The following is a 57,671-nucleotide window of genomic DNA, read 5'->3' on the forward strand; positions in this document are numbered from 1 at the left end:
TTTCTTCCTTTTGTTGACATCATTAAATTGGATATCCGGCAGATTTCTATCCCGAAAGCCGCTCTTTTTATCAAAAAACTGAGGGAGACCAATATTCAGTTTCTTGCCGAGAAAGTAGAAACGTATGAGGAGTTTGATAAGGCCTGTAATGTCGGTTTTGATTATTTTCAGGGGTACTTTTTTGGTAAGCCAGAGATCATAGAAAAAAGAGCCATTAAGTCTGCCTTCAATACTATTATTGAATTATTTCAACGAATCTCTGAAGAAGTTATTGATTTTCATGAAGTTGAGAAACTTGTCGCTTCCGATGTAACGCTTTCTTTTAAGCTATTGCGTTATGTTAATGCTTCTTCCTCTGTTAAAACTGAAATCAGCTCTTTCCGCCAGGCGCTGGCTTATCTGGGTGAAGACAGAGTCAGAAAGTTTGTCTCTCTTGTTGCTCTCGCGACGGTGAATGAAGAAAAACCAGAGTCTCTTTATAACCTTTCGATTCAGAGGGCCCGGTTCTGTGAGCTGGTTATGAAAGCGATGGGAAGCACAGAGCACGGTGGCAAGGGGTTCTTATGTGGTATGTTTTCATTGCTGGATTCGCTACTTGATCAGGATCTGAAAAGTATTACCGAGTCGCTGCCGGTGTGCCGCGATATTCGGTCAGCCTTAATAAATAATGAGGGGGTTCTGGGGCAGGTGCTGTGTCTGGTTATGGCAATAGAAAAAGCTGACTGGGGTACGGCGATGGCTCTGGAGGAAGCATTAAATTTGCCAATAGGTACCGTTTCGGATGCTTATCAGCACTCAATTTGTTGGACAGATGAAGTATTTGGCTAGGGCGCAACACGCCCTAGGGTATCACTTTTGATCAATTCTCCAGGCCGATTCGTGCCACTACAATAAAATCTACGCATACAGTTATTTGGTTGCGCATAAAGAAGTTTGGACAACGTCAAACTTATTTCTCCAGGAATGTCTATAGTGTTAAACGTATTTTAGATTTTTCTAATTTTAATGCGCTGTAACCAGATACATCAAAAAGCCTCTGCATAAGCGGTCGGAGCTGCGAGCTAATCCAACCAAAAGGTAGAACATCACTATGCGTACACCACTGAAAGATATGACGTTGCCACCGGATCTTTCCGTTAAGAAGGGCACGGGTCCGGTAAGAACTCACTTTCCTGTTTATTCCAATTCGATCCCTCCGTGTAATTTTGCCTGTCCGACCGGAAGTAACATCCAGCAATGGCTGTCTCTGGCGAAGGAGAAGCGTTACGAAGAGGCGTTTCAGGAATTAGTGCTAAATAACCCTCTTCCGGCTGTGCACGGTCGGGTGTGCTACCACCCTTGTGAAAATGCCTGTAACCGGACTAACGTCGATCAATCGGTAAGCATCCATGCTGTTGAACGTTTTCTTGGAGATAAAGCGTTAGAGGAAGGCTGGCCGGTTCGCTTCGAGGCGAAACCGACAGGTAAGCGTGTTTTGATTGTCGGTGCCGGGCCAAGTGGATTAGCGGCGGCTTATCACCTTAAGCGCAAAGGGCATGATGTCGAAATTCATGAATCCGCCCCAATGGCGGGGGGAATGATGTTGTTTGGGATACCGGCGTATCGTTTACCCAGAGATGTTCTGAATAAAGAAATCAGACGTATTGAAGAGATGGGGGTACGCATCGTACTTAATCATACCGTGGAAAATCTGCTGGCTGAAAAGGTCTCTGGCCAGTTTGACGCGGTATTTATCGCTATCGGGGCACATGTGGGCCGTGGGGCCGATATTCCCAGTGAGGAGCATAACAGTACCTATGAAGCGGTGTCCTATTTGCGCAGTAATGAGATGGGAGAAGCCCCAGAGCTAGGCAGGCGTGTTGTGGTCTACGGTGGAGGGAATACCGCGATGGATGCTGCAAGAACCGCTCGGCGTAAAGGCTCGGAAGTGACTGTGGTGTACCGGCGTGATCGGGAGCATATGCCGGCCCATGATTTTGAATGTCAGGAAGCCATGGATGAAGGGGTAAAATTTTTCTGGCTCAGAACCATTAATCAGATTGAGGAAACGACTTTTACGCTGGAAAAAATGGAGCTGAACGACGACGGTTACCCGATGCCCTGTGGCGAATATGAATCGGTTGAGGCGGACTCACTGATTTTGGCTCTGGGACAGAATATTGATTCGAAGTTAACCCGGAACCTGCCCGGGGTCGAGCATAAGCGGGGCGGCATTTTAACGGTCAGTGATCAGATGATGACCGGTTATACCGGCATATTTGCCGGTGGTGACATGGTGCCCAGTGAGAGAACCGTCACTATCGCCGTCGGGCACGGCAAGAAAGCCGCAGCCCATATTGATGCGTATCTGCATGGTCGGACTTATCACAAGGAGCAAAAACAGCCACTGGTCAGTTACGAGCAGCTCCACCTCTGGTACAAGACTGATGCGGATCAGAAAGAACAGCCGGCAATGGCTCCTGAGATACGATCCGCGAATTTTGATGAAGTCGTCGGAGGATTAACGGAAGAAGAAGCCTTCTATGAAACCCAGCGTTGTTACTCCTGCGGTAACTGCTTTGAATGTGACGGTTGCTATGGTGCCTGCCCTAATGGAGCCATCATGAAATTAGGTAAAGGCAAGGGGTATCAGATTGATTATGACAAGTGTACCGGTTGCAGTGCCTGCTATGCCCAGTGTCCTTGCCATGCGATTGAAATAGTCGATGCGGAAGCGAACCCATACTAAGGAGTGGATGATGAATGATAATAACCAGGCCGTCATGCACACATGTGACGGAAATGAAGCTGCAGCCTATATTGCTTACCGGGTAAGTGAAGTCTGCGGTATTTACCCTATCACGCCTTCATCGACTATGGCGGAATTTGCTGATCAGTGGGCCGCTGAAGGAAAGACCAATATTTGGGATAATATTCCGCTGATCGCCGAAATGCAGAGTGAAGGTGGTGCGGCTGGTACTGTCCATGGGGCGTTGCAAAGTGGGGCTCTGACGACGACGTTTACGGCCTCTCAGGGGCTGATGCTGATGTTGCCCAATATGTACAAAATTGCTGGGGAGCTGACTTCTACCGTATTCCATGTGGCAGCCCGTTCTCTGGCTGCTCAGGGGCTGTCTATTTTTGGTGATCATCAGGATGTGATGGCCGCCCGCGGAACCGGGTTTGCCTTACTTGCGTCTTCATCTGTACAGGAAGCGCATGATCTGGCTCTGATAGCACATGCGTCAACGTTGCAGTCACGCATTCCTTTTCTGCATTTCTTTGACGGGTTCCGGACCTCTCATGAGGTGAACAAAATCAGTCTGGTGCCGGATTCTGTGATACGCGATCTGATATCCGATCAGTTAGTCCGGGAACACCGGGAAAGAGGGCTCAGACCGGATATGCCGTTTATCCGTGGAACCGCACAGAACCCGGATGTGTATTTTCAGGCGCGGGAAACCGTAAACCCCTTTTATAGGTCAACACCGGACATCGTTCAGGCCAGTATGGACAAGTTTGCCGGGCTGACCGGGAGACAGTATCAGCTCATGGAGTACACCGGAGCTCCTGATGCAGAGCATATTGCCATTGCTATGGGGTCGGGGGTGGAGACCATCAAAGAAACGGTGGATTATCTGACCGGGCAAGGTGAGAAAGTAGGGGTTATACAGGTGCATCTGTACCGGCCATTGTCGGCTAAACATCTGCTGGATGCGATTCCGAACACCGTAAAAAATATCGCGGTTCTCGATCGTACAAAAGAAACCGGCGCAAACGGCGATCCCCTGTATCAGGACGTGCTGACGGCTCTGGTCGAGAATGCTGAGCGGTTTACGACATTTCCCAAACTGGTTGCCGGCCGCTACGGATTGTCCAGTAAGGAATTTACTCCGGCCATGGTGAAGGCGGTATATGACAACCTGAAATCAGAGAGCACCAAACAGCACTTCACAGTGGGTATTATTGATGATGTCTGCCACTCTCATCTGGATGTCGATGACGGTTTTGATATTGAACCGGGTACAGTGGTACGGGCTCTGTTCTATGGGCTAGGGGCTGATGGAACCGTTGGGGCCAACAAAAATACCATCAAGATCATTGGTGACGATCCGGAGTATTTCGCTCAGGGTTACTTTGTGTATGACTCCAAGAAATCCGGCTCCAAGACAGAGTCACATCTTCGGTTTGGTAATCATCCGATTAACAGCCCGTATCTTATTCAGTCAGCTAATTTTATCGCCTGCCATCAGGCTAACTTTGTTGAAACGACCGATATGTTGGCTAAAGCCGCAACCGGTTCGACGTTTCTTCTGAACAGTTCAGAGACAAAAGAGGCTGTCTGGGATTCTCTTCCTAAGCGCATGCAGGCTCAGTTGATTGAAAAGCAGATGAGCTTTTATGTGATTGACGCTTATAAAGTGGCGCGGGAAACCGGCATGGGAAGCCGGATAAATACCATCATGCAAACCTGTTTCTTTGCGTTGTCCGGCGTTATGGATAAAGAAACGGCCATTGGTAAAATTAAACAGGCGATTGAAAAAACCTATTCACGTAAAGGTGCTGCGCTGGTACAGAAAAACTATACGGCCGTCGATCAGGCACTGGCGAACCTGTATCAGGTAGAGGTGCCAGATACGATTTCATCCAGAGTAACAGTAAAAGATTCTGTTGCAGAAAACGCGCCTGATTTTGTGAAACAGGTGACAGCAGAAATGATCCGGGGTAAAGGCGACCTTATTCCTGTTTCTATGTTACCGGCAGACGGCACGTATCCGTCAGCAACCAGTAAATGGGAGAAACGTAATATTGCCCAGCGCATCCCGATATGGGAATCGGAGGCGTGTATTCAGTGCGGTAACTGCAGCATGATTTGTCCTCATGCGGCGATTCGGGCCAAGTTTTATGATAAGTCATTGCTGGACGATGCACCGGACGGCTATAAATCTGCAGGCATTACAGCTCGTGGTTTTCCTGACACCCGGTATACACTTCAGGTCTATGCAGAAGACTGCACCGGATGCGGGCTCTGTGTGGAAGCCTGTCCGGTTCAGACGCCGGTGGAGGAGAGTGATCAGGTCCGTAAAGCGATCAATATGGAGCTGAAAGCCCCTCACCTGGAAACAGAGAAAGAGAGTCTGACGTTTTTTGAAACCATCCCTTATAATGATCGCTCCAGAGTGGATTTTTCTCATGTGCGTGGCGTGCAGTTCCTTGAGCCCCTGTTTGAGTTTTCCGGGGCCTGCTCAGGGTGCGGGGAAACGCCTTACCTTAAACTGGCGTCGCAACTGTTTGGTGATCGCATGATGGTGGCGAATGCCACTGGCTGTTCATCCATTTATGGGGGTAACCTGCCGACAACGCCATGGGCGCAAAACAGTGCCGGTAGGGGACCAGCCTGGTCGAATTCTCTGTTTGAGGATAACGCGGAATTTGGTTTTGGTTTCAGTCTGGCTGCTGTGAAGCAGAATGAGTGGGCAAAACAGCTGTTGAAGCAGCAAAGAGGCCAGTTGGAACCCTTGCTGGTCGATCAGCTTCTGCATGCAGATCAGGTGACGGAATCGGACATTCAGGCGCAGATCAAGCGGGTGGAAGAACTGAAACAGCAACTGAGGAATATCGGCACCAATGATGCACATAATCTGATTTCAGTGGCTGACCAGTTGATCCGGCGTTCTATCTGGATCGTCGGTGGGGATGGCTGGGCTTATGATATAGGTGCCGGAGGTCTGGATCATGTCATTGCCAGCGGTGCGGATGTGAATGTGCTGGTGATGGATACGGAGGTGTACTCCAATACGGGCGGACAGATGTCTAAATCGACCCCGTTAGGAGCCGTTGCTAAGTTTGCAGCCGCTGGTAAGAGTGCCAGTAAGAAGGACATCGCCCTGCAGGCTATTTCGTACAACAATGTGTATGTGGCCAGAATCGCGATTGGCGCTGATCCACAGCAGGCTTTGTTTGCCATGCGGGAGGCCGAAGCATACCGTGGGCCGTCTTTAATTATTGCGTATAGCCACTGTATTGCTCATGGTATTAATATGAACGACGGGCGACGTCAGCAGCTTCTGGCGGTTAAATCTGGACACTGGCCTCTGTTCCGCTATAACCCGGCACTAAGAGAGTCGGGTCGTAACCCATTCTCGCTGGATACCCTGCGGCCAAGTATTCCGTTGGAAGAGTACCGGATGAATGAAGCCCGTTACCGGGTATTGCATGATACCGATCCGGTGGAAGCGGAAAAGGTACTGGCTCGGGCTCAGAGGGTGGCAGAGCAGAAATGGCAGTTTTATGAAGAATTAGCCATGCGTCCGGATGGTTCGGTTGCTCCGCATATCGAGCATGTCATTCAGCCAAGGTAATATCAACCTAACTGATCCAGAGTTATAAACTTTGAAAGTAAAAAAGCGGGCACCTTTTAAGGTGCCCGCTTTTTATTCTGTTAGCAATGGTCTGATCAGGCAGTTCAGAGTGATTGGGTTACCATTTTTTCTTCTCACCAAACAGCTGTTCCATATCGCTGTCGCGTTCTTTTTCTTCCATTGCCAGCACTTCTTCTGCGTTCTGATCTTTTTTGTTCTGATCCAGCTCTTCAAGCATTGAGGTGAGTTTTTCTTTTGCCTGAACAGAATAACTGTCATTTTTTGAAGACAGTACATCAATCCCTTTTTTCAGTAACTGGCGTGCCGTACCGACCTGGTTGCGTACGACGGCTTCGTTAGCCCGCTTAATGACATTTTCAATATTGATGCGGATCTGGATGGTTTCCAGGCGGGCGTTTTCTGCGACATAGGCCTGAGTATTGAAACGGCCTTTGTTATGTTCGCTACGGATGGTATCACGCAGGCGTTTGACCAGTTTCAGCATAATAATCGCTTGTTTATCGCTGCCGGGAACTTTAAAAGACGTACTTTCACCACCTGAAAAATTGTCTTTTAGCTGCTGAACCTGTGCCTTCATGTTTTCTACCCGCTGCTGTAATTGACGGTTTTTAGGATCAAGTTCCATCATGCTTTCCAGCGCGTCCAGAATTCGTTGGTTCAGGCAGATAAGCAGATCCTGACTGAAAGGAAGGTGATGGGCATTACCGATAAGGTCTTCAGTAGCATCGATAATGGCTAAATAACGAGCGGATTCTTGTTTTTTGACCGCTTCAACCTTCGTCTTGTATTGAAGCATGACGTTATATCCGATGATCAATACAAAAAGAATCGCGATAAGTGCGATAATTAAACCAATACTCATATCTATTGACGTCTATATTCTGATTCCAATGGCTGAAACTAGGATACACTATTCGCTACTGTGTCTGTACCCATGTTTATAACGTTTTTATTATTTCTGCTTGAATTTCTTAAGGTAAGTCTAATTACTGACAATTATTACCTACGGTATCGGGACAGATAATGTATAGGTAATATTGATTATCTCTTTACGCGATAGCCCGTTATAACTATTATTTATATATAACGTCAAATGGTAATAGGTGCAGGAAGCAAGATGAAACTACAACAGCTCAAATACATTGTTGAGGTGGTTAATCATAACCTCAATGTCTCAGCGACAGCAGAAAATTTGTATACGTCGCAGCCTGGGATCAGTAAGCAGGTTCGCCTGCTCGAAGACGAGCTTGGTGTGCAGATTTTTGAGCGTAGCGGTAAGCATTTGACGCAGATAACGCCAGCCGGTGAAGATATTGTCCGCATTTCGAGAGAAATATTGTCACGGGTTGAGAGTATTAAAGCCGTTGCCGGCGAACATACGAACCCTGAAGCAGGTACGCTCAATATATCCACTACGCATACACAGGCACGGTATGCATTACCGGATGTTATAAAAGGTTTTACCAAGCGGTATCCGAAAGTTTCTCTGCACATGCATCAGGGAACGCCATCTCAGATGTCAGAATCCGTTGCCAAGGGGACGGCCAACTTTGCTATAGCAACAGAGGCGCTGCACTTGTATCAGGATGTTGTTATGCTGCCTTGTTATCACTGGAACCGCTCAATTGTTGTTACTCAGGATCATCCTCTGGCGAAGAAAAGGGACAATATTACCATTGAAGATCTGGCTGCCTATTCGCTGGTAACCTATGTATTCGGTTTTACCGGTCGCTCTCAGCTTGACCATGCCTTCAATAAAGCCGGGCTGACGCCGAGAATTGTGTTTACCGCCACGGACGCCGATGTGATTAAAACGTATGTTCGTATGGGAATTGGTGTCGGAGTGATTGCCAGCATGGCTATTGATGAGGAGATGGATAAAGATCTGGTTGTTATCGATGCCAGCCATATTTTTGGTTCCAGTACTACCAGTATCGGTTTCCGTAAGGGCACTTTCCTGCGCTCTTATATGTTTGACTTTATGGAGCGGTTCGCGCCTCACCTGACCCGCCCAGTCGTTGAACAGGCTATCGCACTTAAAAATAACGACGAAATACAAGAGATGTTCAAGGATATTGAACTGCCAGTGCGATAACCTTTTGTTGTCTTTTTCTTCCCCAGACATACATCCCCCTGTCATTTTTATCATGAGCCCATCTGGTTTCAGGTTGGGGGGAAGTGTGTTTGTACGTGATAAATAGGATGTAACCTTAATTTTTAATCTGACTGTTTTTTTATTTTTCGTAAGGTTTCGGGCAGAGTAAAGTGATCAGGCTTAGGCTGAAGTCTTTAAATTTCGCCCAAAACTCCAAAGTTCATCGCACAATACGTACATGAATAATCAAAGAATTGAAACGCCTTTTTATTATCTGTTTTTGCAGGATGGCTAACATCCATAGTAATAATAAAAAGGAGACTTCATGACAATCCGTACCTTTACGACTCAACTTGCGACTCTGGCTATCGCTATCACCAGCACTTATGCCGTTGCAGCTGACTACCCCAACCTAATTGTTCATCAGGAAGCGACGAATAGTCTTCAAGCTGACATCAAAACCAGAGCCCATACTTCTTTCCAGGATTGGATTCTGACACCTGCTAATCAGGCGCTGGAGCTTGAGCCGCAGCATTTTCCACATGTTTCTTATGAGCGGAAACAGTTAAAGAAAGTCGTTGATGGTATCTATTCTCTGACGTTGGCCTGGCACCTCAGTGAAGACGATAAGCTAAAAAAAGTCTATCAGGAAAAAGCCAGCGAACTGATCGTCAGTATTGCCAACTCGATAAGCCCTGGCTCACATACTCCAAATGAATCGATTCTACTGCCTGTTTATGAAGCGTATTCCATTATTCGCTCTGAAATGCCTCAGGATGCACAACAAACAGTTAATGAATGGCTCAAGCGCCAAGCCGGTTACTTTAAGAATTACAAGCTCACTGGCACTTTAATCAAAAACAATTGGGAAAATGTTCGATTAGCTATCCTGTTTGATTTGGCAATGCTGCTTTCTGATGAGAGTCTGTATCAGTTCTCGGTTGAGGCATTAAAAGCCTTTGTCGCGGTTAATATCGAGCCAGACGGAAAAACCAATGATTTCATGAATCGTGATGCTTTGACTTATCACGCCTACAATCAGCAATATTACGCACGAATTTTGCGGGCGGTTTATCTGTATAAAGGTGAAGAAGCAGCGCTAGATCTGTACAAATATAAGGTACAAGGCCACGGTAGTATTGAGGATGCCTATCAGTTCTGGGTGCCTTACTTCAAACAACCTTCAGAGAAAACTCACATTGAATTTGTCAACACAGGCTGGAAGCCTGACTTGAAGCGTGGTGACGCCAATAAACCTTATGATCCTAAAGCAACGGTTTATGCTATGGCACATATGATTGCCATGGAAAAAGAAGCCTTTGATTTTATTAAAACTGTAGTCCCGGACACAGAGCCGCATACACTCAGATTAAGTACCTGGCTGAACTATTCACTGCATTCCGGCCGATAATTTTGCTGGTATACATTATGCTAATGTCAGGCTCGCCATTTTGGCGGGCCTTGTTGTTTTTACCGCAGCACGGGTTTCTGTGATAGCCTACTGCGGTTTGAATCTTACGAGCCACTGTTCAATGTCAGTGTGGTACTAAAGGTATGCTATCAATATTTCAGAAACTGGATTCTCTTCTAGTTGCACACCGGGGTTTATGGTGTGTTGAGCCTTTTCATCAAAGTCGTTTTGACTCTCTGCCCTGGCAACAGGCTTTGCCAGAACTGTGTTGTTGGCTGGATGAGTTATCACCCCGGGAAATAGAACACTATAAAAATGATACCCAGGCTCTATCCGATGCAACAGAGTGCTTTCTTCCGGAATTAAATACCATAAAGCGGATGGCCGCACTTAGCGCTGAATCGGAAGTTGAACTTTCCTTTCCTAAGGGACTTAATAACGGTATTCCCGGAAGAAAGCTAAAGCAGATTAGTGCTATGGGTGCGTTTTCTCTTAAGCATCATACTGGCAGCCAATGGCTGGAGTGGTGTTCAGGAAAAGGCTATTTAGGGCGTATCCTTGCCCATCACTCTGGTAAACCCGTAACCAGCTTTGAGTGGCAGAGTTCACTGTGTGCGGCCGGACAGCAGGAAGCGGACGCTATGTCCCTGCCAATGACCTTTATTCAGGGAGACGCACTTTCTTCAGAAGCAGGACAGGTGTTTAAGAAAGAGCAACATGCTGTGGCTTTGCATGCCTGTGGTGACCTGCATGTGAATCTGTTAAAGCGTGTGGTAGAGCGAAAGCTGCCAGCGGTAACGATATCTCCCTGTTGCTACCACCTGATTCAGTCTGATCATTATCAGCCATTGTCTGAAGCCGCCAGAAGCGCAGCGTTGAGCATGACAAAGCCAGAGTTGAGCATTCCGCTACAGGAAACCGTTACGGGAGGCGACAGAGTTAAACGTCATCGCCATCAGGAAATGGTATACCGTCTAGGCTTGGATCTACTGTTACGGGCTGAGGGTGGTCAGACAGAATACCAGCCGGTACCCAGCATTAAAAAGTCCAGCCTTGCGGCCGGCTTTGAGCATTTCTGCCGTTGGGCGGCAGACAAAAAAGACTTTGAGTTACCTCAGGCAGATTTTGCTTTCTGGGAAAAGGAAGGAGAAAAACGTTTCTGGCAGATGGAGAAGCTTAGCCTGGTTCAGCAGCTATTCCGGAGAACTCTGGAGTTATGGTTAGTGTTCGACCGAGTGTTATTTTTGCAGGAAAATGGCTATAGGGTATCCGTCTCCGAGTTTTGTGAGAGGGAAGTAACCCCGAGGAATATTTTGATCCATGGTGAGAGGGAAGAAAGAGTACAGAGCGCTTCGCTTTAAGATTACAGAAAAACAAGGTGTAAGGGTTAAACATCCAAAAGCAGGGACATGCTATGGTTCCCCGAAACTTGTCTGACGCATGATCTGAATTAATCCTCAAGCGATACATTCTGTAGTCTGTATTCTCTAAGCGAAGCGCTCTGTAATCTACTAACTCACCATCCGTATCGCTTTCTCCGCATCCGTATAGTCTAAATTAAGTGCCTTTGCGACCGGTTCACAGGTCACCATACCGTGAATAACATTTAACCCTTTCAGAAAGCCTTTATCTTCAAGCAGAACGTTACGGTATCCCTTATCCGCCAGTTTCAGGATATACGGCAGGGTGGCGTTGTTCAAAGCGAAGGTTGACGTTCTGGCAACGGCTCCGGGCATGTTAGCCACACAGTAGTGGACGATACCCTCGATTATAAAGGTAGGGTTATCGTGTGTGGTCGGGTGGGACGTTTCAAAACAGCCACCCTGATCAATTGCGACATCAACAAGAGCGGTACCCGGCTTCATCTTGCTGACATGCTCACGAGTAACCAGCTTAGGCGCAGCGGCTCCCGGGATCAGAACTGCACCGATAACCAGATCGGCGTGCAGCAAATGTTCGTCGATCGCTTCTTTGGTTGAGAACAGCAGTTTGGCTCTGCCCCGGAACTCGCTGTCCAGCTTACGCAGCGTATTCACATTTTTGTCGAACAGAGTGACATCAGCCCTAAGGCCAACGGCCATTCTGGCTGCATTAGAGCCAACGACACCACCACCAAGAATAACGACTTTGGCGGGAGCGACACCAGAAACACCACTGATAAGAATACCGTTTCCACCGTGAGACTTCTCCATAGAGGATGCTCCTGATTGAACAGACATTCGCCCCGCAACTTCAGACATTGGTGCTAATAGTGGCAGTCTACCCATATTATCTGTTACAGTCTCATAGGCTATGCAGACGGCTTTACTCCTGATAAGCTCTTTTGTCTGTGAAAAATCTGGCGCGAGGTGCAGATAAGTAAACAAGATTTGTCCTTCGCGAAGCATAGCTCGCTCTACCGGTTGGGGTTCTTTGACCTTTACAATCATCTCTGCTTTGGCAAAGATTGCTGAAGCAGAGGGAAGAATGGATGCACCCGAGGCGATGTAATCATCGTCAGAGAAACCGATGCCGGCACCGGCATTCGTTTCAACATAGACTTGGTGGCCATGGGAGACAACCTCTCTAACGCTAGCAGGAATCATTCCCACGCGGTATTCGTGGTTTTTGATTTCTTTTGGTACGCCAATAATCATCCTGACTCCTTAGTTATTGTACTGTGTGGAGTGAATTCGTTGACCTTGTATCAAGTATAGACGAATAAGTAACGGTTTGATTTTTATAAAATAATAGGTTGTAGAATATACAATTGCAAGGAAGTAATAAGGTGGAATAAAAATGGCAGACGATTTTAAAAAACCGTCCAAGGAACTTGATCGCATTGATCGCAATATTCTAAATGAGCTGCAAAAAGACGGAAGAATTTCCAATGTAGAACTCTCCAAACGCGTGGGGTTATCCCCGACACCGTGTCTGGAACGTGTTCGCCGACTTGAACGTCAGGGTTATATTATGGGCTACACGGCACTGCTGAATCCGCAGTACCTGGATGCCTCACTTCTCGTTTTTGTTGAAATCACTCTTAACCGTGGTACACCGGACGTATTTGAACAGTTTAATATCGCAGTACAGAAGCTGGATGATATCCAGGAATGTCATCTGGTATCAGGCGATTTCGATTACCTTCTTAAAACCCGTGTGTCTGACATGAGTGCGTACCGTAAACTACTGGGTGATACGCTGCTGCGTCTGCCTGGTGTAAACGACACTCGTACTTACGTGGTTATGGAAGAGGTGAAACAGACGAATCAGCTAGTGATCCAAACCCGTTAATCCGGAGGGCTGCCATTTGGCAGCTCTGAAACCGCCCGACAATAAAAACAGAACCTTAACATTAGCCGGTTTATATTCATGTAGCATATATCAGGAAGTTATTACTCCAACGTGCCACATACCCGGCAGAATAAGGTAAACTTGGGGCAGGAAAACGAGCGGCTTTGGCCGCTCGGATTATTTATGACTTGATACGATATTTTTAGTTGGTATATGTTCAGAGAGAGCAAAAACAAGGTTGAAATGGTCATGAACACCGGCAATCTTGAAACCAGTCACCGCCTGAATGGTGCTCAAAGATTGCGTGAGTGCTGTTTTATCGTCGGCTTTTTAGCCGCTATTCTGCTGGCTGTTGCTTTATACAGCTTCAATCCTGCGGATCCTTCCTGGTCGCAGACGGCTTGGGGTGGTGAAGTAAAAAATGCCGGAGGCCGTATCGGGGCATGGACAGCAGATTCTCTGTTTTTTACTTTTGGGCTTCTGGCGTATTCATTACCGGCTGTGCTTGCTGCACTCACCTGGGTCTTTTTCAGAAAAAGATCGAAAAACGAACCTCTTGATTTTATGCTTTGGGGCACCCGACTTTTAGGGCTGGTGGTACTCATTCTGACCAGTAGTGGGCTGGCGGCGCTTAATTTCGATGATATCTGGTATTTTTCTTCGGGCGGGGTCGTTGGAGATGTCCTGACCAGTCTTGCACTGCCTTATCTTAACCTTCTCGGCAGCATTATCGTCTTTTTGTTTCTTTGGGGGGCGGGTTTTACCCTGCTGACCGGTATTTCCTGGCTGAGCATTGTTGAGTGGATAGGTAATATTTCCATCACTGCTACGGCGTGGTTCCTGAATAAAGTCAGAGGTTCGGAAAAAGAAACGCTGGAACCGGCTCGGGAGTCTTTTACTGCTGAGCATACTGAGCCTGAGCAGATTTCCAGTGATATGACGTTATCGGATCAGTCTGAGATAATGCAGGAAGAACCAGAAGAACAGCAGCCACAGCCGTCTGATGACGAGACGGAACACTATCAGGAACTGGAAGAGAAAACCCATCGCTATAATATTCATATGCCCGATGCGGTAGACGATCTGGAGCAGAGAGAAGAGGCTCTGGAATCTGAACAACCTGAGCCGTCACTTCGTTCACAACAGCTACATACAACGATTGAAGAGCTGGAAAAGTCTGCATTGGAGCAGGGCGACATGCCGGACCAAGTGGAATCAGAGACAGCGAAAGACGTTCAGCCAGAAGAGAGTGTCTACAATCCGTTGGCAGATATTGATTTAGAAACAGAAAAGCAGCCAGTTATTTCGGCTGAAGCCCTTGACCATGTTATTGATGACGCCGATATGCAAACAGGCAGAATCGAGCCGGTTATTTCAGATATAGAATCTGTCGATATTGATGAACCCGAACTGGATGCGCCAGAGGTTACCGAACCGGAGCGGAAAGACCCGGATGTAGCGGCTTTCCAGAATATCGTCAGTGAAGCCCAAAAGAATATGGCTGGGGCACAGAACCCGTTTTTGGCGAAGAAAGAAGAAGATCTTCCTGTGCCAACAGCACCGATGCCTACCCTTGAGCTCTTATATCATCCGGATAAGAGAGAAAACCATATCGACAGGGATGCGCTGGAAGATATCGCCCGCTTGGTGGAATCCAAACTGGCGGATTACAAGATTAAAGCGCGGGTGGTGGACATATTCCCCGGACCGGTGATCACCCGTTTTGAACTGGATCTGGCTCCTGGTGTGAAAGTCAGCCGCATTTCCAGCCTTTCCATGGACCTGGCCCGCTCTTTGTCTGCGATGGCCGTGCGGGTGGTAGAAGTGATTCCGGGTAAGCCATATGTCGGCCTTGAGTTGCCGAATATGAGTCGTCAGACCGTCTATTTCTCTGACGTCGTGGGCAGTAAACAGTTCCTCGACGCTAAATCCCCGACCACTGTCGTAATGGGACAGGATATCGCTGGTGAAGCGGTCATTGCTGATATTGCTAAAATGCCACATGTGCTGGTGGCGGGTACTACCGGCTCTGGTAAGTCGGTGGGTGTAAACGTAATGATCCTCAGTATGCTGTATAAAGCAAAACCGGAAGATCTGCGCTTTATCATGATTGACCCGAAAATGCTGGAACTGTCGGTATACGAGGGTATTCCGCATCTGTTGTCTGAAGTGGTTACAGATATGAAAGATGCCTCTAACGCGCTGCGCTGGTGTGTTGGAGAGATGGAGCGCCGGTATAAACTGATGTCCGCACTGGGTGTACGTAACGTGAAAGGCTTCAACGAAAAACTGAAGATGGCTGCTGATGCCGGGCATCCGATCCATGATCCATTGTGGCAACCGGGTGACAGTATGGATCAGGAACCACCATTGCTGGAAAAACTGCCTTATATCGTTGTTGTCGTCGATGAATTTGCCGACCTGATGATGGTGGTTGGTAAAAAGGTTGAAGAGCTAATTGCGCGTCTGGCACAGAAAGCGCGGGCAGCGGGTATTCACCTGATACTGGCGACACAGCGTCCATCCGTTGACGTGATTACAGGCTTGATCAAAGCCAATATTCCGACCCGGGTTGCCTTTACCGTATCGACAAAAACTGATTCCCGGACCATTCTGGATCAGGGCGGAGCAGAATCACTGCTGGGTATGGGTGATATGCTGTATCTGCCGCCGGGTTCAAGCCATACCGTGCGCGTTCATGGTGCGTTTGCTTCCGATGATGATGTACATGCTGTGGTCAACGATTGGAAAGCGCGCGGTAAGCCACAATATATTGATGAGATCACCAACGGTGACCAGTCTCCGGATACCCTTCTGCCGGGTGAGCAGATGGAAGGGGATGATGATATCGATCCGCTGTTTGATCAGGTAGTAGAGTTTGTGGTCGAAAGCCGCAGAGCGTCAGTATCCGGCGTGCAACGTCGCTTTAAGGTGGGGTATAACCGGGCATCACGTATTGTCGAACAGATGGAAATGCAGGGTATCGTGACTCCGCAAGGACATAACGGTAACCGGGAAGTACTGGCTCCAAAGCCGGTAACTGAGTAGGTTTTGTCTTTGGAATTCAGAAAAATAAGAAACTAGACCGCTTCGCTTCCAGAGACTATAAAAGCGAATATTTGCCTTTCTGTATTCTCGAAGCGAAGCGCTCTGTATTCTTAAATGAACATGAAGAGAAATATGAAAAAATTACTACTAGCTTTAGTTTTTACCAGCTTCACTGTTTTAGCTTCTCCAAAAGAAGAACTCAGTGCCCGTCTGGAACAGAATAACGGTTTTACTGCTGACTTTACTCAGCAGGTGATCTCTCCGGATAACGAAGTGGTGCAGGAAGCGGAAGGGTATGTGGACGTTGCCCGGCCGAGTCTGTTCCGCTGGACCACTACCATGCCGGATGAAAATGTCCTGGTATCCGATGGTAAAACGCTGTGGTATTACAGCCCGTTTATCGAGCAGGTCACTATCTATGGACAAGAGCAGATTATGGCACGTACACCGTTTGTTCTGCTTACCCGAAATCGTGACAGCGACTGGGACAGTTATTTGATCAGTCAGGAAGCGGATCGTTTTACACTGACACCAACAGCGCTGGACTCCACCATGGGACAGTTCCAGATAGACATTGATACGCAAGGTGTGGTGCAGGGTTTTAATATCATTGAACAGGATGGCCAGCGCAGCCAGTTCACCTTCAGCAACTTTAGTTCTGACGTCCCGGATAAGCAGACATTTACTTTTACGGTTCCGGAAGGGGTAGAAGTGGACGATCAGCGCTAATCGCAGAAAGCGAACAGATAAGGCAGTAAGTGTGAGTAACTACAGTTTAGATTTCTCGTCAGGCGAGGATTTCCGTCCATTGGCGGCCAGAATGCGTCCCGTGACCGTGAATCAGTATATCGGTCAGCAGCATATACTGGGTGAAGGCAAGCCTCTGCGCCGGGCTCTGGAAGCGGGCCAAATTCACTCGATGATTCTGTGGGGACCACCGGGAACGGGAAAAACCACGCTGGCAGAAGTAGCCGCTCATTACGCCAATGCTGAAGTCGAGCGTGTGTCTGCGGTTACTTCCGGAGTGAAAGATATCCGCGCAGCGATTGAAAAAGCGCGCGAAAACAAACAGGCCGGACGACGTACTATTCTGTTTGTGGACGAGGTGCACCGGTTTAACAAGAGCCAACAGGACGCGTTTCTGCCTCATATCGAAGACGGAACCGTGACTTTTATCGGCGCAACCACGGAAAACCCATCGTTTGAGCTAAACAACGCGCTGCTATCCCGGGCAAGAGTCTATAAGCTTACCTCTCTGACTACGGACGATATTTTACATGTCGTGCATCAGGCGATCGAGGATAAAGAGCGTGGCCTTGGCACCATCACTGCGGACTTTCATGACAATGTCTTAGCGCGTCTGGCGGAACTGGTTAACGGTGATGCCCGTATGTCTCTGAACTATCTTGAACTTTTGTATGATATGGCAGAAGAGCAGGACGGACGTAAACAGGTAACGTTGCCATTACTGGCTGAAGTAGCCGGAGAGAAGGTCGCCCGTTTTGATAACAAGGGAGATATCTGGTACGACTTAATTTCAGCCGTACATAAATCTATCCGTGGCTCTAATCCTGATGGTGCTCTGTACTGGTCTGCCCGAATGATCACCGCAGGGTGTGATCCGCTGTATATTGCCCGGCGTCTGCTGGCCATTGCATCGGAAGATATCGGCAATGCCGATCCTAGAGCCATGCAGGTGGCACTTTCTGCATGGGATTGTTTTACCCGTGTAGGTCCCGGTGAGGGGAACAGAGCTATTGCACAGGCGGTGGTTTACCTCGCCTGCGCACCAAAAAGTAATGCTGTGTATACGGCGTGGGCTCAGGCTCTGCAGGATGCACAGAATCAACCTGAATATGAAGTGCCTTATCATCTGCGAAATGCGCCGACCCGCCTGATGAAGGAAATGGGCTACGGTGAGGAATACCGGTACGCTCATGATGAACCGGGTGCGTACGCGGCAGGGGAAAGTTACTTCCCGCCGGAAATGGCTCATACCCGTTACTATTATCCGAAAAATCGCGGTCTTGAAACGAAAATTGGCGAAAAGTTAGATTATCTCGCCTCTTTAGATGCAAAAAGCCCCCGAAAGCGCTATGAAAAGTAGTGTTTTTTGGATATCTTAACCCGATTAATTTCTTTATAACGCGCTCGGCATATAAGGTGCTGGATTTAGCGTGTTTTTTCACCAATCAAAAGCATAGGATTAGCAATGCTGGATTCTAAATTACTTCGAACAGAGCTGGATGATACAGCTGAAAAACTAGCACGTCGCGGCTTTACGCTGGACGTAGAGACAATTCGTCAACTTGAAGAGCAACGTAAGTCGATTCAGGTAGAAGTTGAAAATTTACAATCCACACGCAACTCCATCTCCAAGCAAATTGGCCAGAAAATGGCGGCTGGCGATAAAGAAGGCGCAGAAGAGATCAAAAAGCAGATCGGTAACCTGGGTAGTGAGCTGGACGCAAAAAAAGTACAGCTGACAGAAGTTCAGGTAAAGATTGAAGATATCGCTCTGTCTGTTCCTAACGTACCGCATGACTCGGTACCGGTAGGTAAAGATGAAGACGAGAACGTAGAAATTTCTCGTTGGGGTGAGCCAAAGACTTACGATTTTGAACTGAAAGACCATGTTGATCTGGGCGAAATGGGCGATGGTCTGGACTTTGCTGCGGCGACCAAAATCACCGGTGCTCGTTTTATCGTGATGAAAGGTCAGTTTGCGCGTCTGCACCGTGCGATTGCTCAGTTTATGCTGGATCTGCACACGGATCAGCATGGCTACACCGAAATGTATATGCCTTATCTGGTTAACGCCGATAGCCTGTACGGTACAGGTCAGCTACCTAAGTTTGGTAAGGACCTGTTCCATACCGAACCACTGGAAGAAAAAGTGAGTGACGAAGAGCCGCGTAAGCTTTCTCTGATCCCGACAGCAGAAGTACCTGTAACCAATATGGTTCGTGACACCATTTCTGAAGAAGCAGATCTACCTCTGAAGATGACGGCGCATACACCTTGTTTCCGCTCTGAAGCCGGTTCTTATGGTCGTGATACCCGTGGTCTTATCCGCATGCACCAGTTCGACAAAGTTGAACTGGTTCAGGTCACCAAGCCGGAAGATTCTATGGATGCTCTGGAAGAGCTGACCGGCCACGCAGAAAAAGTACTGCAGCTTCTGGATCTGCCTTACCGCAAAGTTGTACTGTGTACCGGCGATATGGGCTTTGGTGCGTGTAAAACTTACGACCTTGAAGTATGGGTTCCTGCACAGAACACGTACCGTGAAATCTCTTCCTGCTCAAACATGTGGGATTTCCAGGCGCGCCGTATGCAGGCTCGTTTCCGCCGTAAGGGTGAGAAAAAACCTGAGTTGGTGCATACACTGAATGGTTCTGGTCTGGCTGTAGGCCGTACTATGGTCGCTGTTCTGGAAAACTACCAGCAGGCAGACGGCCGCATTGAGATTCCTGAAGTATTGCGTAAGTACATGGGTGGTCTTGAGTATATCGGTTAATTCATAGCACCTTCAGAGTGTAAAATGCAGAGTCGGGAGCTTTCGAAAAGGACAGCTTCACTCTGCATTTTTTTATTTAGTGCTCTTTTATCCATGAGGTTTCGGTAATGAAAAAACGTGTGCTTTTTTTGTGTACAGGCAATTCAGCCCGTTCCCAGCTTGCTGAAGCGCTGTTTAATCATATGTGTGGCAGTGACTTTGAAGCCATGAGCGCAGGTGTCCATCCAAGCGAAGTTGACTCCAGAGTCTTTGACATTTTGCAGGAAGATGGGGTCGATAGTACTTCGTTACAAAGCAAATCGTCAGAAAACTATTCCGCTGAGCACTTTGATTTCGTGATTACCCTGTGCGATAACGCAAAAGATGAGTGTGTGGTTTTTGAAGATGCGGACGCTCAGATCCATTGGGATTTTTTCGATCCGAAACCACTGGAAGGCCTGAAACCTTTTCGTACCGTGGCGGAGGGACTGAAAGATCGTATTGCGTTGTTTTTATTGCTTAACGGACACGACGCTGAGAATACGGTGGTGCCGACCGCACTATTTAAGGTGATGAGCGATCCTCTGCGTCTGAAAATACTTATGCTGCTGGAAGACGAGCACTCACTAACCGTCAGTGAATTAACAAAAGCCCTGGAAGTGAGCCAGCCGAAAGTGTCCCGTCACCTTGCTCTGCTGCGAGATGGTGGTTTTTTACAGGACAAGCGGGACGGACTATGGATTTTCTACCGTTTAGCCGACAACCTGCCAGCCTGGATCCGTCATACACTGGAAACGGTACGCAACGGTAACCCGGCGATTATTAACCGGGAAAAGCTGAATCTGAAGCTGGCGGGTAAAGGGAAGTAAGACATCTTATTTGCCGAATATAGAAGAAACAGAGACTAGATCGCTTCGCTTTTAGAGACTATAAATCAAGATGTTGTGCTGCGGTCTATATTCAAGATGACAGTATCTTTTCTGTAATCTACAAGCGAAGCGCTCTGTATTCTCTTCTAGTCTCTAGTCTCTAGTCTCTAGTCTCTAGTCTCTAGTCTCTGGTTTCTAGCTCAAACCTATATAGCAAAACATTCTTCGGATTGCAGCGCAGCTTCAACCGCCCCGACCAGTTGCTCAATATGTTCTGACTGACTGATAAACGGGGGCATCATATAAATTAGCCGGCCAAACGGTCGTATCCAGACACCGTGATTGACGAACAAGATCTGAATGGCTTCCATATTCACCGGATGATGGGTCTCTACCACCCCAATAGCACCCAGCCAGCGGGTATTTTTTACCTGTTTATACTGGTTCAGGTTAGGTAACAGTTCCGCAAACTTCTGTTCGATGGCTTTGGTTTGCTCTTCCCATTCCCCTTTTTCAATTAAGTCCAAGCTTGCCGTGGCAACTGCACACGCCAGCGGATTACCCATAAACGTCGGGCCATGCATAAAGCACCCGGCTTCACCACCACACACGGTATCAGCAACCTCCTTACTGGTCAGGGTTGCAGACAGTGTCATATAGCCGCCGGTTAAGGCTTTGCCAACGCAGAGAATATCGGGTTGGACATCAGCATGCTCACAGGCGAATAGCTTACCAGTGCGGCCAAACCCGGTAGCAATTTCATCCAGAATCAGCAATACACCGTATTCATCACAGAGCGTGCGCACTTGTTTCAGAAACTCAGGATGGTAGATACGCATGCCGCCTGCGCCCTGAACAATAGGCTCCAGGATCACTGCTGCGATTTGGCTGTGATGCTTTTGTATCTGTTGCTTAAAATCAGTGATGTCTTGCGGATCCCACTCATCATGGAAACCACAGGCCGGGGACTCCGCAAAGATATGTTCTGGTAAAAAGCCTTTATACAGGCTGTGCATGGAGTTATCCGGGTCGGTCACCGACATGGCAGCAAAGGTATCTCCATGATAGCCATGCCTCAGGGTCAGAAACTTAGAGCGGGGATCCCCCTTAGCATGCCAGTACTGTAGTGCCATTTTCAGGCTGACTTCTACCGCGACAGAACCCGAGTCGGCCAGAAAGACGTGTTCCAGATTATCCGGTGCAAGTGAAAGCAGCTTTTTACACGCATTGATCGCTGGCTGGTGGGTAATACCACCAAACATGACATGTGACATGGTGTCAATTTGCTGATGAGCTGCAGAGTTCAGATGAGGGTGATTATAGCCATGGATAGCTGACCACCAGGATGACATACCATCAATCAGTTGCTTACCATCTTCCAGCTCAATACGGACACCATCCGCTTTGGTTACGGGGTAGCAGGTGAGAGGGTTTAGTGTTGACGTGTAGGGGTGCCAAATGTGCTGGCGATCAAATTCCAGATCCATAATAGTTCTCGTTGATTATATTTTATTCAATTGTAAACTTTAGAGCATTTAGTTTTGTTGACAGTTTAAGGGTTACAGATAGAATAGCCAAGTATCAAATCAATAAATAATGAAAGGATTGACACTTGGAAGCTCGTCATAACTGGACTGTAGAAGAAGTTCGCACCCTCTTGGATAAACCATTTATGGACCTGCTGTTCGAAGCGCAGATGGTTCATCGTCAGCATCAGCAGCATAACTATGTTCAGGTTAGTACGCTGCTTTCGATTAAAACCGGTGCTTGTCCTGAAGATTGTAAATATTGCCCTCAGAGCGCTCATTATCGTACTGATGTAGAACGAGAGCGCCTGATGGAAGTGGATCAGGTATTGAATGCGGCGAAAAAGGCCAAAGATTCCGGTTCCACCCGTTTCTGTATGGGGGCTGCATGGAAGAACCCGAAAGAGAGGGATATGCCTTACCTGAAGAGTATGATTCAGGGCGTTAAGGAAATGGGTCTGGAAACCTGTATGACTCTGGGGATGCTGACACCGGAGCAAGCCAATGAACTGGCGGAAGCAGGTCTGGACTTCTACAACCACAACCTGGATACGTCGCCGGAGTACTACAGCAATATTATCACCACCCGGACTTATCAGGATCGTCTGGATACCCTGTCTCATGTGCGTGATGCCGGTATGAAGATCTGTTCCGGCGGTATTATCGGCATGGGGGAAACCGTGTCTGACCGCGCAGGGCTGCTGACTGAGCTGGCTAATCTGCCGACGCACCCAGAGAGTGTGCCGATTAATATGCTGGTGAAAGTGAAAGGGACACCACTGGAAGGCGAAGAAGATGTTGAACCGTTTGACTTTATCCGTCTGATTGCTGCTGCACGTATCATGATGCCTCATTCCGCCGTACGTCTTTCTGCTGGTCGGGAGCAGATGAACGAGCAGATGCAGGCACTGTGTTTTATGGCTGGTGCTAACTCCATCTTTTACGGCTGCAAACTTCTGACTACGCCTAACCCGGCAGAAGATAAAGATATGCAGTTGCTGGCTAAGCTGGGTATAAACAGCTCTGATGTGGCACAGAAACCGGATCAGATTCAGGAAGATGAACTGATGGAACAGGTGATGGAGCGCGTGGCGGCTCGACCAACCGAAGACGACCTGTTCTACGATGCCGGTGTGTAATAGTAGCTTTGTCGGGTAGTACTCATGTTTAGTCAACGCATCGAACAGGCTCTGACCATACGACAGGAAAAAGGGCTTAGCCGTCAGCTTAATGTTCTTGAAGGCGGCAATCAGCCAATGTTCTGTCAGGGAAGTCGCCAGTATATTAATTTTTCCAGTAACGATTATCTGGGAATGGCGACAGAACCTGAGCTGATTCAAGCCTGGAAAGAGGGGCTGGATAAATACGGGGCCGGCAGTGGTGCTTCTCCTCTGGTGACCGGTTTCTCCCGGGCGCACGCGGAGCTGGAACAGACACTGTGCAGCTGGCTTGGTTACGACCGTGCCATTTTATTTAACTCCGGCTTCAGCGCTAATCAGGCGGTTCTGTTTTCTTTACTGGAGAAAGGTGATCTGCTTGTTCAGGATAAGCTGAACCACGCCTCGCTGATGGAAGCGGGTATGTTGTCTCCGGCAAATATGAAACGCTTCCGGCATAACGATCCTGAACATCTGAATACACAGCTGTCCCAGCCTGCACTTGTGGTCACAGAAGGCGTATTCAGTATGGACGGTGATACGTCACCACTTAAGAACATCAAACAAATCTGTGATAAGCAAAACAGCTGGCTGATGGTAGACGATGCTCATGGTATCGGTGTACTGGGGGAAGAAGGTAAGGGAAGTTGCTGCGCCGAGGGAATTAAACCTCAGCTTCTGATCGTTACCTTTGGCAAAGGGTTTGGTCTGTCTGGTGCTGCGGTGCTGTGTGATAAGCCAACCGGAGACTACCTGACGCAGTTTGCCCGCCACCACGTCTATTCTACCGCAATGCCACCGGCACAGGCATATGCCCTGAAGAAAGCTGCGAACATGATTCAGTCCCAACAGTGGCGGCGCGACAGGCTAGCGGAACTACAGTCGGCATACAATGACACTTTGTCTGGTTTAGAGGGGTTTGTCTCCACACCAACGCCGATCAAACCGTTTATCTGTGGTGATGCAAGTCATGCTCTTTCCATGGCAGATAATCTGAAATCACATGGCTTCTGGGCAACTGCCATCCGGCCCCCGACTGTGCCAAATGGGAGTGCCCGGATAAGAATTACTCTGACAGCGAATCATAGTCCCGAGCAGGTGAAGGCTCTGGCAGAGGCCATTGTACAGTTTTCAGAGGAGCATAACCGTGAGAGCTAATATTCAGGCCGATATTAATGTCGGGGTGGTGACACATCATTCCAGTCTTGCGGACGAAAAAACCGCCATTGCCGAGGCATTTGGCCGGGCAGCACAACACTATGACCAGCATGCTCAGTTTCAGCGTGATGTCGGTAACATGCTGTTGGTATCAATGCCGCAGGATCTGTCTGGCTATAAGGTGTTGGATATTGGTTGTGGTACAGGGTATTTTTCCCGGCTTCTGGCTGAGAGGGGCGCGATAGTGACGGCGGCGGATCTGTCTTGTGACATGCTTAAGCAGGCAGAAGCCCGGTGTAAGGATAAAGTGGTAAATTATCAGCAGGCGGATGCTGAAAATCTGCCGTTTTCCGATGATAGTTTTGACTTTGTTTTTTCCAGCCTGGCTCTGCAATGGTGTGAGGATCTCGCTGTGCCGTTAAAAGAGCTGAAAAGAGTCACCCGAGGTGGAGGAAAGATCTTTTTTTCCACCCTTATGGATGGTTCTCTGGTCGAGCTTAAACAGGCATGGGCAAAAATTGATACACATCAACACGTTAATCAATTCCTTACCCGTAAGGAGATAAAAATTGCGTTAGCGCAATCTGGCAATGAACAGCATCATTTAGACTTACGCCCGATCAAACTCTGGTACTCATCATCTTTCGACCTGATGCGTGATCTCAAAGGCATAGGGGCAAACCACGTCAGTGGGCGCTCACATGGCCTGACGGGACGACGCGCCTTACTGAAGGTTGAGCATGAGTATCAGTGCTTTAAAAATAAAAAAGGGTTATTACCCGCCACTTATCAGGTTTGTTTAGGGGCAATCGAATTATGATTAAGGCGTTTTTTATTGCTGGTACGGATACAGAAGTTGGTAAGACCGTTGTATCAAAGGCAATTTTGCAGGCTCTGGATGCCAAAGGGCTGACAACTATCGGATATAAACCAGTTGCCGCTGGTTCTAAAGAAACAGAAGAAGGCATCAGAAACTCAGACGCACTTCATCTTCAGCAGGCGGCAAATCAGGAGGTACCTTATTCAGAGGTTAATCCTTATGCGCTGTTTGAACCCACATCTCCTCATATCGCCGCCAGAGGTGAAGGCGTAGAGATTGATTATTTGGTATTAAGTGAGAAGTTAGCTACCCATAAACAAAATGCAGACGTTGTGCTTGTGGAAGGTGCCGGTGGCTGGCGAGTGCCAGTGTCAGACACCGACAGCTTGTCTACCTGGGTTCAGCAGGAAAAATTACCAGTTGTATTAGTGGTCGGAATTAAACTTGGCTGTTTAAGTCACGCATTACTGACGGCTGAGGCGATTAAGAACGACGGGCTGGAACTGGTTGGTTGGGTCGCGAACCGAATCAATCCGGGTACAGAACATTACGCTGATATTATTACTACTCTCGAACAACGAATTTCCGCACCAAAACTGGGTGAAATCCCATACGTCCCAAGCGTTAAAAGGCGTGATGTCGGTAAATATATTGATATTTCACCGATTGTGAATGGGTAATCGAGGCGGAAACCACATCGCTGTCATTCTATTAATCTTCCATCGTTCCCACGCTCCTGCGTGGGAATGCATACCTAGCTAAAGTTATCACATATTCCGAGTCCCTCGTTCTCAATCAGGAGCAGGGAATGAGATCTTACTATTCCATTCAGAGCTATTATCGATAATTGTTTCAAATTGTTATAGCCCTCTTGTTTTCTAAGCCTTTGCCTATATGTTAAAGGTACAGCGTTCTGGAGGAAAAATAATTATGAAACGAGTAATGCTCTTTTTAGCGACAAACTTAGCCGTTGTTTTTGTGCTGAGTATTGTTTTAAATATTCTATATGCAACGACAGGTCTGCAGCCCGGTAGCCTGAATGGTCTGCTGGTGATGGCGGCATTGTTCGGCTTTGGTGGCTCTTTTATTTCATTGCTGCTTTCGAAAAAAATGGCACTGGCCTCCGTTGGTGGTCAGGTTATTGAAAGCCCGAGAAATGAAACCGAACACTGGCTGCTGGAAACGGTTCGTCGTCAGGCTCAGAAAAGTGGTATAGGTATGCCGAGTGTCGCGATTTATAACGCACCGGATATGAATGCCTTTGCGACGGGAGCTAAGCGTGATGATGCACTGGTGGCCGTATCCAGCGGGCTGTTACACAACATGACCCGGGATGAAGCTGAAGCGGTACTGGCGCACGAAATCAGCCACATTGCTAATGGTGATATGGTGACAATGACCCTGCTGCAAGGGGTAGTGAACACATTTGTGATCTTCTTGTCGCGCTTTTTCGCCAATATTCTGGCTTCCCGAGACGAGGAAGAAGGCGGGGGTACCAGCATGATGGCGTACTTTGCTATTTCTATGTTCCTGGAGCTGGTTCTGGGTTTCCTGGCAAGCTTTATTACTATGTGGTACAGCCGTCGTCGTGAATACTACGCCGATGCAGGAGCAGCCAGTCTGGTTGGTAAACAGAAAATGATTGCTGCCCTTGAGCGTCTTAAAATCAGCTACGAGCCGCAGTTGGAAGGCTCTATGATGGCGTTTGGGATCAATGGTAAAAGAACCATGATGGAGTTGCTGATGAGCCACCCGCCACTGGATAAGCGTATTGCGGCATTGAAGAATCGCTAAAATATAGACAAGGATTCGGTGGCTTCGCTTCGAGGTCGAAGGGTTAAACCGTTCTAAACTATAAACGGTTTAACCCCCTTAACCCTTCCCGTTATCCTTTTGTCCCTAATTTCCTTTCTAAATCCTGCTTTACCATTTCCAGTGCGTTCAGTGCGACTTGTGGATCAACGTCGTTGGTTTCCAGCAGATAGATTAAATCTACAGCCAGCTTAATATCGTCAGGCGCGTTTTCCAGTGGTTGGGTCGGTTTGTCTGTCATTGGTGTCTTTCTCTGAAAGTGATCTGTTTTTCCAGCTTTAGTTTGGCTGCCCGGCAACGTTCCAGTCTTTGCTCTGTCACAATAAGTGCTTTCTGTGCTTCCTGTTGTTGAAAATGTGGAGCGGAAGCCAGCGTGCGCTCCTTTTCCCTCACCATATCCATCAGGCGGCTTTCCCATTCCTGATGCTGAGCCAGATCCTGATACAGAAGGTTGATAGGTTTTCGATAGTGGCTGGAGTGCTTAATCTCGGTTTTACGTATGGACTGAGTGGAGATTTCCCTTTGAATGGCGCTTATCTGAGCCAATAATTGCTCGGTAAGATACTCCGCTCTTTGTGCGGTTAAAAGGCCGCTTTCATTTTCTCTCACGATCGTTTTATAGGTGTTTTTCGCTTCTTCCACGCAAGGAGTCAGCAGACGAGAAAGGCAGTGGAACAGCCTTTCGTCAAACAGAGGCTGGTAATGCTCTCCGCGTTGTCGATCCGTTTGTGCAGCCTGCAGAGACAGCTGTTCCAGCTTGTCTTCCAACTGAGTAAATGAAGGTGTCATTGTTTAACCTGTTTGATGACCATTGGCTATTTAAAACCAGGCTTCATAAGCCAGCTTAATCGCCAGTACACTAACCATGGTAACAAAAACCGGACGAATAAACTTTGCGCCGAAACGGATTGCCGAATGTGCACCGGCATAGGCACCCAGCATCATACAAACACCCATGGTTAACCCGAGGACCCAGTTGATATGCCCGAGAAACGCAAAGGTAACCAGTGAGGTAAAGTTGCTGACAAAGTTCATCGCCTTGGATAACCCGGAGGCGAGCAAAATGTTTATCCGGTAAAGCGCCATGCTGCTGACTGCCCAGAAAGCGCCGGTTCCGGGGCCGGCGACACCGTCATAAAAGCCGATAGTAAAACCTTGCCCCCACTGTTTTTTGTACAGACATTTTCCCGGCTTAGGTAAAACGTTGCCTTCAGAGTCCGGCATTTTATGCCATATAGAATAGGCGGCAGAGGCAAGGACAATCAGAGGCAGCGCCTTTTCCAGCCACTCGGTACTTATTGCGTCGACGACCAGAGTACCGGTCACAGCACCGATAAAGGTGGCGATAAACGACTGTTTCCACAGCTCAGGATTAAAGAGCCGCTTACGATAATAAGTAAATGCTGCAGTGGATGAGCCAAAACTGGCTGCCAGTTTATTGGTACCCAGTACGATGTGTGGAGGTAGCCCCAAAGAGAGCAGGGCAGGGACGGTAAGCATACCGCCGCCGCCAGCAATGGCATCAATAAAACCGGCAGTAAAGGCCACCAGACCGAGAATAACCAACATGGTTGGTTCAATAAATTCCATAGTGTTTCCGAGGCTGTGGTTGTTATTATGTAAAGTAAAAATCCTGAGACTATAAAATCGAAAAGGATCAAGGCCGCTACGCTTTAAGGGCTATGGGGGTTAAACAGTTTCGCCCATATCATTTGGATTAATGCAGGGAACTGCCGTATTACGGTTTTCACAGGAAACTGAACGGGCTAACGCCTCAATCCTTCTTCCTTTTCCCTTCTATTCCTGTATTCTCTTCTAGTCTCTAGTATTCAATAACCCTTTTAAACGGCGGCAGAGAATCCAGCAGTGCTTTGCCATATCGTTTTGTGACCAGCCGCCGATCGAGGATGACGACTCTACCAGAATCCCGCTCTTTGCGCAGCAGTCTTCCAACCGACTGAATCAGTTTTTTACTGGCTTCCGGTACGGCTATCTGCATAAACGGGTTGCCCCCTTTTTCAGTGATATATTCTGCATGGGCCTGTTCAACCGGAGAAGTAGGAACGGCAAACGGGATCTTGGTAATAATCAGGTTCTCCAGCAGCTCTCCCGGCAGGTCTAACCCTTCCGAAAAACTGCCGGTACCAAACAAGATACTGGTTTTAGCACACTGAATGAGGGTCTTATGTTGGTTCAGAATTTCCGTACGAGAGGCTTCACCCTGTACCTGTAGCGCATAACCCTGCTTAATAAACTGTGCCGATAAGGCCTCTGCGACTTTGTTCATCTGCCAATAAGAGGCAAATAACACTAAATTAGCTTGTTTGTCTTTAATGAGTGTCGGCAATAGCTCAATCAGAGAATTGGTAAATTCCGGGGCCTGAGGCTCGTACTTCATTGCCGGAATCACCAGTTCAGCCTGATTCTGGTAATCAAAAGGGGAAGCCAGCGCCAGAAACTGAGTACCTTCTTCAGTCTTGTCACTGATACCCGTCTGACGACAAAAGAAGCTGAATGAATTAAGGGCCCGGAGGGTTGCCGAGGTGAGTACGGCACCGCAGCATTTACTCCAGAGCTGCTGATCCAACTGCCAGCCTATTTCTAAAGGTGACACGCTGACGATAAAATCGTCCTCCCGTTCCGGATTAATTTCCAGCCAGCGAGCCAGAGGGGCACCTTTCTCCCGCTTTGGTTCAGCCATTAATGACCAGACCTTAACCAGATTCTCCAGCCTCTGGATAAAAAAGCCGGTTTCCGCCAGCGCAGGTTCTGCTAGGTTTTTAGACAGCTCCCCATCTTTCAGTCGTTCTGCTATCAGATCGGCGATTTTACTCAGAGCCTGACAGCCTTTTTCGGACAATTTTTTCAGATCAACCGACTCCCGTTCCAGCCACTCCGGCAGATCGCCGTGTTCAAAACGGTAAACTTTTTCTACAAACTGCACAGGATCAAACTGTTTACTCAATTGGTTCAGTGCCGGTATCAGTTGCTGGATACTGTCCTGCAGTTCGTTCTGAAAACGATTAACCCGTTTTTCATCCGTCAGGCTGGCGATTCTGCTGATATTCTTGTTCAGTGATTCCAGCCACCCGGCTGCACCTTTTAAGCTGGCTGATGCGGATGCATGTTCCCGGGCGACAGATGGAAGGTGGTGGGCTTCATCAAAAATATAGATGGTATTTTCCGGTTCAGGCAGAATGACACCACCGCCAAGGTCGAGATCCGCCATGACCAGGCTGTGGTTAGCGATAATAATGTCGTTTTTGCTGATTTCAGAACGGGCTTTTTGGAACGGACAGCCTCTGTGCGCCGGAAGGCTGTTATTACAGCTGTGTTTGTCGCTGACGATACTGTTCCAAATCTCATTACTAATAGGCTTGGGCCAGGAATCCCGATCGCCGTCCCATTTTCCCTGCGCCAGTGAACGGTGCATGGTTTCTAAAAGTTCGATGTCTTTCTTTTTCGGCTTAGTTTCAAACATAGCCAGCTGACCACCATCAGCCCCACAGGCAGTGGCTAATTTTTCTGCGCAACAGTAACGGCCTCGTCCTTTTGCCAGAATAAAAGAGAAGGGAAGCTCACAAAGGCGGTTAAATAATGGCAGGTCTTTGTTCAGTAGTTGTTCCTGCAACGCAACGGTTGCAGTAGAAATAACCACTTTTCGGTTATTCAGCACCGCAAAAGGGATAGTACCTATTAAATAAGCGAGTGATTTTCCGATTCCGGTTCCGGCTTCTGCAACCATCATTCTGTTCTTTTTATGGTATTCCCCTGACAGGGTTTTCGCTATTTCAGCGACTAAATAGTTTTGTGCCCGTCTTGGAACAAAATTATCCAGCTGGTCATGCAAATTTTTATAGCTGCTACGGATAGCGGTTTGAATATTTGGACTGAGCATCACGTTTTTATTTGGGGTGGAATTCGGCAGGCATAGTAGCACAGGGGGGAATAGAACCAAACACTGTCACAAGTACTGTGGGTATCACATGCCTGGTGTATTTTTATTACCAAAACATTAAACTTTTTTGATGCCTAAGTACCTGCTGAATTTACTTCTTTTGGTTAAAAAATAACGATAAATTCCCGCTGAAAAGTTTGTTTTTAGATGAAATTTGACTCAAATCACAAAAAAAAAGTGAACGTTTATAAAAATCTTCAATTAGGAAAATCTCAATAAACCATTAATCTGATTATAATTGAATTTATGGAGAATTATGCTGCTTTATGTTGTCTGTGGTGTTTTTTTTGGAGATAAACTCTAAAACGTCTTGTGATAAATCTTTCATAGTGTGACCTTGTTTAGGTGAAAAATGCGCGCTAAAAACAGAAGAAATATGCTAACATATTGTTTTTTATGGGTTTATGTTTTTTTGCATTTATTTATTTAGATGTTTGACATGCATCGGAAACTTTTGCAATCTAGATTCCGAAATTTAGTGGCGGTGGCAATTCAATAATTAAGTGATTTGTCATCATCAATAAAACAAAAAAAAGGGAACCGAAAAGGATTTCCCATCTTTCTAAGAAAAGGCAGTGGATTATTATGAAAAAGACTCTAATCGCTCTATCAGTACTAGTAGCAGCTGGTTCTGTTAACGCAGCAACAGTTTATGACAACGATGGCGTAATGGTTGACCTATACGGTGACTTCGCAGTTCATTATGAAAAAGCAGAAGGCGCTGACAAAGAAGCAGCAATCGTAATTGATGACGCAGACTTCGGTATCAACTTTGAATCTGCTATCAACGAAAATATGGCTATCATCGCTAACATGGATGTTTCTGGCGAAGGTACTATTGAAGATAACAACGGTGAAGACGCTTCTGCCCTAGCTCTTGACGATCTGACTGTAGGTTTCAAAGCTGATGGCACAACTGTAAAAGTTGGTGACCAGGTAAACCTTGTTGATGATTTCGGTCTATCTAACGATTTCGCATTCGGCCTGAAAACAGCGGAAGATAAAGTAGCTCTTGCTGCAGACGGTAGCCAAGTAATCCGCGTTGATTACGATTCTGGTGAAGCATTCTACGGCGCATTTGCTACAACTAGCAACGCTGACGGCCTAGACAATGGTGTTGATACTGAAGTTCAGTATGACCTGAACGCTGGTGTTCGTTTTGATGCTGCAGATGTAAGCGTTACATATTCAACTGGTGAACTAACTACTGGTGCAGACTCTGACTTCATCGGTGTTAAAGGTTCTTACTCTCTTGAAGACATCACTCTATCAGCTGTTTACACAACTGCAGAGCAAGAAAGTGCTGATGTAACTGCATTCGGTGCAAACATCGAATACTCAATGGACAAAGTTGGCTTCAACTTCGGTCTGGTTGATATGGACGATGAAGTTGCTGACCAAGATTACGTAGAATACTACGCAAACGTAAGCTACTCTCTGGCTAAAAACGCAACTGCATTCTTCGAAGTTCAGGATTCAGACCTGGATAACGTCGACATGGGTTACGCTGCTGGTGTAACTGTTAAATTCTAATTTGAATTTAATTCAGTTATAGTGAAAAGCCACCGTATGGTGGCTTTTTTGATTTAAGTAAGGAACAAAGATGAGAATAACTAAATTTGTCTTGCTGGCACTGACGTCGGTTGCCTCTTTTACTCATGCCGCATCACTGGACTTACCTTATAGTGTGGATTTTCTGGCTCTCAATGGTGTTGAGCAGGATAGCAAGGATGTATTGGCAAGCCTGAAACCCGGTAGGCAGCAGGTGATTATTCGTTATTCTGAGGAGCTACGTGATGGCTCAACGAATGAGTTGTATGTATCCAAGCCACTGGTTCTGAACCTGGATGTCAAGGCGGATTCTGATGAATATTCGCTGGACCATAAAAATTTCCGCACTTATAAAGCCGCTGAAGCCGCCTTTGATAACAATAAAGCTGGCTGGACTCTGGAGCATAACGGCATTTCTGAAGTGGTTTATCCAGAAGAACTTCTTGCCGATGGCTTTATGCCATACGCCAATATCGAAAAAGCCATTCGAGCCCATAATAAAGAAAAGGGTATTGTTTTAACGTCTTCTGGTGCAACGAATGTAACCGAAGCGGTTGTCAGCGTTTCTGATTCGGGTGAAGTTGAAATTACCGGTGATCCTGTAACACAGTTAAAACTGTGGTATACCAAAGCGTCTAAAGATGAGCGTAAAGCCTTCCGTATCTGGATGATTGACCAGGATTGATCGATCTTGGGTATTCGCCTCGTTCCCATGCTCCAGCGTGGGAATGCATACCTCAGCTCAGAATAGCCCGTGCTTAAAAAGCTTGTCTCCAGTCTGAAAGTTTAGGATTTCTGTCTGCTCAGGGATAACCAGTCTTTTCTGTATATTCCAAGTGGACAGAATTTGATCTTATAGCTTCTGAAAGCGTAGCGATCTAGTTTCTAGTATCTTATTTAACTCCCGCAACCGTTTGCTATTTTTCCGCATATTGCCCCCTTATATTACTCACGGTAAAATCCGCTTTTTCCTTCCTAGCAGAATAATTGGTATGAAATTTCCTGGTCAGCGTAAATCCAAACACTATTTTCCTGTTCATGAGCGTGATCCTTTGGTCAGTCCGGTACAAAGCCGGAAAAAAATGGCACGTACTCATATTATTGGCATTGATCAGACTCTGGTGGATATTGAAGCCCGTGTTCCCGATGAAATTATTAGCCGCTTTGGATTAAGTAAGGGGCATTCGCTGGTTATTGATGATGATACTGCGGAGAAACTGTATCAGGAACTTAAAGATCAGGACTTAATCAGCAACGAATTTGCCGGGGGAACAATAGGGAATACCCTACACAATTATTCTGTACTGGCTGATGATAAATCTACGCTTCTTGGTGTCATGAGTCAGGATATTCGAATTGGTAGTTACGGATACCGCTATTTATGTAACACCTCTAGCCGGGTGGATCTGAACTATTTACAAGGCGTGTGTGGTGCTATTGGGCGTTGCTTCGCGTTAATTAGCGAAGACGGCGAACGTACGTTTGCTATCAGTGAAGGTCAGATGAACCAACTGCACCCGGACAGCATTGAAGAAAATATCTTTAAAACGGCGTCTGCACTGGTGCTGAGTGCTTATCTGGTGCGCTGTAAAGACGGTGATCCTATGCCTGAAGCGACATTAAAAGCGATTGAATACGCGAAGAAATACGATGTACCTGTGGTTTTGACGTTGGGAACTAAGTTTGTGATTCAGGATAACCCCGAGTTCTGGGTTGATTTCCTTTCTCAGCACGTTTCTGTGGTGGCAATGAACGAAGATGAAGCAGAAGCCCTGACCGGGGAACGTGACCCGCTTTTAGCCTCCAGTAAGGCTCTGGACTGGGTCGATTTAGTGCTGTGTACAGCCGGGCCGGTAGGGCTGTTTATGGCCGGATATACCGAAGAAGAATCGAAGAGGGAAACCTCTCTGCCGCTATTGCCGGGCGCTATTGCCGAATTTAACCAGTTTGAATTCAGTCGTCCTGCCAGCAAAAATACCTGCCTTAACCCAATAAAGGTATATTCACATATTGCCCCTTATATGGGAGGGCCTGAGAAAATAAAGAATACTAATGGGGCCGGAGATGCTGCACTTTCTGCTTTGCTGCATGATATGGCGGCTAACCGTTATCATAAAGAAAATGTGCCGAATTCCAGCAAACATCAGCATGACTTTTTAACTTATTCTTCTTTTTCTCAGGTGTGTAAATATGCTAATCGCGCTAGCTATGAAGTTCTGGTTCAGCACTCTCCTCGTCTGTCCCGGGGATTACCTGAGCGAGAAGATAGTCTGGAAGAAGCATATTGGGAACGCTAATGTAGGTCTTCTGAATGTTTTTCTTGTAAAGAATAAAAAAGCGCTCATTTGAGCGCTTTTTACTTTTAAAATATTCGCCTTACGACTTAATTTAGATTAAGAAGTCGTCCAGTGATTTACCGTTGTCTAGCTCAGTCTGAATCGCTGATGGCGTACGACCTTGACCAGTCCAGGTTTTTTCTTCACCATTTGTATCAATATATTTATATTTTGCCGGACGAGGAGCGCGTTTTTTACGTGTCTTCGTTTTAGATTCACCGGATAAAGCTTCAATCAGATCCTGAACATCGATGCCGTCTTTTGCAATCATTTGTGCGTATTCTGATAATTTAGCTTCACGCTCAGCAAGAGCAGCTTGCTCTTCTTCAAAAGTTTCACGACGTTCGTTTACAACTGTCGTGAATTTATCAAGTGCTTCTTCTAGTTGCTCCATTGTTAATTCTCGAGCGAAAGCACGTAAGCTGCGAATATTTAGTAGAGTTTTGGTCAATTCTGACATGATTCAATCCCATCTGGTTTAATTCGACACTAATAAGGAGTACTAGTGAGTAGCAATAAACAATAATCGTTATCTGTATTTCTAATTCTATTTTAAAAAATTATATTGTAAAGGCTTAAATCCTAAAAAGAACTAAATTAAGTAAAATATTGCAGTCAAGACCAATTAATATTTGTAATTGGATACATCTTAATAAAAACCTTATGCGATCTATGGTGTTATTTAGTTTTCATGTAATGACTTAAATTTAGGGGTATAGTTCAAAAAAATTCACATGACGCAGACACTTATTTGGCAGCCTGGTACAGGATGTAAGTCTAAGTGTACTCAAATTGGTGGTGAGTTATGTTGCAATGATGGATAAGATCAGTAGAATAAGCGAACCTTATTCAGGTTAGTCGCTTTTTCTAGTGCTATTTATCGCATAGTAAGTGATTTTATCTGAGGTAGAGGCGCAGGTACTATCAGTAGCCGTCATTGGGGTGATGCCAATGAGTGATGGTGAAAGGAGTGGTTGCCGAAGTAAGCGTGTATATCAACGCCGTTTGCTGGGGTTGTGTCGAACAGGTACAACACTGCCATAGTTTATGTTCCGGTTATTACTGTATCCGGGCATAGTGTGTTTAAAACTATGGAGCGCTACTGTAGGCAGGGAGAAGCATCCGCTCTCCTTTCTATACTATTAATATCTGCCGTTAAGTGCAGAAAACTGCAGTAGATCTCCAGGATATGCTACGGCATACCTGACCAATTGGTTTTTGAAGATCATGAATTTAGTCGATTTTGCATTATCACCACTTTCCTTATTACCGCCTATTGTGGCATTGGGGCTGGCTATTATTAGCCGTCGGGTCCTTTTGTCTCTTGGGGTGGGTATTATTCTTGGCTCACTCCTGCTTACTGATTATTCTGCCGGAAACGCAGCCGTTTATATTGGTACCACCGTCAAAAGTGTATTTATTGAAGATGGTGGAATTAACAGCTGGAATATGAGTATTGTTGCTTTCCTGGTTTTGCTAGGAATGATGACCGCGCTACTAACGTTATCTGGTGGTACCAGTGCGTTTGCCGACTGGGCATATCAGCGTATAAAAAGTGGAAAAGGCGCTAAGCTGCTGGCTGCGTTTCTTGGCGTATTTATTTTTGTTGATGATTACTTTAATAGTCTTGCTGTGGGTTCTATTTCCCGGCCAGTAACGGATCGCTTTAATGTGTCCCGGGCGAAACTGGCGTATATTCTGGATTCTACAGCCGCACCTATGTGCGTATTAATGCCGGCCTCTAGCTGGGGGGCTTATATTATGACAATTATTAGTGGTATTTTGGTTGCACATGGTATTAGTGAATATTCAGCGTTAGGCGCTTATCTGCGTCTGGTTCCTATGAATTACTATGCAGTCTTTGCGTTATTAATGGTATTTGCGGTTACCTGGTTTAATCTGGATATTGGTCCGATGCGTGACAGCGAAATTAATGCAGCATGCGGTAAGTCTGCTAAGTCAGGCAGAGACAACGGTGTTCATGAGGAATTAGATATAACTCAAAGTAGTAAGGGCAAAGTATCTGACCTTATTCTGCCTATTGTGACATTAATTATCGCCACTATTGCTTTTATGCTTTATACCGGTGGGCAGGCTTTAGCTTCTGACGGTGTTGAATTTAATGTGTTAGGTGCATTTGAAAATACCGATGTAGGCATGTCACTGGTCTACGGTGGTCTGGTTGGTTTAGTCGTTTCATTGCTGACAGTTTTTAAGCAGGGGCTGCCTTTCTCTGATATTTTAAATACTTTGTGGATTGGTGCTAAGTCGATGTCTGGCGCGATCCTTATCCTTATTTTTGCCTGGTCGATCGGCTCGGTGATTGGCGATATGAAGACCGGGGCTTATTTATCTTCTCTGGTTCAGGGTAATATTAACCCTCAATGGCTGCCGGTTATTCTGTTCCTGCTTTCAGGAGCGATGGCGTTTGCAACCGGAACCTCATGGGGTACTTTCGGGATTATGCTGCCTATCGCTGGTGATATGGCTGGTGCTACCGATCTGGCGCTGATGTTGCCTATGCTGGGTGCAGTATTAGCGGGTTCTGTTTTTGGTGATCATTGCTCACCGATTTCTGATACAACCATCCTCTCTTCAACGGGAGCGCGATGCAATCATATAGATCATGTTGCCACTCAGTTGCCATATGCACTTGCAGTTGCTTTGGTTTCCTGCGTTGGTTTTGTGGTTCTGGGGATGACGGCATCAGTCATGTTGTCCTTCGCAGCGTCTACTGCTGCTTTTGTATGCGTCTGTTTCGTTATGTCGATGATGTCAAAAGCAGATACAGCAGAACTGCAAGAGGCTTAAGTTAGGTTTCAATGGGTTAGAGGATGAAGGTCGCTTCGCTTTGAGGATAAAGGGATCAATCTGTTCCGGTGGCGTTACAAGTGCAGTAAACTGCGATACGTTTCTGTTTTCCGTGCATTGAACGGGCTAACGCCTTATTCCTTTTTCCCTCATCCTTTTTTATTTAAAAAAATTTAAGATTAGCTATTGAAAAATGACCTCAGCTTGGTTACTGTGACTTCATAATAACGGAGCTGACAAATTATGCGTAATTTTGTAATGAACATTCATCATCACCATCATCCTGAGTAGTCTTTCGGGAGATGTACGCATACCCGGGAGACACACTCCCGGAGGTTGAGTCAAACGCAATAAGATTTGAACCCTCGGGAGCTAACACTTCCGGGGGTTTTTTCAGTTTTAGAGCTTTAATCTTATAACTAACAATTTTTGCTAACTCACGCTTGCTTCGAGATAATTCGAAATAGGTATAAGAACAGGGAATACGTAATGCCAACACAACGACTAAGAATTGCAATCCAGAAAAAAGGCCGTTTAAGTAAAGAATGTCAGCAACTGCTGAAAAAATGCGGTGTGAAATATAATCTTATGGGTGAGCGTCTGGTTGTTCACTCTGAAAACATGCCGATTGACTTGTTGCTGGTTCGTGATGACGATATCCCGGGACTGGTAATGGATGGTGTGGTTGACTTAGGTTTTATTGGTGAGAACGAGCTGGAAGAAGTTCGTCTTGACCGTGTGGTACAGAACGAGCCTAATGAATTTGTAACGCTGCGTCGTCTGGACTTTGGTGGCTGCCGTCTGTCTATCGCGATTAATAAAGATGATACTTATAACGGTCCTCAGGATCTGGCTGGTATGCGTATTGCGACGACTTACCCGCACCTTCTGAAAGCGTATATGGATGAGCAGGGTGTGGACTTCAGCACTTGTATGCTGACTGGCTCTGTTGAAGTTGCTCCTCGTGCAGGTCTTGCTGACGCCATTGCGGATCTGGTTTCAACCGGTGCGACACTGGAAGCGAATGGTCTGAAAGAAGTAGAAGTCATTTTCCGCTCTAAAGCTACGTTGATTCAGCGCGCTGGTGAATTTGCTGATGATAAGCAGGCTCTGATCAATAAGCTGCTAACCCGTATGCAGGGTGTGATTCAGGCCAAAGAATCCAAGTACATTATGCTGCACGCGCCAACAGAGAAGCTGGAGCAGATTAAAGCTTTGCTTCCTGGTGCTGAAGATCCGACAGTACTACCTCTTTCTGCTGAGAAAAACCGTGTGGCTGTACACCTTGTTAGTACAGAGAACCTGTTCTGGGAAGAGATGGAACAGCTGAAGGAACTGGGTGCAAGCTCAATTCTGGTTCTTCCTATTGAGAAGATGATGGAGTAAGGCAATGAAGAGCGTTGTATGGCAATCACTGACTGAAGAGCAGAGAGAATCTGCTCTTGAGCGTCCGGCGATCACTGAAGGCGCAAATATTACCGCAGCCGTTAGTGACGTTATTAATAAAGTAAGAACTCAGGGCGATAATGCCTTGCTTGAGCTTACCGAAAAGTTTGACGGCGTGCGTCCTGAGTCGATTCGTGTTTCACAGGAAGAAATTGACGCCGCTTCAGAGCGTCTGTCAGAGAAAATGAAGCAGGCTCTGGAGCAGGCTTACACCAATATTTCTCTGTTCCACAAAGCACAAATTCCTCAGCCGGTAAAAGTAGAAACTCAGCCGGGTGTGGTGTGTGAGCAGGTGACTCGCCCTATTAATAAAGTGGGCCTGTACATTCCGGGTGGTAGTGCGCCGCTGCCTTCAACGGTTCTGATGCTGGGCGTACCTGCTCAGATCGCCGGCTGCCAGAAAGTCGTATTGTGTTCACCACCGCCTATTGCTGATGAAATTCTGTATGTGGCTAAGCTATGTAACATCGACGAAGTGTATAACATCGGTGGTGGCCAGGCGGTAGCAGCGATGGCTTACGGAACAGAAACCGTAACGAAGGTGGATAAGATCTTCGGCCCGGGCAATGCGTATGTGACAGAAGCAAAACGTCAGGTAAGCAATGATTTCCGTGGTGCGGCGATTGATATGCCAGCAGGCCCGTCTGAAGTCATGGTTATTGCTGATGACAGTGCGAAAGCAGATTTTATCGCCGCTGACTTGCTGAGTCAGGCTGAGCACGGCCCGGACTCTCAGGTTGTACTGGTCACACCTTCTGCTGAATTGGGTGAACGGGTGGCGGATGCAGTTCAGGCTCAGCTGAAAGAGCTGTCTCGTGCTGAAATTGCAGAAAAGGCGCTGGCTTCCAGTCTGATTGTGATCGCTGACTCTATCGAACAGTGTGTCGCGATTTCTAACTACTATGGTCCTGAGCACCTGATTGTTCAGACCCGCGATCCTCGCGCACTATTGCCCGAGCTGGACAATGCCGGTTCTATTTTCTTAGGCGACTGGTCTCCTGAATCCGCTGGTGATTACGCGTCTGGTACTAACCATGTGTTGCCGACTTATGGTTATACCCGTACGTATTCAAGCCTTGGACTGGCCGATTTCTCGAAGCGTATGACGGTGCAGGAACTGAGTGCTGATGGCCTGAAAGGTCTGGCTCCGACGGTTGTGACTATGGCTGAAGCCGAAGGACTGGATGCGCACAAACGTGCGGTAACCATCCGTGTTGAAGCGCTTGAGAAAGGAGAATAAGGATGGAGAAGCTTGCCCGTAAACAGGTGCAGGAACTGACGCCTTACCTTTCGGCAAGACGTATCGGTGGCAGTGGTGATGTCTGGCTGAATGCCAATGAATCCCCATTTAACAATGAATATTCCCTGACGTTTGACCGTCTGAACCGTTACAGTGAATGTCAGCCGGAAGCGCTTATCAATGCTTATGCTGCTTATGCTGGTGTTAAGCCGGAGCAGACACTGACGTCTCGCGGTGCGGACGAAGGTATCGAACTGTTGATCCGTGCGTTCTGCGAGCCGGGAGAAGACGCGATTCTTTATTGCCCGCCAACGTACGGTATGTACGCTATCAGTGCAGAAACGATTGGCGTGGAACGTAAAACGGTTCCGCTGACGGCAGACTGGCAACTGGATTTGGATGGTATTCAGGCGAATCTGGATAACGTCAAACTGGTATATGTATGCAGCCCGAACAACCCAACGGGTAATCTGGTAAAGCGTGAAGATATTATTTCTCTGCTTGAGATGACCAAAGATCGCGCGATTGTCGTGATGGATGAAGCTTATATCGATTTTTGTCTGGAAGCGTCTGCCGTCGATTTACTAGAGAAATACGAGAACCTGGCTATTCTGCGTACGCTGTCTAAGGCCTTTGCGTTGGCTGGTCTTCGCTGTGGCTTTACCTTAGCCAATGAATCACTGATCAATGTACTGCTTAAGGTTATTGCCCCTTACCCTGTGCCAATTCCGGTTACCGATATTGCAGTGCAGGCGTTGTCTGAATCGGGTCTTGCCAGAGCAAAAGAGCAGGTTGCGACGCTGAATGCTAATCGTGCTTATCTTAAGCAGGAACTGTCTCAACTGAATGGTGTGACGGTATTCGATGGCTGGGGTAACTATTTGCTGGTGAAATTCCCTGATGGGGATGCACTGTTTAAGGCCGCCTGGGATAGCGGCATTATTCTGCGTAATTCTCCGATAGAAGATTGCGTACGTATCAGTATTGGTAATCAGGAAGAGTGCGAAAAAACGGCGGCATTCATTCGCGGCCAGTTAGCATAAGGATAGAGATGTGAGCAACCAACAAAAAATTCTTTTTATCGACCGTGACGGAACGCTGATTGTCGAGCCGCCGGTTGATTTTCAGGTCGACCGCTTAGATAAGCTTCAATTTGAACCGTACGTTATTCCAAGTCTTCTGGCTCTTCAGGATGCCGGATACCGTCTGGTGATGGTAACCAATCAGGACGGGCTGGGCACAGACAGTTATCCGCAGGACGATTTCGATGCGCCGCATAACCTGATGATGCATATTTTTGAATCTCAGGGCGTGAAATTTGACGACGTACTTATCTGTCCGCACTTTGAAGAAGATAACTGCACCTGCCGCAAGCCAAAGCTGGGCATGGTAAAAGACTACCTGCAAAGTGGTAAGGTCGATTTTAAAACGTCAGTAGTGATTGGTGACCGCCCAACGGATCTGCAACTGGCAGAGAATATGGCGATTCGCGGCATTCAATATAATCCTGAAACAATGGGCTGGCGTGAAATCCTGAAAGATCTGACCGCTCCAAAAGCTCGTGTTGCAGAAGTGGTTCGTACTACCAAAGAAACCGATATCCGCGTATCTGTAAATCTGGATGAACAGGGCGGTAACGATATTGCTACTGGCCTTGGTTTCTTCGATCACATGCTGGATCAGATCGCGACTCACGGCGGTTTTCAGATGAAAGTCAAAGTGGAAGGCGATCTGCATATCGATGATCACCATTCAGTGGAAGATACGGCTTTGGCTCTGGGTCAGGCTCTGAAAGATGCTCTGGGTGACAAGCGCGGTATTGGCCGTTTTGGCTTCAGCCTGCCGATGGATGAGTGTCTGGCTCAGTGTGCACTGGACCTGTCCGGACGTCCTTATCTGAAGTTTGAGGCTGAGTTCAGTCGTGAAATGGTTGGCGATTTGTCGACGGAAATGGTTGAGCATTTTTTCCGCTCACTAACCGATACTCTTGCCTGTACACTGCACCTGTCTTCAGCCGGTGAAAATGATCACCATATCATTGAAAGCCTATTTAAAGCCTTTGGCCGCACGTTGCGTCAGGCGATTAAGGTAGAAGGCAACGAACTGCCAAGCAGTAAAGGCGTATTGTAAGGAGCCACACGGATATGGAAAATCAGAAAGTTGTTATTATTGATACCGGCTGTGCCAATGTTTCTTCGGTAAAATTTGCGATTCAGCGATTGGGTTATACGGTTGTGGTATCGAAAGATCCTGAAGTGGTGTTAGCCGCCGATAAACTGTTCCTGCCGGGCGTAGGTACTGCCAGTGAAGCGATGCAAAACCTGCAGGAACGCGACCTGATTGAGCTGGTTAAGAAGGTAGAAAAGCCGCTGCTGGGTATCTGTCTGGGTATGCAGCTGCTGGGCAAACTGTCGCAGGAAAAAGGCTCTAAAGCAGACGAGGTCGTCGAATGTCTCGGCTTGTGTGAAGGTGAAGTGAAGCTGATGGATACTGGCGATCTGCCTTTGCCACATATGGGCTGGAACACAGTTACTGCAAAAGCCGGCCACCCGCTGTTTAAAGGCATCGAAGAAGGCGAGTATTTCTACTTTGTACACAGCTTCGCAATGCCGGCAGGCGATTATACGATCGGTACCTGCGAATACGGTAATCCGTTTTCGGCAGCGATCCAGAGTGGCAACTACTACGGCGTGCAGTTCCACCCAGAACGTTCAAGTAAAGCGGGCTCAAAGCTCATTAAGAACTTTTTAGAGTTGTAAGGATTTTAGAACACAGAACGCTTCGCTTTGAGATTACAGAATCCAAAAATTATGGTTATTTCTGAATTCTTAAGGACGTTTACGTCCGCTCTGTAAGGGAGCTTGCGACCGTCCTGTATTCTGATTAAAAGGAAAATTTAAGTGATTATTCCAGCATTAGACTTAATTGAAGGTCAGGTAGTCCGCCTGTTTCAGGGGGATTACGGACAGGTAACGGAATACAAGGTTGATCCGGCAGAGCAGTTTAACCTTTATCATCAGGCTGGCGCGGGCTGGCTGCACCTGGTTGACCTGACTGGCGCGAAAGACACCAGTGCACGTCAACTGGATTTGATTGCCAAACTACTGGCAAGCACTCCTGCGAATATTCAGATTGGCGGCGGGGTTCGCAGTGAGCAGGACGTAGCCGATTTGCTGAACGCAGGTGCACAGCGTGTTGTGATTGGCTCGACCGCGGTAAAACAGCCTGAAATGGTAAAAGGCTGGATGGAAAAATACGGCGCAGAGAAAATTGTTCTGGCGCTGGACATCAATATTGATGAAAACGGTACGCGCAAAGTGGCTATTTCTGGCTGGCAGGAAGACTCAGGTGTCACCATTGAAGATCTGATTGACGATTACCTGACAGTCGGCCTGAAACATGTGCTGTGTACGGATATTTCCCGTGACGGCACACTAGCCGGTTCTAACGTAGAACTGTATGTTGACCTGTGCAAACAGTATCCTCAGGTACAGTTCCAGTCATCTGGCGGCATCGGTTCTCTGACTGATATTGAAGCGCTTAAAGGCACTGGCGTATCAGGTGTCATTGTTGGCCGCGCACTGTTAGATGGAAAATTTACCGCAGAGGAGGCATTTCAATGCTGGCAAAGCGAATAATTCCTTGTCTGGACGTACGTGACGGACAGGTAGTAAAAGGGGTTCAGTTCCGTAACCACGAAATCATCGGTGATATCGTGCCTCTGGCGCAGCGTTATGCGGAAGAGGGTGCAGACGAATTGGTGTTTTATGATATCACCGCTTCTTCTGATGGCCGTGTGGTTGATAAAAGCTGGGTAAGCCGGGTAGCAGAAGTGATCGATATTCCTTTCTGTGTAGCAGGTGGCATTAAGTCTGCTGAGGATGCAGCCCGTATCCTTGAATTTGGCGCTGATAAGGTGTCGATTAACTCTCCGGCGCTGGCGAATCCTGAGCTTATCACAGAGCTTGCCGACAAGTTTGGCGTGCAGTGTATCGTAGTCGGTATTGACTCTTATTTTGATGCTGAAACAGGTAAATATCAGGTATACCAGTTTACCGGTGATGAAGAGCGCACTAAAGCGACTAAATGGGAAACCCGTGACTGGGTGCAGGAAGTGCAAAAGCGTGGCGCTGGTGAAATCGTACTTAACATGATGAACCAGGATGGCGTTCGTAACGGTTACGATATTCAGCAGTTGAATATGGTGCGTGAAGTATGTCATGTGCCTCTGATTGCCTCTGGCGGCGCAGGTGCAATGGAGCACTTTGCTGAAGCCTATAAGAAAGCGAATGTTGATGGCGCACTGGCAGCATCAGTATTCCATAAACAAGTCATTAATATTGGCGAGCTAAAACAGTATTTGAAAGCAGAAGGTGTGGAGATTCGGTTATGAGCAGTGAAGCTGCAAACGAGTTTGAAGTAGAAAGTATTATTGGTCGTATCGACTGGGATAAAGTCGACGGTCTGGTTCCGGCAATCGTTCAGGATTTTCAGTCCAGCCAGGTTCTGATGATGGGGTATATGAATGAGGCGGCGCTGGAAAAAACCGCTAACACTGGTCAGGTGACGTTTTTCTCCCGCACCAAAGAGCGTCTGTGGACTAAGGGCGAAACGTCCGGCAATGTACTTCAACTGAAAAATATCGCACTCGATTGTGATAATGACACGCTGCTGGTAAAAGTAAATCCAATTGGCCCTACCTGTCATCTGGGTACGACGACCTGTTTTGATGGTGATAAGCAGGAAGAGTCTCAGCTGGTTTGGCTTCATCAACTTGAATCTCTTCTTGGGGAACGAAAAAATGCGGACCCAGAATCTTCCTATACTGCCAGCCTCTACGCTCGTGGCACCAAACGTATTTCGCAAAAAGTGGGCGAAGAAGGTGTTGAAGTCGCGCTTGCGGCAACGTCGGGCGACAAGGCGGAATTAGTCTGTGAGTCTGCAGACCTGATTTATCATCTACTGGTACTGCTTCAGGATCAGGGCTTGTCACTGAATGATGTGATTAATAAGCTGAAAGAAAGACATAAGTAGGGCATTAAACCCAAAAAAATCACCACCTCACGGTGGTGATTTTTTTGTACCCTCACTTCTGTGTGGGAATGTATACCGGCTCTAAAGCGGCTACTTCTCTTTCAGATACCGCGCATGAAACTCAAGGTGCTCAGTAATAAAGCTCTGAATAAAGAAATAGCTGTGGTCATAACCAGAATGCATACGCAGCGTCAGCTCAGCTCCAGCTTCTTTCGCGGCTTCTTCCAGTGTTTCCGGTAAAAGCTGCCCTCTCAGGAATGTGTCCGCATCCCCCTGATCCACCAGCATAGGTAGGTTGGCCGGGCGGGACTTCAGCAGTTCAACAGCATCGTATTCAGCCCATTGAGCCGAGTCTTCCCCTAAGTAGTGGCGGAATGCTTTTCGTCCCCATGGCACGATAATCGGATGGCAGATCGGACTGAACGCAGAGATAGAGGTATATTTCTCCGGGTTTTTGATGCCGATGGTTAATGCACCATGTCCGCCCATGCTGTGCCCGGAAATCGCTTTTTGCCCACTGACAGGAAAGTGATCTTCCACTAACTTTGGCAGCTCATCCACGATATAGCTGTACATCTGATAGTGCTTTTTCCATGGAGCCTGGGTGGCATTGAGATAAAACCCGGCACCAAGACCGAAATCGTAAGCTCCCTCAGGATCGTCCGGTACATCTTCACCTCTCGGGCTGGTATCCGGAGCTACAATGGCGATACCCAGTTCAGCAGCCTTCTGAAACGCCGCTGCTTTCTGCATAAAGTTTTCATCAGTACAGGTGAGGCCTGACAGCCAGTAAAGCACAGGAGCCGGATTCTCCGGCGTGGCTTCCGGTGGCAGATAAATGGCAAAACGCATTCCACAGTTCAGCACCTCTGACTGGTGCTGATACTGCTTGTGCCATCCGTCAAAAACCTTTGCTTTACTGAGATTCGTTAAGCTTGGGTTAGTGATACTCATTCTGTCTCCGCTTGCTCGAAATGTACGACGGAACGGATACTTTCACCGGCATGCATTAATTCGAAAGCATCGTTGATGTCGTCCAGTTTCATGGTATGAGTAATGAATTCCTGTAGACCAAATTCACCAGCCAGGTACTGTTCAACAATGCCCGGAAGCTCTGAGCGGCCTTTAACACCACCGAAAGCACTGCCACGCCATACGCGACCCGTCACAAGCTGGAACGGACGAGTAGAGATTTCCTGACCCGCACCGGCAACACCGATGATGACAGACTCGCCCCAGCCTTTGTGGCAGCATTCCAGTGCCTGACGCATGACGTTTACGTTACCGATACATTCAAATGAATAATCTACGCCACCATCCGTCATCTCAACAATCACTTCCTGAATAGGCTTATCATAGTGTTGTGGGTTGATACAGTCGGAAGCGCCCAGCTGTTTTGCCAGCTCAAATTTACTTTCATTGATGTCGATACCGATGATACGGCCAGCCCCGGCCATACGAGCACCAATAATGGCTGAAAGGCCAATACCACCCAGCCCAAAGATAGCGACGGTATCGCCTTCCTGAACTTTAGCCGTATTCATTACTGCACCCATACCGGTGGTCACGCCGCAGCCCAGAAGACAGATCTCTTCCAAAGGCGCTTCTTTGCTCACTTTTGCCAATGAGATTTCAGGCAGGACAGTATATTCGGAGAAGGTTGAACAACCCATGTAGTGGTAGATTGGCTCGCCGTCTTTGTAGAAACGAGTGGTACCATCTGGCATCAGACCTTTACCCTGAGTTTCACGAACAGCCTGACACAGGTTGGTTTTGCCGGATTTACAGAATTTACACTCGCCACATTCAGCGGTATATAGCGGGATAACATGATCGCCGACTTCTACGCTGGTGACACCTTCACCAACCATTTCAACGATACCGCCACCTTCATGGCCCAGGATTGACGGGAAGATACCTTCCGGATCATCACCAGAAAGCGTGAAAGCATCAGTGTGGCAAACACCTGTCGCAACGATACGAACCAGCACCTCGCCTTTGCGTGGCAGCATGACATCTACTTCTTCCATTTTCAGTGGTTGGTTTGGTCCCCACGCAACAGCAGCACGTGATTTGATAAACTTGTCTTCAGCCATGAGCCTTTCCTTCTAATTTTAGTCTGTATCTTTAAGTACCGGCAGCGGATGTTATGCAACCGATAGGTGTTTCCTTGCATTAGTCACCTAGTATAGTTACTCGCTTTTTAATGATAATTAGGGGAAAATAAGAATGACTTTTACACTGATGTAATAATAAATGGTATGTATGGCAAATTGGGAAGGGGTTAATGAGTTTGTTGCTGTCGTCGAAAGCGGGAGCTTTACTCAGGCAGCGCTAAGACTATCGACCTCTGTTGCGAATGTCAGCCGGCGGGTTGCGGTGCTGGAAGAAAGGCTTGGCGTTAAACTGCTTTTACGTACGACCCGTAAGGTATCGATGACTGAAGCCGGGCAGAGTTATTTCCAGCAGTGTCGGTTATTAATCGAAGGACTCGAGCAGGCTGAGCGTACGGTCACAGAAATGCAGCAGACTCCACAGGGGAAGATAAAGGTAACCGCACCGGTCACTTACGGAGAGCATAAAATCGCGCCTCTGCTGCATCAGCTTTTACAGGAACATCCACAACTGGAACTGGAACTGGTATTAACTAACCAGAAACTCGATCTGATAGAGCAGGGCGTGGATGTTGCCATCCGTCTGGGACAGTTGGATGATTCGAGTTTTATTGCCCGCAAGCTGGATAATCGCCAGTTGTATGTCTGTGCGACCCCGGAATATTTGGATCGTTTTGGTGTGCCTTATACTTTGTCTGAATTATCGCACCACCAATGCCTGGTGGGGACTTATGACCACTGGCGGTTCAGGGAAAGTGGCCACTCCCGCTCGATAAAAGTTACAGGAAGTATTAGCTGTAACAGTGGTGTTGTACTTCTTGATGCCGCTCTGCGGGGGATGGGGATGGCACAATTACCGGATTATTATGTCCGTAAATACTTGTCCTCAGGGGAGCTGGTGGAAGTACTTTCGCCGTACCGTGACACCAGAGAGGGTGTATGGGCGCTTTATCCACAGAACCGCCTCCTTTCTGCAAAGGTGCGGCTGCTGGTGGATTATCTGGCGGAACACTTGTCAGTAGATTCAAAGGTACTGATGTTTTAACCACAACACTTCTTGTATTTCTTTCCACTACCACATGGACAGGGATCGTTTCTGCCAACTTTCGGGGCTGCTGCATGTGGCTTTTGCGGCTCAGATACTGTTGGTTCCTCAGGAAATGCACCGTCAATGTAGTACCAGAGACCGTTCTCTTTTACAAAGCGCGATCTTTCATGCATGCATTGAATGGTGTCTTCATCCTGAAGGTAGGCTTTGAACTCAACAAAGCCTTCAGTGTCTTGTGGCGTTGGTGTATCCAGAACTTCCAGCTTTATCCAATCCAGATTGATCGACTCGATAATACCTTCTCGTTCGGACTCCGCAGAGCAGGAAGGGTGGTAAGTGGAAATAACAAAATCTGGCAGCTTTAACACATGCGCGCAGTAGCGGGCTCGCATCAGTTGCTCTGGTACCACGGCATTTTTATGATCGGTATGAATTGGCAGACAGCAGTTACTATAGGGTTTATTACTGCCACAAGGGCACAGAGAACCTTCAGGGTATAATGATAAAGACATTCAGACACTCGATATTCGTGATTATAGAATCAATTATTACACAGCTCTTCTGCCCAGATGGTCGACTGCTCGTAACAGTCGAGGAGATCTTCAGAAGACGTGCCTAGTTTATCACTTAACTTACTAACTGTGTCCCAGTCTGCATGTTCATAGGCGATATATAAGCTAAGTATATCGCCAAGGATTCCTTTGTGGTGTAAAAGGGCTTGTTTAATAACATTATCCACCGGAATAGACTCAACGATGATGTCCAGTGGCTGATCCAGAATGGAATCCAGAAGAGAAAACATTCCGGTAAGAAAGCCCTGACTCTTGTCTGCTGATTTTTGCACTTTAGAGAGCAATAATTCGCAAAACTTAGCACGTAAGATAGACAGGACATAAAGAAACTCGGGCTTGTTTTCTTGTACGTTTGCGATAGCGACAAGAGAAACAAACTTTTTCAGTCTTTCTTCACCCAGATAGGCCAAGGCCTGATGAAACGAGCTGATTTTGGAAGAAATAGCGCTCGAGGAGTTGACGTAACGCAGCAGCTTGTATGAGAGTGATACATCCACAGAAATGATTCGTTCTACTTCGTCATAATCCACTTCACTTTTAGAGATCGCTTTACATAACTGAACGACAGTCAGAAAAGAGGGGTCAATCGCCTTCTGTTGGAGTATTTCCGGCTTACTGAAAAAATAGCCCTGAAAGTAGTGGAATCCTGCTTCTCTGGCCTGGTGGAACTCTTCGTAAGTTTCGACTTTTTCGGCAAGAAATTCGATTTTAGTGTCTTTCAGGCGGTTAATAAATTTTACCGCTTTATGAATCGGAACAATACGAATATCAAATTTGATCAGGTGAATAAACGGTAGAAAAGGAATCCATTCCGGGCTGGGGACAAAATCGTCCAAAGCCATTTTATACCCTTTGACATTGAGTTGCTTGACGGCATCGAGAAGCTCTTCCGTCGGTGCACAGTCTTCTAGTATTTCTACCACAATTTTCTTTTTGGGGAAGAGCGTCGGGATCTGATTGATAAGGCTCTGGTAAGGAAAATTAACAAAGCCGATTTTATTACCAATCGTATTATAATCCAGGCCAAAGAATTGTTCAGAAAGCAGAATGCTGGTGGCTCGTTCCGGCTCTATTTCCGGGAAGGTGTTTTTCGGGCCGTCTCGAAACAGAAGTTCGTAACCGAGCATTTTCCTATCGCGATCGAGTATAGGCTGACGTGCAACATAAGAATATTTCATTTCAATCAATAACGTTAATATAAAAGAGTACTTACTCTTATGATAATAGAGCGTTCAGTCTAAAATACTATGATATTGAGCAGGTTTCTTCAGTCACTCTCAGATGTCGAGTCAAAGTTGCGGCGTTCAAGATTAAACTGATCTTTTTTCCAGACAAGGACAGACCCCTGTTCATACCAGTCACCCAGAACTATACGGGTCTTTTGTGTGCCTATCTTATTGATTTTATGGATGTAAGGTCGGTGGGTGTGTCCATGAATCATGACAGATGTTCCCGTGTCAGAAAGGACTTTTTCCACTTCAGATTGGTTGACATCCATGATGTCCAGAGACTTTCTTTGCTTGTCTTTGCCGATATCCTGTTGAGCTTTTGAAACAATTTTCTTTTTAATAAAAAGCGGTAGCCGGTTGAATACCCATTGCAGCCAGGGCTGATGAACCTTTTTACGGTACTCCTGATAGTTATGGTCGTCGGTGCATAAGGTATCACCATGAAGGACGACGGCCTTGGTTCCATAGAGGTCGATCACTGAGACCTCATCCAGTAGAGTCACACCGGTGTCTTTAGCGAATCGTTTTCCCACCAGAAAATCCCGGTTACCATGCACAAAATAACAGGGGACACCACTGCCGGTTAGTGTTTTGAATTCTGCTTTTATTAAGCGGCTGAACGGACTGTTATCATCATCCCCAATCCAGAATTCAAACAGGTCACCAAGGACATAAAGTGCGTCAGCTTTGGCGGCTTCTTCACGCATAAAACGGATAAAGCATTCAGTAATATCAGTTCGGGAAGGGGTAAGGTGCAGATCAGAGATAAATAGAGTGGTCATGATGGCCTTTATAGTATTGTCATCCCTTTTTACATCGTTATCCCTGCGAAGGCAGGGATGACGATAATTATAAATTATTCTTCAATAGTTGTACCGGTGATGATAACTTCTTCCAGTGGTACATCCTGGTGCATACCCATAGAACCCGTGCTTACACCTTTAATTTGGTTCACTACGTCCATGCCTTCAACCACTTCGCCGAATACACAGTAACCCCAGCCATCCAGACTTTCTGATTTAAAGTCCAGGAAGGTGTTGTTATTTACGTTGATAAAGAACTGAGAACTTGCTGAATGTGGTTCCATGGTACGAGCCATAGCCAGTGTACCGATCTTGTTGCTCAGGCCGTTGTTCGCTTCGTTCTTGATAGGGGCACGACTGGTTTTTTCTTTCAGGCCAGATGTCATACCACCACCCTGGATCATAAAGCCGTCAATAACACGGTGGAAAAGGGTGTTGTCATAAAAACCATCACGACAATATTGCAGGAAATTAGCACTTGTTTCTGGTGCTTTTTCTTCATTTAGCTGGATTTTGATGTCACCAAAATTAGTGTGAAGGGTGATCATGATAGGTTTCCTTTATTTGGTTTGATTCAAACGGGAATTCTAGCGTAACTTCACCATGCGTCAATATCCTTATGAATTTGAGATGGAAACAGCTCTATTGTGAGGCAACGAGCTTATTGGGAATAGGTAGGTATCGAAAAACAGACCCTCTGCGGCAGGGATGCCGCAGCGGAGCCCCATGGACGGGTTTATGCGAGTCTGTGTTCGATACCTGCCTGTTCCGGAACTCGTGTTAGATAAATAGATGACTAAAGCGGAACGGAATTGTTATACTCTCGCCCAACTTTGTTTCACAAAAATATTAGATAGAGATCATGTTAAGAATATATAACACACTCACCAAACAGAAAGAGGAATTCAAACCAATCGTTGCCGGAAAGGTAGGCATGTATGTTTGTGGGGTAACCATTTACGATCTCTGTCATATCGGCCATGGACGTACCTTTGTTTCTTTTGATGTGGTGTCCCGCTATCTGCGTTTCCTTGGCTATGACCTGACGTTTGTGCGCAATATTACCGATATCGATGACAAAATCATCAAGCGTGCTGCAGAGAACAAAGAAAGCTGCGAAGCTCTGACAGAGCGTTTGATTGAAGATATGTATCAGGATTTCGATGCGCTGAACATGAAGCGTCCGGATGTTGAGCCACGTGCGACGCACTATATTCAAGAAATCATTGCGCTGGTAGAACGTCTGATTGAAAAAGGCTTTGCCTACGTTGCCGATAACGGCGATGTGATGTTCGAAGTCAGCAAATATGATGACTACGGTAAACTTTCCAAGCAGGATCTGGATCAGCTTCAGGCTGGTGCGCGTGTCGATATCGAAAGCGCGAAGCGCAGCCCGCTGGACTTTGTATTGTGGAAAATGTCTAAACCGGGTGAGCCAACGTGGGAATCACCATGGGGACCGGGTCGCCCGGGCTGGCACATCGAATGTTCTGCGATGAACTCAGCCATTCTTGGTAACCACTTCGATATTCATGGCGGAGGCTCAGACCTGACGTTCCCGCACCATGAAAATGAGATCGCTCAGTCTTGCTGTGCCCATGATAGCCAGTATGTGAATACCTGGATGCATAGCGGTATGGTTATGGTCGACAAAGAGAAGATGTCTAAATCACTGGGCAACTTCTTCACGATTCGTGATGTACTGGGTCACTATGACGCAGAAACCGTGCGTTACTTCCTGATGTCAGGCCATTACCGTAGTCAACTGAACTACAGTGAAGAAAACCTGAATCAGGCGCGAGCCTCACTTGAACGTTTGTATACGTCTCTGCGTGGCTTAGACCTTAAAGCGGAACCAAGTACCGACGGTGAATATGTTACTCGCTTCACAGAAGCAATGAACGATGACTTCAACACGCCGGAAGCCTACTCTGTTCTGTTTGATATGGCGCGCGAAGTAAACCGTCTGAAAACAGAAGACATTGATGCAGCATCGAAACTGGGTGCCCTGATGCGTGAGCTGGCGGATGTGATTGGTATTCTTTACCAGGACCCGGAGGCTTTCCTTAAAGGTGGAGCATCGGAAGACGATGACGAAGTGGCTGAAATCGAAGCTCTGATCAAACTGCGTAACGATTCTCGTGCAGCAAAAGACTGGGCCAATGCGGATATGGCACGTGATAAACTGAACGAGATGGGTATCGTTCTGGAAGATGGCCCGGAAGGCACGACCTGGCGCAGAGGCTAACATGGCTCAGATGTACTTCTACTACTCCGCGATGAACGCGGGGAAGTCGACGACCTTGTTACAGTCAGCATTTAACTATCAAGAGCGGGGCATGAACCCGCTTATTTTCACGGCGGCCATTGATGACCGTTTTGGGGTAGGTAAAGTCAGCTCCCGTATCGGATTGCAGGCCGAGGCCCAGCTTTTTAATGCTGAAAGTAACCTGTTTGAAGAAATTAAGGCGCTACACAATCAGGAAGCTCGTCACTGTGTTCTGATCGATGAGTGCCAGTTTTTGTCTAAAGAACAGGTTTATCAGCTGACGGAAGTGGTGGATAAACTGCATATTCCTACACTTTGTTATGGGCTGCGTACCGATTTTCAGGGCGAACTGTTTGAAGGCAGCAAACATTTGCTGGCATGGGCTGATAAGTTAATTGAGCTGAAAACCATCTGTCATTGCGGACGTAAAGCCAATATGGTGATCCGCACTGATGAGCATGGCAAACCTATTGCCGAAGGTGATCAGGTTGCTATCGGCGGCAATGACAAATATGTATCAGTCTGCCGTGAGCACTATAAAGAGGCGTTGGGACGTTAAGCGCCGAACTCTCTCATTGAATAAGCCACCCGCTCTGCGGAGCGGGGGTATTCCGGTAATTCCCTTAAAGATTCGATCTGACGTAATCGTGGCAGCAACCCGCAGCCATTGGCTATCTGAATAGTCAGTCCCGGTCGGGCATTGAGTTCCAGCACCATCGGCCCCTGTTGCTTATCCAGAACCATATCGGTACCCATATAGCCAAGACCTGTCATTTCCCATGCGCTGGCAGCCAGTGTCAAAAGGCGCTCCCAGTGGGGTATCTGCAATGTCGCCAGCTCTTTCCCAGTGTCCGGGTGATGGGTAATTGGCTGGTCAAACTGTACTGCGCGCACGGCTTGGCCTGTCGCGATATCTAACCCAACACCAACCGCTCCCTGATGCAGGTTAGCCTTGCCATCTGAAGCTGCGGTAGAAAGTCGCATCATCGCCATGACAGGGTAGCCTTTGAAGACAATAACCCTGACGTCCGGAACACCTTCGTAACTGAAACCGTCAAAGCAGTCATCGAACTGGATGAGCTGCTCAACCAGCGCGACATCGTTTCTGCCACCAAGCGAGAAAAGCCCGGCCAGTGCGTTACTCACATGGCGCTCGATATCCTGTTTATTGAGAATACTGCCTGAGGGTTTGGTGTATTCTCCATTTTGATGTGAGCTTATAACGAGTATCCCTTTCCCGCCGCTACCTTGTGCCGGTTTAATCACAAACCCAGGGCTGTTTTTAACCATATCATGGATATGCTTCACTTCAGCCTGATGGCTGACTACACCAATCAGCTTCGGCACGGTTGCTCCGGCCTTCTCAGCAATAATCTTGGTCTTCAGTTTATTGTCTACCAGAGGGTAGAGAGAACGGTCATTGTAACGGCCAATATAGCTGTGGTTACGCTGATTCATCCCCATGATCCCGCGAGCCTTCAGCTTAAAAGGGCAGGCCAGCTTATTAAACGGGGAAATGATACTGCTTATCATAGTCAGCCTCGCGGTTTAGTCATCACTTAACGGGGTAAAGCGCCTAAGCTCTGTGACGCGGTAACCAGTATAGGTGCCCAGCAGCAGAATACAGGCCAGAATAACCAGTTGCAGACCGATAAAGTTAAAGGTCAGGTGCTGGATATAGGGGTTCGTCATTGCCAGATACACCAGTACGGCTGTTAATAGCGAGCCACCACCCTGAACAAATACTTCTTTACCTCCTTCTTCTTCCCAGAGAATCGACATACGTTCAATGGTCCAGGAGAGAATAATCATCGGGAAGTAAGTAATGGTCAGTCCTTCGTTCAGACCGATATTGAACGCAACGACCGTAAACAGAGAAATAATCAGGATGACGCTGATGATCACCGCCGAGATCCGGGCTACCAGCAGTAAGTTAAGTCTGGAGAGGTAACTACGGATGATTAGCCCTGTTCCGACAATCAACAAAAAGCCCAGAATACCGGCCAGCAATTGCGTCTGAAAAAAGGCCACCGCAATCAATACCGGCATAAAAGTACCGGATGTTTTTAGTCCGATAATTACTCGCAGAAAGACAACGATCAACGCACCAATCGGAATCAGCATAATCGTTTTAAACATAGACTGTTCCGCAATCGGCAGGCTATGGATAGAAAAGTTCAGCAGGTTATCCGCATCCGCTTTTTTCAGTGTTGCCTGCTGAGGTGCAATTTCTTCTGCAATCATGGAGAAATACACACGGCTGTTTTTCCCTCCGACCACATCCAGAAGAGAAACATTGGATTCATCCCAGATAAGCAGGTTTTGATTATGTACCGGGTTGGTGTTGTTCACATCAAACAGCTGCCAGTTTTTGCCGTCCCAGACCTGCAGCATCCGGTTCAACGGCTGGCGACGTCGCCCGTCTTCCAATTGCAGAACACCGACATAACGGTTAACTACTCCGGCGTGGCTGAGAAGCTCCGACGCTACTCGGACTTTAGATTTATCATCAAGCAGCAGTGCCGCATTCTGGTTATCGTTGTCATTCAGTTGCTTCAACAGTTCCCGGGTCAGGGTAATATTGTCGGCACTGCGGGCGGTTGCCTGTTGTAACAGGGCTTCCGCTGCGGTGTAATGCGGACCGGTAATGATCGGTTTTTGGATAAGGTTTGGTTCGGGAGTCGTAGTTGAAACAGTGGCATAATCATCTACCAGAAATTGCGCTTTATAGTACAGTATCTGAGGGCCGGAGGCGTGACGAATACTCCATTCGGTGCGGTGTCCGGACTCCGAATCCAGATAAGAGACACCGTAACCCGGAGAGGATGCACTTTCACTAATCAATGTAAATCCACTCTGGGTTGACGGTGATGCCAGTGACACCTTAACCGGTGCATCCTGCGCTCTGAACTCTATACGTGCTTCTATATCCCAGATTTGCCTTGTTTCTCCAGGAGTCCAGGGTACACCGTAATCCGTGTGGCGCATGATGCTCAGTGCCAGGCCTGCAATAATCAGCAGTATAACGCCCAGATAAAACGGGACCTTAGATGTCATAGTTGTCTATACCTCTTAATTTGCCCATTTTTTATCTGACAGCAAATAGCTTTTGCTGACGTCCACCAGCGCGATATCTTGAATAAACTGGCGTCCTAGCAACATTGGATGGGTCATTTCAGAGCGGTCAGCAAGCGTGAATTCAGTTTGCTGTCTCAAATTGCCCAGTTCAACCCACAGCTTGACGACTGAACGTCGTTCGGTCTTTTCTGTACTGGACTGGCGGATTTTGACATAACGGACGACCGGAGCCTCAATCCACTGCCTTTCTTCCGCTTTAGTGACCGAATCATCGATATGAAAACGAACCCAGCTTTTTCCATTGCGTTCGAACTCCTGTATATCGACGGCATTCAGTGACGAGGTTTCTGCCCCTGTGTCTACCCGGGCATCAACCTGAGTCTTTAGTGTGTCGATTTTCACTCTTTCTACGGCACCCAACAGCAGAGTGTTAGAAGGAATTCCCGGGGTAGAGTGGGTAGGCTTATCGACAACTTTTTTGGCTTCCCGGGCTTTCTTTTCGGCGAGTAGCAGAGCCTGGTTATTCCGCAACGCGATAATGGCATCGTTCAGGCGAACCAGCTCTGCACTCAACACACTAATCTGGCCATTTTGCCGTGCAATATCTGAATTAAAGGTATCCAGGCGGGTTTGCAGATTAGTTTCGGTGCGGTGGATTGCGTCAATAGTTGCTCTACTGTATTTCTCACCATCCATCAATGAACAACCTGAAAGTACACTGATGACAGCAATGGTGATGATCTTCTGCAGCATTATTTACCTGTGAAAAACTCGATGTGGTTTGTAAGACAAGGTTCCGAGAGGAACGAGAGCGGCAGTGTATATGATAAAGAAGGGTGCGCAAAGCACCCTTTTGTCAGCAATGTGTCAGAAAAGTGATATGTCAGGAAATTAAGCCGTCTTTTTTGCCACCAGAATGGCTCGTCTTGGTGCCGGGTAGCCTTCCACGGTTTTTGAAGGATCATTCGGATCAAGGTAATCCGGCAGAGAGTTGTGCGTCATCCAACTGGTGGTTCTCTGCTCTCCGGTGGTGGTGGTGTTTTCATCTACAATACGAACATCTTCAAAGCCGGTTTTCTCCAGCCAAACTTTCAGCGCTTTAGCCGATGGGAAGAAGTAGACATTGCGCATCTGAGCGTAGCGATCGACCGG

Annotated in this window: 50 protein-coding genes, 1 riboswitch and 1 other annotated feature (2 of these 52 cut by a window edge); of the genes, 32 read left to right on the plus strand and 18 right to left on the minus strand. The window is 47.2% G+C overall.

Annotated elements, in window-relative coordinates; translation table 11 throughout:
* The 3 genes from DI392_RS06735 to nifJ form a co-directional block, all read left to right on the plus strand.
* Positions 1 to 828, plus strand: the 3' portion of a protein-coding gene (locus DI392_RS06735) for an EAL and HDOD domain-containing protein (RefSeq protein ID WP_109319141.1). 378 nt of this gene lie to the left of the window's left edge; the window shows 828 of its 1,206 coding nt (coding positions 379-1,206); the start codon falls outside the window, past its left edge; its stop codon occupies positions 826 to 828.
* 262 nt (positions 829 to 1,090) lie between these two features.
* On the plus strand, positions 1,091 to 2,728 hold the full coding sequence (locus DI392_RS06740) for an NAD(P)-binding protein (protein ID WP_109319142.1): 1,638 nt from the start codon (positions 1,091 to 1,093) through the stop codon (positions 2,726 to 2,728).
* Positions 2,729 to 2,738: 10 nt separating this feature from the next.
* Positions 2,739 to 6,341 (plus strand): pyruvate:ferredoxin (flavodoxin) oxidoreductase, encoded by a 3,603-nt coding sequence (gene nifJ, locus DI392_RS06745; protein ID WP_219930888.1) that lies wholly within the window; start codon positions 2,739 to 2,741, stop codon positions 6,339 to 6,341.
* Between the two features lie 118 nt (positions 6,342 to 6,459).
* Here nifJ and DI392_RS06750 read toward each other — a convergent pair whose 3' ends face one another.
* Entirely contained in the window at positions 6,460 to 7,224 is a 765-nt protein-coding gene (locus DI392_RS06750; RefSeq protein WP_109319144.1) for a DNA repair protein, read from the minus strand.
* 255 nt (positions 7,225 to 7,479) lie between these two features.
* On the opposite strand from DI392_RS06750, the gene cysB reads away from it, so the two are divergent.
* The 3 genes from cysB (at position 7,480) to DI392_RS06765 (ending at position 11,229) form a co-directional block, all read left to right on the plus strand.
* A complete protein-coding gene (gene cysB, locus DI392_RS06755) occupies positions 7,480 to 8,457 on the plus strand; it encodes an HTH-type transcriptional regulator CysB (RefSeq protein WP_109319145.1) in 978 nt (325 codons plus the stop codon).
* Between the two features lie 325 nt (positions 8,458 to 8,782).
* Positions 8,783 to 9,868: an alginate lyase family protein gene (locus DI392_RS06760; RefSeq protein WP_109319146.1), complete on the plus strand. Its 1,086-nt coding sequence runs from the start codon at positions 8,783 to 8,785 to the stop codon at positions 9,866 to 9,868.
* Positions 9,869 to 10,011: 143 nt separating this feature from the next.
* A complete protein-coding gene (locus DI392_RS06765; RefSeq protein WP_109319147.1) occupies positions 10,012 to 11,229 on the plus strand; it encodes a methyltransferase in 1,218 nt (405 codons plus the stop codon).
* 150 nt (positions 11,230 to 11,379) lie between these two features.
* Here the strand turns inward: DI392_RS06765 and ald are convergent, their stop codons facing one another.
* The gene (ald, locus tag DI392_RS06770) at positions 11,380 to 12,504 is read right to left on the minus strand and encodes an alanine dehydrogenase (RefSeq protein ID WP_109319148.1); all 1,125 of its coding nucleotides are present in this window, start codon (positions 12,502 to 12,504) and stop codon (positions 11,380 to 11,382) included.
* 142 nt (positions 12,505 to 12,646) lie between these two features.
* On the opposite strand from ald, the gene lrp reads away from it, so the two are divergent.
* From lrp to DI392_RS06800, 6 genes are all read left to right on the plus strand, one after another.
* Entirely contained in the window at positions 12,647 to 13,141 is a 495-nt protein-coding gene (gene lrp, locus DI392_RS06775; protein WP_109319149.1) for a leucine-responsive transcriptional regulator Lrp, read from the plus strand.
* 213 nt (positions 13,142 to 13,354) lie between these two features.
* Complete coding sequence (locus DI392_RS06780; protein ID WP_109319150.1) at positions 13,355 to 16,189, plus strand: DNA translocase FtsK 4TM domain-containing protein; 2,835 nt, start codon at positions 13,355 to 13,357, stop codon at positions 16,187 to 16,189.
* A gap of 132 nt (positions 16,190 to 16,321) precedes the next feature.
* Complete coding sequence (gene lolA, locus DI392_RS06785) at positions 16,322 to 16,918, plus strand: outer membrane lipoprotein periplasmic chaperone LolA (protein WP_109319151.1); 597 nt, start codon at positions 16,322 to 16,324, stop codon at positions 16,916 to 16,918.
* Positions 16,919 to 16,949: 31 nt separating this feature from the next.
* A complete protein-coding gene (locus tag DI392_RS06790) occupies positions 16,950 to 18,296 on the plus strand; it encodes a replication-associated recombination protein A (protein WP_109319152.1) in 1,347 nt (448 codons plus the stop codon).
* A gap of 105 nt (positions 18,297 to 18,401) precedes the next feature.
* Positions 18,402 to 19,709 carry a serine--tRNA ligase gene (gene serS, locus DI392_RS06795; protein ID WP_109319153.1) on the plus strand — a complete coding sequence of 436 codons (1,308 nt, stop codon included), beginning with the start codon at positions 18,402 to 18,404 and terminating at the stop codon, positions 19,707 to 19,709.
* A 107-nt stretch (positions 19,710 to 19,816) separates the two neighbouring features.
* Complete coding sequence (locus DI392_RS06800) at positions 19,817 to 20,557, plus strand: metalloregulator ArsR/SmtB family transcription factor (RefSeq protein WP_109319154.1); 741 nt, start codon at positions 19,817 to 19,819, stop codon at positions 20,555 to 20,557.
* Between the two features lie 206 nt (positions 20,558 to 20,763).
* Here DI392_RS06800 and bioA read toward each other — a convergent pair whose 3' ends face one another.
* Positions 20,764 to 22,044 carry an adenosylmethionine--8-amino-7-oxononanoate transaminase gene (gene bioA, locus DI392_RS06805; protein ID WP_109319155.1) on the minus strand — a complete coding sequence of 427 codons (1,281 nt, stop codon included), beginning with the start codon at positions 22,042 to 22,044 and terminating at the stop codon, positions 20,764 to 20,766.
* Positions 22,045 to 22,169: 125 nt separating this feature from the next.
* On the opposite strand from bioA, the gene bioB reads away from it, so the two are divergent.
* The 5 genes from bioB (at position 22,170) to htpX (ending at position 27,012) form a co-directional block, all read left to right on the plus strand.
* Positions 22,170 to 23,222, plus strand: a complete 1,053-nt coding sequence (gene bioB, locus DI392_RS06810; protein WP_109319156.1) for a biotin synthase BioB — start codon at positions 22,170 to 22,172, stop codon at positions 23,220 to 23,222.
* 24 nt (positions 23,223 to 23,246) lie between these two features.
* Complete coding sequence (bioF, locus tag DI392_RS06815; RefSeq protein ID WP_109319157.1) at positions 23,247 to 24,398, plus strand: 8-amino-7-oxononanoate synthase; 1,152 nt, start codon at positions 23,247 to 23,249, stop codon at positions 24,396 to 24,398.
* A gap of 25 nt (positions 24,399 to 24,423) precedes the next feature.
* On the plus strand, positions 24,424 to 25,218 hold the full coding sequence (gene bioC, locus DI392_RS06820; RefSeq protein ID WP_181388389.1) for a malonyl-ACP O-methyltransferase BioC: 795 nt from the start codon (positions 24,424 to 24,426) through the stop codon (positions 25,216 to 25,218).
* A complete protein-coding gene (gene bioD, locus DI392_RS06825; protein WP_109319158.1) occupies positions 25,215 to 25,898 on the plus strand; it encodes a dethiobiotin synthase in 684 nt (227 codons plus the stop codon). The genes bioC and bioD overlap by 4 nt, the downstream gene beginning before the upstream one ends.
* Positions 25,899 to 26,148: 250 nt before the next feature.
* Entirely contained in the window at positions 26,149 to 27,012 is an 864-nt protein-coding gene (gene htpX / locus DI392_RS06830) for a protease HtpX (protein ID WP_109319159.1), read from the plus strand.
* Positions 27,013 to 27,103: 91 nt separating this feature from the next.
* Here htpX and rsmS read toward each other — a convergent pair whose 3' ends face one another.
* From rsmS to dinG, 4 genes are all read right to left on the minus strand, one after another.
* On the minus strand, positions 27,104 to 27,271 hold the full coding sequence (rsmS, locus tag DI392_RS06835) for a pleiotropic regulatory protein RsmS (protein ID WP_109319160.1): 168 nt from the start codon (positions 27,269 to 27,271) through the stop codon (positions 27,104 to 27,106).
* Positions 27,268 to 27,819, minus strand: a complete 552-nt coding sequence (gene priC, locus DI392_RS06840; RefSeq protein ID WP_109319161.1) for a primosomal replication protein PriC — start codon at positions 27,817 to 27,819, stop codon at positions 27,268 to 27,270. The genes rsmS and priC overlap by 4 nt, the downstream gene beginning before the upstream one ends.
* A gap of 30 nt (positions 27,820 to 27,849) precedes the next feature.
* The gene (locus DI392_RS06845) at positions 27,850 to 28,620 is read right to left on the minus strand and encodes a sulfite exporter TauE/SafE family protein (protein ID WP_109319162.1); all 771 of its coding nucleotides are present in this window, start codon (positions 28,618 to 28,620) and stop codon (positions 27,850 to 27,852) included.
* Positions 28,621 to 28,852: 232 nt separating this feature from the next.
* Entirely contained in the window at positions 28,853 to 30,928 is a 2,076-nt protein-coding gene (gene dinG, locus DI392_RS06850) for an ATP-dependent DNA helicase DinG (protein WP_109319163.1), read from the minus strand.
* Positions 30,929 to 31,573: 645 nt separating this feature from the next.
* On the opposite strand from dinG, the gene DI392_RS06855 reads away from it, so the two are divergent.
* The 3 genes from DI392_RS06855 (at position 31,574) to DI392_RS06865 (ending at position 34,836) form a co-directional block, all read left to right on the plus strand.
* A complete protein-coding gene (locus tag DI392_RS06855; protein WP_109319164.1) occupies positions 31,574 to 32,521 on the plus strand; it encodes a porin in 948 nt (315 codons plus the stop codon).
* Between the two features lie 70 nt (positions 32,522 to 32,591).
* Complete coding sequence (locus DI392_RS06860; RefSeq protein WP_109319165.1) at positions 32,592 to 33,224, plus strand: YccT family protein; 633 nt, start codon at positions 32,592 to 32,594, stop codon at positions 33,222 to 33,224.
* A gap of 307 nt (positions 33,225 to 33,531) precedes the next feature.
* Positions 33,532 to 34,836, plus strand: coding sequence for an inosine/guanosine kinase (locus DI392_RS06865; protein ID WP_109319166.1), 1,305 nt, complete (start codon positions 33,532 to 33,534; stop codon positions 34,834 to 34,836).
* 91 nt (positions 34,837 to 34,927) lie between these two features.
* On the opposite strand, the gene DI392_RS06870 is transcribed toward DI392_RS06865, so the two are convergent.
* A complete protein-coding gene (locus tag DI392_RS06870) occupies positions 34,928 to 35,335 on the minus strand; it encodes an H-NS family histone-like protein (protein ID WP_109319167.1) in 408 nt (135 codons plus the stop codon).
* 439 nt (positions 35,336 to 35,774) lie between these two features.
* A riboswitch (Lysine riboswitch) is annotated at positions 35,775 to 35,985 on the plus strand.
* A gap of 117 nt (positions 35,986 to 36,102) precedes the next feature.
* Between DI392_RS06870 and DI392_RS06875 the strand changes: the two genes are divergently transcribed.
* The 9 genes from DI392_RS06875 to hisIE all read left to right on the plus strand — a co-directional run bounded on the left by DI392_RS06875 (position 36,103) and on the right by hisIE (position 45,406).
* Positions 36,103 to 37,686, plus strand: a complete 1,584-nt coding sequence (locus DI392_RS06875; RefSeq protein WP_109319168.1) for a Na+/H+ antiporter NhaC family protein — start codon at positions 36,103 to 36,105, stop codon at positions 37,684 to 37,686.
* 266 nt (positions 37,687 to 37,952) lie between these two features.
* Positions 37,953 to 38,083 (plus strand) — a sequence feature (His leader region).
* Between the two features lie 92 nt (positions 38,084 to 38,175).
* Positions 38,176 to 39,072: an ATP phosphoribosyltransferase gene (gene hisG, locus DI392_RS06880; RefSeq protein ID WP_109319169.1), complete on the plus strand. Its 897-nt coding sequence runs from the start codon at positions 38,176 to 38,178 to the stop codon at positions 39,070 to 39,072.
* A gap of 4 nt (positions 39,073 to 39,076) precedes the next feature.
* The gene (gene hisD, locus DI392_RS06885) at positions 39,077 to 40,372 is read left to right on the plus strand and encodes a histidinol dehydrogenase (RefSeq protein ID WP_109319170.1); all 1,296 of its coding nucleotides are present in this window, start codon (positions 39,077 to 39,079) and stop codon (positions 40,370 to 40,372) included.
* Between the two features lie 2 nt (positions 40,373 to 40,374).
* Positions 40,375 to 41,415: a histidinol-phosphate transaminase gene (gene hisC, locus DI392_RS06890; protein WP_109319171.1), complete on the plus strand. Its 1,041-nt coding sequence runs from the start codon at positions 40,375 to 40,377 to the stop codon at positions 41,413 to 41,415.
* Positions 41,416 to 41,425: 10 nt separating this feature from the next.
* On the plus strand, positions 41,426 to 42,502 hold the full coding sequence (gene hisB, locus DI392_RS06895; RefSeq protein WP_109319172.1) for a bifunctional histidinol-phosphatase/imidazoleglycerol-phosphate dehydratase HisB: 1,077 nt from the start codon (positions 41,426 to 41,428) through the stop codon (positions 42,500 to 42,502).
* Between the two features lie 14 nt (positions 42,503 to 42,516).
* Complete coding sequence (gene hisH / locus DI392_RS06900) at positions 42,517 to 43,131, plus strand: imidazole glycerol phosphate synthase subunit HisH (RefSeq protein ID WP_109319173.1); 615 nt, start codon at positions 42,517 to 42,519, stop codon at positions 43,129 to 43,131.
* A gap of 141 nt (positions 43,132 to 43,272) precedes the next feature.
* Positions 43,273 to 44,010, plus strand: a complete 738-nt coding sequence (hisA, locus tag DI392_RS06905; RefSeq protein WP_109319174.1) for a 1-(5-phosphoribosyl)-5-[(5-phosphoribosylamino)methylideneamino]imidazole-4-carboxamide isomerase — start codon at positions 43,273 to 43,275, stop codon at positions 44,008 to 44,010.
* Entirely contained in the window at positions 43,992 to 44,765 is a 774-nt protein-coding gene (gene hisF, locus DI392_RS06910; protein WP_109319175.1) for an imidazole glycerol phosphate synthase subunit HisF, read from the plus strand. The genes hisA and hisF overlap by 19 nt, the downstream gene beginning before the upstream one ends.
* Positions 44,762 to 45,406, plus strand: coding sequence for a bifunctional phosphoribosyl-AMP cyclohydrolase/phosphoribosyl-ATP diphosphatase HisIE (gene hisIE / locus DI392_RS06915; RefSeq protein ID WP_109319176.1), 645 nt, complete (start codon positions 44,762 to 44,764; stop codon positions 45,404 to 45,406). Before hisF ends, hisIE begins: the two co-directional genes overlap by 4 nt.
* 90 nt (positions 45,407 to 45,496) lie before the next feature.
* Here hisIE and fghA read toward each other — a convergent pair whose 3' ends face one another.
* Together fghA and DI392_RS06925 are read right to left on the minus strand one after the other, a co-directional pair.
* A complete protein-coding gene (gene fghA, locus DI392_RS06920; protein WP_109319177.1) occupies positions 45,497 to 46,360 on the minus strand; it encodes an S-formylglutathione hydrolase in 864 nt (287 codons plus the stop codon).
* Complete coding sequence (locus DI392_RS06925; RefSeq protein WP_109319178.1) at positions 46,357 to 47,502, minus strand: S-(hydroxymethyl)glutathione dehydrogenase/class III alcohol dehydrogenase; 1,146 nt, start codon at positions 47,500 to 47,502, stop codon at positions 46,357 to 46,359. The genes fghA and DI392_RS06925 overlap by 4 nt, the downstream gene beginning before the upstream one ends.
* Before the next feature lie 169 nt (positions 47,503 to 47,671).
* On the opposite strand from DI392_RS06925, the gene DI392_RS06930 reads away from it, so the two are divergent.
* Complete coding sequence (locus tag DI392_RS06930) at positions 47,672 to 48,565, plus strand: LysR substrate-binding domain-containing protein (RefSeq protein ID WP_109319179.1); 894 nt, start codon at positions 47,672 to 47,674, stop codon at positions 48,563 to 48,565.
* Here the strand turns inward: DI392_RS06930 and DI392_RS06935 are convergent.
* From DI392_RS06935 to DI392_RS06950, 4 genes are all read right to left on the minus strand, one after another.
* Positions 48,562 to 49,080 (minus strand): YchJ family metal-binding protein, encoded by a 519-nt coding sequence (locus tag DI392_RS06935; RefSeq protein ID WP_109319180.1) that lies wholly within the window; start codon positions 49,078 to 49,080, stop codon positions 48,562 to 48,564. The genes DI392_RS06930 and DI392_RS06935 overlap by 4 nt on opposite strands.
* 29 nt (positions 49,081 to 49,109) lie before the next feature.
* A complete protein-coding gene (locus tag DI392_RS06940; RefSeq protein WP_109319181.1) occupies positions 49,110 to 50,318 on the minus strand; it encodes an EAL and HDOD domain-containing protein in 1,209 nt (402 codons plus the stop codon).
* 89 nt (positions 50,319 to 50,407) lie between these two features.
* On the minus strand, positions 50,408 to 51,151 hold the full coding sequence (gene lpxH, locus DI392_RS06945) for a UDP-2,3-diacylglucosamine diphosphatase (RefSeq protein ID WP_109319182.1): 744 nt from the start codon (positions 51,149 to 51,151) through the stop codon (positions 50,408 to 50,410).
* Positions 51,152 to 51,225: 74 nt separating this feature from the next.
* Positions 51,226 to 51,720, minus strand: coding sequence for a peptidylprolyl isomerase (locus tag DI392_RS06950; protein ID WP_109319183.1), 495 nt, complete (start codon positions 51,718 to 51,720; stop codon positions 51,226 to 51,228).
* Positions 51,721 to 52,034: 314 nt separating this feature from the next.
* On the opposite strand from DI392_RS06950, the gene cysS reads away from it, so the two are divergent.
* Together cysS and DI392_RS06960 are read left to right on the plus strand one after the other, a co-directional pair.
* Complete coding sequence (gene cysS / locus DI392_RS06955; RefSeq protein WP_109319184.1) at positions 52,035 to 53,420, plus strand: cysteine--tRNA ligase; 1,386 nt, start codon at positions 52,035 to 52,037, stop codon at positions 53,418 to 53,420.
* A gap of 1 nt (position 53,421) precedes the next feature.
* Positions 53,422 to 54,000, plus strand: coding sequence for a thymidine kinase (locus tag DI392_RS06960; protein ID WP_109319185.1), 579 nt, complete (start codon positions 53,422 to 53,424; stop codon positions 53,998 to 54,000).
* Here DI392_RS06960 and DI392_RS06965 read toward each other — a convergent pair.
* The 4 genes from DI392_RS06965 to cmoB all read right to left on the minus strand — a co-directional run.
* The gene (locus tag DI392_RS06965; protein ID WP_109319186.1) at positions 53,997 to 54,974 is read right to left on the minus strand and encodes an alpha-L-glutamate ligase-like protein; all 978 of its coding nucleotides are present in this window, start codon (positions 54,972 to 54,974) and stop codon (positions 53,997 to 53,999) included. The genes DI392_RS06960 and DI392_RS06965 overlap by 4 nt on opposite strands.
* Before the next feature lie 15 nt (positions 54,975 to 54,989).
* Positions 54,990 to 56,498, minus strand: coding sequence for an inactive transglutaminase family protein (locus DI392_RS06970; RefSeq protein ID WP_109319187.1), 1,509 nt, complete (start codon positions 56,496 to 56,498; stop codon positions 54,990 to 54,992).
* Between the two features lie 15 nt (positions 56,499 to 56,513).
* A complete protein-coding gene (locus DI392_RS06975; protein ID WP_109319188.1) occupies positions 56,514 to 57,272 on the minus strand; it encodes an ATP-dependent zinc protease family protein in 759 nt (252 codons plus the stop codon).
* A 138-nt stretch (positions 57,273 to 57,410) separates the two neighbouring features.
* On the minus strand, positions 57,411 to 57,671 hold the end of the coding sequence (gene cmoB / locus DI392_RS06980; RefSeq protein ID WP_109319189.1) for a tRNA 5-methoxyuridine(34)/uridine 5-oxyacetic acid(34) synthase CmoB. 714 nt of this gene lie beyond the right edge of the window; 261 of the gene's 975 nt are visible here — the last part of the coding sequence; the start codon falls outside the window, past its right edge; it ends in the stop codon at positions 57,411 to 57,413.

The organism is Vibrio albus, assembly GCF_003144035.1.
Lineage (GTDB): Bacteria > Pseudomonadota > Gammaproteobacteria > Enterobacterales > Vibrionaceae > Vibrio > Vibrio albus.

Excerpts from the sequence above, each read along its gene's own strand:
- DI392_RS06740 (WP_109319142.1), top strand. The coding sequence starts at position 1,091 with ATGCGTACACCACTGAAAGATATGACGTTGCCACCGGATCTTTCCGTT.
- nifJ (WP_219930888.1), top strand. The coding sequence starts at position 2,739 with ATGAATGATAATAACCAGGCCGTCATGCACACATGTGACGGAAATGAA.
- DI392_RS06750 (WP_109319144.1), bottom strand. The coding sequence starts at position 7,224 with ATGAGTATTGGTTTAATTATCGCACTTATCGCGATTCTTTTTGTATTG.
- cysB (WP_109319145.1), top strand. The coding sequence starts at position 7,480 with ATGAAACTACAACAGCTCAAATACATTGTTGAGGTGGTTAATCATAAC.
- DI392_RS06760 (WP_109319146.1), top strand. The coding sequence starts at position 8,783 with ATGACAATCCGTACCTTTACGACTCAACTTGCGACTCTGGCTATCGCT.
- DI392_RS06765 (WP_109319147.1), top strand. The coding sequence starts at position 10,012 with ATGCTATCAATATTTCAGAAACTGGATTCTCTTCTAGTTGCACACCGG.
- ald (WP_109319148.1), bottom strand. The coding sequence starts at position 12,504 with ATGATTATTGGCGTACCAAAAGAAATCAAAAACCACGAATACCGCGTG.
- lrp (WP_109319149.1), top strand. The coding sequence starts at position 12,647 with ATGGCAGACGATTTTAAAAAACCGTCCAAGGAACTTGATCGCATTGAT.
- DI392_RS06780 (WP_109319150.1), top strand. The coding sequence starts at position 13,355 with ATGTTCAGAGAGAGCAAAAACAAGGTTGAAATGGTCATGAACACCGGC.
- lolA (WP_109319151.1), top strand. The coding sequence starts at position 16,322 with ATGAAAAAATTACTACTAGCTTTAGTTTTTACCAGCTTCACTGTTTTA.
- serS (WP_109319153.1), top strand. The coding sequence starts at position 18,402 with ATGCTGGATTCTAAATTACTTCGAACAGAGCTGGATGATACAGCTGAA.
- DI392_RS06800 (WP_109319154.1), top strand. The coding sequence starts at position 19,817 with ATGAAAAAACGTGTGCTTTTTTTGTGTACAGGCAATTCAGCCCGTTCC.
- bioA (WP_109319155.1), bottom strand. The coding sequence starts at position 22,044 with ATGGATCTGGAATTTGATCGCCAGCACATTTGGCACCCCTACACGTCA.
- bioF (WP_109319157.1), top strand. The coding sequence starts at position 23,247 with ATGTTTAGTCAACGCATCGAACAGGCTCTGACCATACGACAGGAAAAA.
- bioD (WP_109319158.1), top strand. The coding sequence starts at position 25,215 with ATGATTAAGGCGTTTTTTATTGCTGGTACGGATACAGAAGTTGGTAAG.
- htpX (WP_109319159.1), top strand. The coding sequence starts at position 26,149 with ATGAAACGAGTAATGCTCTTTTTAGCGACAAACTTAGCCGTTGTTTTT.
- rsmS (WP_109319160.1), bottom strand. The coding sequence starts at position 27,271 with ATGACAGACAAACCGACCCAACCACTGGAAAACGCGCCTGACGATATT.
- priC (WP_109319161.1), bottom strand. The coding sequence starts at position 27,819 with ATGACACCTTCATTTACTCAGTTGGAAGACAAGCTGGAACAGCTGTCT.
- DI392_RS06845 (WP_109319162.1), bottom strand. The coding sequence starts at position 28,620 with ATGGAATTTATTGAACCAACCATGTTGGTTATTCTCGGTCTGGTGGCC.
- dinG (WP_109319163.1), bottom strand. The coding sequence starts at position 30,928 with ATGCTCAGTCCAAATATTCAAACCGCTATCCGTAGCAGCTATAAAAAT.
- DI392_RS06855 (WP_109319164.1), top strand. The coding sequence starts at position 31,574 with ATGAAAAAGACTCTAATCGCTCTATCAGTACTAGTAGCAGCTGGTTCT.
- DI392_RS06860 (WP_109319165.1), top strand. The coding sequence starts at position 32,592 with ATGAGAATAACTAAATTTGTCTTGCTGGCACTGACGTCGGTTGCCTCT.
- DI392_RS06865 (WP_109319166.1), top strand. The coding sequence starts at position 33,532 with ATGAAATTTCCTGGTCAGCGTAAATCCAAACACTATTTTCCTGTTCAT.
- DI392_RS06870 (WP_109319167.1), bottom strand. The coding sequence starts at position 35,335 with ATGTCAGAATTGACCAAAACTCTACTAAATATTCGCAGCTTACGTGCT.
- DI392_RS06875 (WP_109319168.1), top strand. The coding sequence starts at position 36,103 with ATGAATTTAGTCGATTTTGCATTATCACCACTTTCCTTATTACCGCCT.
- hisG (WP_109319169.1), top strand. The coding sequence starts at position 38,176 with ATGCCAACACAACGACTAAGAATTGCAATCCAGAAAAAAGGCCGTTTA.
- hisD (WP_109319170.1), top strand. The coding sequence starts at position 39,077 with ATGAAGAGCGTTGTATGGCAATCACTGACTGAAGAGCAGAGAGAATCT.
- hisC (WP_109319171.1), top strand. The coding sequence starts at position 40,375 with ATGGAGAAGCTTGCCCGTAAACAGGTGCAGGAACTGACGCCTTACCTT.
- hisH (WP_109319173.1), top strand. The coding sequence starts at position 42,517 with ATGGAAAATCAGAAAGTTGTTATTATTGATACCGGCTGTGCCAATGTT.
- hisF (WP_109319175.1), top strand. The coding sequence starts at position 43,992 with ATGCTGGCAAAGCGAATAATTCCTTGTCTGGACGTACGTGACGGACAG.
- hisIE (WP_109319176.1), top strand. The coding sequence starts at position 44,762 with ATGAGCAGTGAAGCTGCAAACGAGTTTGAAGTAGAAAGTATTATTGGT.
- fghA (WP_109319177.1), bottom strand. The coding sequence starts at position 46,360 with ATGAGTATCACTAACCCAAGCTTAACGAATCTCAGTAAAGCAAAGGTT.
- DI392_RS06925 (WP_109319178.1), bottom strand. The coding sequence starts at position 47,502 with ATGGCTGAAGACAAGTTTATCAAATCACGTGCTGCTGTTGCGTGGGGA.
- DI392_RS06930 (WP_109319179.1), top strand. The coding sequence starts at position 47,672 with ATGGCAAATTGGGAAGGGGTTAATGAGTTTGTTGCTGTCGTCGAAAGC.
- DI392_RS06935 (WP_109319180.1), bottom strand. The coding sequence starts at position 49,080 with ATGTCTTTATCATTATACCCTGAAGGTTCTCTGTGCCCTTGTGGCAGT.
- DI392_RS06940 (WP_109319181.1), bottom strand. The coding sequence starts at position 50,318 with ATGAAATATTCTTATGTTGCACGTCAGCCTATACTCGATCGCGATAGG.
- lpxH (WP_109319182.1), bottom strand. The coding sequence starts at position 51,151 with ATGACCACTCTATTTATCTCTGATCTGCACCTTACCCCTTCCCGAACT.
- DI392_RS06950 (WP_109319183.1), bottom strand. The coding sequence starts at position 51,720 with ATGATCACCCTTCACACTAATTTTGGTGACATCAAAATCCAGCTAAAT.
- cysS (WP_109319184.1), top strand. The coding sequence starts at position 52,035 with ATGTTAAGAATATATAACACACTCACCAAACAGAAAGAGGAATTCAAA.
- DI392_RS06960 (WP_109319185.1), top strand. The coding sequence starts at position 53,422 with ATGGCTCAGATGTACTTCTACTACTCCGCGATGAACGCGGGGAAGTCG.
- DI392_RS06965 (WP_109319186.1), bottom strand. The coding sequence starts at position 54,974 with ATGATAAGCAGTATCATTTCCCCGTTTAATAAGCTGGCCTGCCCTTTT.
- DI392_RS06970 (WP_109319187.1), bottom strand. The coding sequence starts at position 56,498 with ATGACATCTAAGGTCCCGTTTTATCTGGGCGTTATACTGCTGATTATT.
- DI392_RS06975 (WP_109319188.1), bottom strand. The coding sequence starts at position 57,272 with ATGCTGCAGAAGATCATCACCATTGCTGTCATCAGTGTACTTTCAGGT.